Raw genomic sequence first — 57,671 nt, forward strand, 5'->3', positions numbered from 1 at the left:
GTGCCGACTGCACCGAGGAACAGCACGCACAGAACAGACGCAGCGAGTTCCTTATCGTAAAACAGTAAATTTTTTTCAGCGTTATATACAAAACCCGGGCTTTTATGCTCGGGTTTTTTGTTTGCAAAAGCATTCGTTTTTCGATTAGTTTCTCGAAACGCAAGCGCATCGGAATCGAAAACGAGAAAAAGAAATATGGATTAGCTGACATTCTAAAAACATCTTTCTATCCGTTATCGGAATCGGTTGAAAGTAATTCCCCAATTTCGTATCTGACAGTTTGAAGTCCGTGAAAACTTTAAAAGCAAAAATGACCAATACCAGATTTGGCACCAGAAATCCAGAAGAAACCCACGAAGTTTTGTTGACAAAAGACGATTATCTTTACGAAGACAGAAGGCTCATGCGGCAAGGGTGTCGCTAACAAACCTGACGTCCGCAGAAAAATCGCGATTTCAAAAAGCGAACATTCAGTTCTCGTTTGGTACGAAAACAATGCTTCTGACGCATTCAAAACAAAAAATGGAAACAATCCTCATCGTAAACGGCGAAAGTTATTGGCAAGATTATCTGCCGAACCATAACGTCGAACAAAAGAAAATCCAGTCGACCGAATGGCTACTGAAAAAAGGCGAACTATATGCGATAGACCAAAACGGTGTTTGCAAACCAAGTAAAATTCTATGGCGAGTGGGCGCGATCAGGCCAAATGCCAAACATAGAACGGCATTGGAAATCATCGCCATGTCCGGAATCCCTTGTGTGAACGCCGCCGAAGTTTTGGTCAAAGGATACGACAGGCTGTCAATGCTGAACGTGACGAAAGCGTGTGAATTGCCTTTGATTCCATTCAATGTGGCAACGACATCGACGCATCTCAAGAACATCCAAATCGCGTTTCCGTTTGTGGTGAAAGCCGGAAATTATCACGGAGGTTTCGGAAAAGTGCTCGTAGAAGACGAACGAAAATGGCAGGATGTGAAAGATTTGCTGTTCATTTCGGAGGACTACGTGACGGTCGAACCTTTTATCGACTACGAAAAAGATATCCGATATCTGGCGATTGGCGACAAGATTTGGGCAATGGCGCGAAAAGGCAAGTTTTGGAAAGCGAATGTAGAAACAACCGATTTCGTTTTGATAGATATCAACGAAAAGCTTCTTGAGCAAACCAAAAAACTCAAGGATTTCCTCAAGGCTGACATCGTCGCGATCGATATCCTCGAGGACAAAAACGGCGAGTATCATTTTGTGGAATACAACGACATTCCCGGACTTTCAGGTTTTCCGGACGAAGTGAAATCAGAACTTGCAAAATGCATCGAAAGCAAGTGAATTGGCCCGACAAATCATTGGAAAGCCTCGAAAACGACGTTTGGAAATCAGGGGGAGAAGAACCGACGACGCTGATTCGGACCTGTTTCGCCTTGCGCGAAAAGCCGTTATCACAATTTGAGGTGGAAGATTTGCGGATCATGATTGGACAAAATATCGGTTTGGCTTATTTGATTCCGATGGCGATTGAGGTTTTGCACCAGAACATTCTGGCGGAAGGCGATTTCTATGAGGGCGATTTGTTGAATTCAGTATTGACTGCCGACGCAAAATACTGGCTGGAAAATAAGAGCGAATGGCAATCTGTCGTGGATTTGTTCGAGTCGAATTCAGAGAGACTGAAAACTGAGGACACCTCCAAATCCATCAAAAAACAGTGGTTTGGGCATTTTTCAAATTTCGCTGTGATAGGTTGAAACAGTTATGGAGTTCAGTTCTGATGCGTTGGAAATCATCAAAAGGAGTAGGGAAACCGTGGTCGAACTTGGTGACGACCACATCTGGTCTTTACACTTTTTGGTGGCGATTTGGGAGAGCAGAAAATTCCGTCCGAATAACCTTGAAGTGCCGGACTTTGAGTTGAATCCTTGAAAATTTGCCGATTCTTTTCTTGGACGAACGATCTTGCTAAAGTTGAGTCCGAACAAATACTGATTGCGATGCTCTCGGATGCGAGAAGCTAGGGCGGAAATTGTCTGAAAACCTTGAAATTTATAGCTTCGGATTTTGAATCGGTCGCACAAAAGGCGAAAATTTGGGATCGAAAATGCTGTCAATCGTTGGTTCAAGCCGTTTTCCGATGTGAGTCCGAATAATCAGAATCTTGTAAAGTCTGCTCGGCATCTGAACTAATCGACGTGATTCCCGAAAGATTCGACTTCAATCGGTTAACTTTAGAAAATGAAAAAACTCAGCCTTTCACTTTTCGTAATTTTTGTGGTTTTCTTCGGATTCGTCGCAATGCGAAAAGACGATTTCTCGAAGCTGCACGAAGGCGACCTGATTTTCCAGACATCCCTTTCCAGCCAAAGTAAAGCGATTCAGCTGGCGACCAAATCGAAATATTCGCACTGCGGGATTTTGTTCAGGGAAAACGGAAGGTGGTTTGTTTTCGAGGCGATCCAACCTGTGAAAAAGACGACTTTGGAAAGTTGGATAAAGCGAGGACAGAACAAGAAATATGTCGTCAAAAGGCTCAAAGACGAATCAGTGCTGAACGCCGATGTTCTTCGAAAAATGCAGCTTGTAGGTAAGACAATGATCGGGAAGAATTATGATCTGGGGTTCGGTTGGAGTGACGACAAGATCTATTGTTCGGAGCTGATCTGGAAAATTTACAAACGCGGCGCGGGCATCGAGATCGGAAAACTGCAAAAGCTTCGCGATTTCGACTTGTCTGATGCGACGGTAAAATCAATTTTGAAAGCGCGATATGGCAATAAGATTCCGTTGGATGAAACCGTGATTTCTCCCGTTTCGATTTTTGAGAGCGGAAATCTGAAGACGGTTTTGAGTAAGTAGACATGAAAGCACTTCACACTTGCGTCAAGGCTCGGAGCCGATTTAAAGCCCATATTTCCACGAAATTTTATTGAATGCATTTTGCCTAGCCCGGATGTTTGCGAGTAGCCCACAGCCTCGGAAATCCTGTTTTTTGACGTTTTGCGCGGCGACCTTGTGAAGCCCGACGCAAAGCGCACAAAAAACCGATTTGCGGGCGAGGACTACTGCGAGACAGCCGGAAATTGCTCCCCATAAAAAAACCGGCACTGAGGCCGGTTTTTATGAGAATCGAAAGGGTGTTATGGAGTAACCTTTACGTTGTCGATTTGCATCGTAGTTGTAATTCCGGTGCTGTTTCCTGTGTATTTGATTAGGAAGAAACCGTTTCCTGTCACGCCGGCCGGAATCGTATAGTTTCCGCTGTTTGTGAAGTTCGTGGCATAACCAGAAGTTGAACCCGAGGCAATCGTGAAGTTCGACGTGATGTCTACCAAAGTAGCGTCATCGACGTTTTGACCTGCAACGTAGTTTGTCGAGTAGTATACTTTAAGAACCGCTCCGTTGTTGAATCCGTCTTTGGTTTGGAAAGAGAATTTGTTTCCTGGCGTCATCAAAACCGGGAAAGCCAAATAAACCGTGTTCGACTGATTCGAGTTGAACGATGAAAACTGTGCGTATTTGTTTGATGAGAACGTTCTTACGCTCCAATATTTCGAACCGATGTTGGCGTCGTTTACCAGGTTGGCAAGCGTTTGTCCGTTGTAGTTGCTCGTCGTTGGGTAGCTTTCGAAAGTTTCGTTGAATGTCGGGTTGAACTGGATGTTCGCTCCAACAAGCGCCGGATAAGCATCAACACGTGGGCCAGACAAATGGATGTCGCTTTGTGAACGCACCATGAACTGGAATGTGCTTCCGAATTTTGTCATTACGCCACGGATCGATCCGCTTTCTGCCGGAACAGTTTCGTTGATGAACGAGGCGAAGCTGCTGAAACGGATGATCCCGTCTCCTGCGAAAGACAATGGCGGAACAGATGAACTCACCAAAGCGTGATTCGTAGCGCCACCGCCTGAATCTACGTCGTAGAATTTGCGTCCTACAGAACCGTCGGCGAATTGGACGTTGTCGATTTCGATAAGCGTTCCAAGAACTGCATTCGTGTATGCTTGCGTGATTGTCACGTGGCGCAACAATTCTGATTCTTCAACCTGCTCGCAGCCTACAAATACGTTTTTCTTCCAATCTCCTTCGGCGATACGGCCAACTGATGGCGTATCTGTCGGAGCTGGTTGATACAAAGCACCAATCGTTAGGATTCCGTTTGTAACTGCGGTGTAAAGTCCGTTCATTTTGACGTAGACTTTTCTTCCCGGGATGAAATTGTATCCATACATGGTCGTCACGTCCAAGGCGATCGCGAATCCGATTGGATCTGTTCCGTCAGTAGGAAGCGTTTGAAGGTAAACTGTCTTGAAGAAGTTCCCTTTTTCGTCGTTTGACGTCACGTAACCTTCGATGATGTCTTCTGTAGCCGATTCGTAAAGAACAGGTGAAGAAGTAGCGGCATTTTTCACGTCGAGAACAGCTTTGTTCGCAACAAGTCCCGGATCAACGCAGTCATTTGCCGGAGCCGAATAATCGTCGCTGTTCACACAGCTTACGGTCAAGCCGAGAGCAAGCAACAACAACGCTGATTTTTTTATGATGGATTTCATGGCTTTTTAGTTTTGGTAAGAGATTTTCACGTTGTCGATTTGGTAACCTCCGTCAATCGCGGCAGCAGTTCCGCCAGTCACTTTGAAAGCGATGTGGGCAGTTCCTGTGTAAGTAGACAAATCGATGTTTCCTGAATCCTGGAATTCGAAATAAGTCGCGCTTGTTCCCGGAATGGATGCAGGAAGCGCAGTCCAGGTAGCGGCGTTGATGTTCGCTTCGGTTCCGTCCCAGTCTGTAGAGATCAATACCTCGAGTGAGTTCGATGCATCGGTCACATAACTTTGGGAAACGTCGAATTTCAATGACTCGCCTTCTTGTTCGTCAAGGTTCACAGCTGGAGAAATCAACCATCCGATGTTCGTGGCGTCACCTGATTGGTAACCTGTGAACTCGGCATAATTGTTTCCGCTGTAAGTTTGGTTCTTCCAACGCATCGCTCCCGCTGTCACAAAATTGGACCATCCGGTAACGTCAAGGATCGTGTTGTCTGCAGCGCCGTTCTCAAAATCCTGTCCCAGGATAAGTGGCGTGTAGTTAGGCAATTCCGTATCGTCGTCGCCAACGCAGCTTACCAAAGCCGCCGACGCGATGAGGGCCAATCCGAAAAATTTAAACATTCTCATTTTCATAGCAATTAAAATTGGATGTACAAGTTAACGAAATATGTTCTTCCGTAACCTTGGAAGTATCTCGGGCCAAATTGAGGCGTTCCGCTGGCAAGGTCTGTGTCAAGCTCGCGGTAGTTACCGTTACGAGCTTGTTCGTATCCGCCGGTGCGGTATTTCTCGTCGAAAAGGTTGTTGACGCTGGCGAAGAATCCGAGCGTTTTTCCATCGATTCTCCAAGACTTTCCACCTGTAAGGTTCACAAGGTAGAAATTGTCAAGTCTTTCCTGTTGCAACAAACGACGCGCACGAGTTGGGTCGATGTTAAGGAATTCGTCTCCCGTTTCAGGGTTGCGGAAGAAATTGTCCGTGCGCAAGATTGGGGAAACGTCAAGGAAGTTGTCTGCCAGGTAGTTTCCGTTGGCACCGATCCACCAGAAATGCGGATCGCGGTACTCAATTCCTACAGAGTAAGCTTGCTGAGGCGTGCCCGGCAATCTGTAGTTTTTCAAGTGCGATCTTCCGTAGTTGATAAGCGGATTCGGGTTGTCTGGCGTAGCAGCGGCATCCTGGTTCAGGAAAACGTTAGGATTGTTGTCGTACGTAAATTGTCCGTAGGCGGCGCTTCCCGTAATTTTGATAGTCGAAGTAAGTTGGTATTCCAAACCGAGTTCTCCACCCATGTATTTCTTGTCTAGGTTGGTAACGGTTTCGGCAACAAATGCATCGGCATCTGAACCTTCACCTTCGAAAATACCTTCAGCAAAGAAGAAAGACGTTTCCGTAGCGTTTTTCACTTTGGCGTAATAACCTGTCAAACGGGCTTTGAATTTCGGCATTCTGATTACGTAGCTTCCGTCTGCAGAAACGATGTTCTCGCTTACGGCTTCTTCCATGATGTTGTTGCTCAAACGCGCATTCGGGAATACGTTGCGCATCGTTGGCGCTTTCGACATGTACAATCCGTTGAATACGAAATAGTTTTGTCCGTTGAGTTTGTAAGTAAGTCCACCTTTGAATCCGAAGTTTTCAAAAACCACCGATTTGCTTTTTCCGAAAGAGTTCGTCGGATAATATCCGTTTCTGTACAAACCTTCTCTTTGGTATTCCGTGCGAGTGAAATTCTGGGCAAGGTAGAAATCGAAAGTCTTGTAGGCGAACTTGAATTGCGTAAACGCATCGGCAACATTGGCCTCAAGGTTATAGTTGTATCCGAAAGCATCGCCCACGCCTACATTGCGGTTCGGGTTGTTCAGGTCAGATTGTTCCTGGTCGCCAGTTCCGAAAGCGTCGATGTCTCTGTAGAATTGTCCGCCCAAAAGATCCAAAAGGTTCTGGAAGTTGTGCGATTTCAATTTGCGGAAAGAGGCTCCGGCGTTCAAAGCGATGTTGTCAGAAAGTTGTGACGTCAGGATAGAGTTTGCAGTCCATTGCTTGTCATCTGTGCGATCTTCGTAAAGTACGTAAACGCTGTTTCCGTCTTCTGTGTTCTGGTTCGTGTTGTACAAGAAGTTCCAGTCGATTTGACGGTTTTGGTAAAACGGAGTCGTTGAAGCCAAGGTCGTTGTCGATCCAGGGAAAGTATCCGTAAGGTTGTATCCGTAGAAACTTGGCAAGTTTCTGTAGTAAGTTGGGTCAGGGTTTCTCGCATCCTGGTAATCCAAACGGCTGTTTCCAACAGAACCGCTTTGGAACGATACGTTTGTCTGCAAGCTTGTCTTGTCGTTGAACTTCCAGTAGTGCGTAAGCATGTTGATTGGCTCTTCTACGTCTTTGTCGCGTGAGTTGCGCTTCTTGCCGTTTTGCCATCCCCAATAAGAGTTGTATTCTTCACCTGCGATGTTGATTACCTCGGCAGTGTTGGGAGAGTTCTTTCCACGGCTGTTTTGCGCGTAGATCGAAGTGAAGTTCAAGGAATGGTGTTCGTTGAAACGTTTTTCGACGCTGGCAAAAACCGAAAACGCATCGTAATCTGTTCCTTCGAAATAACCTTCCTGAGCCCAACGGCGTGATGCCGAAACTACATAAGCCCATCCGTCTTTGCTCAATCCAGAGGCGTGAGTTGCCATTGTTCTCCAGCTGTAGTTCGTGTTCGTTCCCGAGAAAGAGACGCGGGTTCCGGCGCGGTAAATCGAAGCGCGTGTGTTGATTTCCTGAGTTCCGAGGATTCCTCCGAAAGTATAATCAGATGGAGCAGAACCCATCGTGAATTCCTGGTTGCGCGTCGCATCGTTCAAGCCGCCCCAGTTGCTCCACTGCGGACGTCCGTCGTATATTTTGTTCATGGTGACGCCGTTGATCATCGTCGTACCGTATTCGTTGTCAAAACCTCTGATTCTGAAACGGGCTTGTCCCCAGTTGAAGGCCGCCGACTGTTGGAAAACGTCGCGAGTTGCCTGAAGAAGTCCGGCAGTCGTTTCTGATCCGGAGTTGTCGTCACCAAGGTCGTTTTCTGTTATCGTGATAAGCGACAACTGTTGTTCTGAGGTAATGTCTTCCTCTAGAGCGACAGTTCCGAGGTCAAGGATTTTTCCTTGTTGGATCGTCACCGGAATCAATTGATCCTTGAATCCCGTGAAACGTACTCTGACCATTTGATCTCCCGTGGCCATTTCCTTGAAGTTGAACGCACCACTGATGTTGGTAAGTTCTGTGAGATTGGTGTTAATCACACTTACCTCGACATTTGGCATCGGGCGTTGCGATTTTGCATCCACGACTTTACCGGTCATACTGGTAGTAGCCTGCGAGAATGCGATAAGTGCCTGCATAGAAAGTAGAACACTAAGGACAAGTTTTCTCATATTAAAAATTAAAATTAATTCAGTTTCAGAGTCTTAATAAAAACTTAAAGCGGGCAAATGTACTGCTTTTAGTAATATTATTTACTTTTGGCTCGAGTTTTGTGTAAAACTTGACCTTAAATTAATATTAGATTTATGACGATTAAACGATTCATCGCTGCTTTTGTTGTGTTATTCGCAATAACTTCGGCCAAATCACAGGACAAACAGTATAAAGTGCATACGGTTGCGTTCTACAATCTGGAAAACCTGTTCGATACCATCAACGGTCCGAACAACGACGAAGAGTACCTTCCATCGCGTGGTTGGACATCAAAAAAGTACAGAAAGAAACTCGACAATCTCGGTCGTGTCATCCCGCAAATCGGAACAAGCGATCAGCAAAAAGAATCTCCGGCAATCATCGGTGTTTCTGAAATCGAGAATCGACGCGTGCTCGAGGACTTGGTCAAAAACTACCAAATGGCTGGGAAAGACTACGGAATCGTGCATTTCGACTCTCCGGACAAACGCGGTATCGACGTAGGATTTTTGTATCAGAAGAAATACTTCAAACCCACGAGCTACAAAAACATCCCATTGCTGATCACAACCGACGAAGGCAAAAAATCAGACAAAGACGACAAGGAAGACCACACCGAAGACGACAAGCAAGTTGCCGGCGTAGACAAACGCGTTTACACCCGCGACCAATTGTTGGTGACAGGTTTGCTCGATGGAGAAGAAATCCACGTGATCGTAAATCACTGGCCATCGCGTTCCGGTGGCGAGAAAAAATCGAGTCCTTTCCGCGAAGCAGCCGGAAGATTGAACCGCCGCATCATCGATTCCCTTGTGAAGATCAATCCGAACGCCAAAGTCATCACGATGGGCGATTTGAATGACGGACCTTACAACAAAAGTGTGAAGCAAGGCATCGGAGCCAAGTTGAAAAAGACCGACTTGCAGCCAGGCGACATGTACAATCCGTTCGAGCAGATGCAAAAAAATGGCGAAGCGACACTTTTTTACCGCGACGCCGGCGACATTTTCGACCAGATCATCGTGTCCGAAGGTTTCGTGAACGCCAAGACCGACAAATGGAAATACTGGAAAGCCGGAATCTACAACAAATCGTTCCTGATCCAGACATCAGGGCAATACAAAGGTTATCCGCTAAGGAATTCCACAGCCGAGCCCGGATTTTCGGATCACTTCCCGGTTTACATCTACCTTATTAAAGAAGGGAAGAAATAATTTCTCAACAGTAAATAGTAATAGACGGATCGGTGTTTCATCGGTCCGTTTTCTTTTGGCGAAATTTTAATCGACGCGATTCCAATATTCGCTAATTTTATGCACGGACGTATCCACCCGATTGCGTCTATCATCTCTAGTCTATTATCTATCATCTCTTAGTCTATCATCTCAAGAACATGGCCATAACTCCGCCTTTCAACCTTAATAAATGGATCGACGAAAATCGACATTTGCTGAAACCGCCTGTCGGCAACAAAAACATCTATCCGCTTTCTGACGACTATATAGTTATGGTTGTCGCGGGTCCAAACGCTAGAAAAGACTATCATTACAACGAAACCGAGGAACTTTTCTACCAACTCGAAGGCTCGATAAAAGTCATCGTTCAGGACGAAGGCGAGCGAAAGGAAATGGAATTGCACGCGGGTGACATGTATTTGCATCCGGCCAAAACGCCGCATTCGCCGGTTCGTTCAGAAGGTTCGATCGGTTTGGTCATCGAACGAGTGCGCGCAGGCAAAGGCTTCACCGACGGACTTTTATGGTTCTGCGAAAACTGCAACCACAAACTTTACGACGTGTATTTCGAACTGCACGACATCGAAAAGGACTTTTTGCCGCACTTCAAGCATTTTTACAACTCTCAAGAATTGCGCACTTGCGACAAATGCGGGACTAAGATGGATGCCGATCCGAGGTTTGTGAAGTAGGAAAACTCAATATCCAATAATCAAATTCCAAGTTCCAATGGAACGAAAAGTTGGGATTTGGGTTTTTGAACTTGGTTTTTTAATGGGAGCATTAACCCGCTATCCGCTATTAGCTTCCGTCAAAAATAAAGGGTTTGCAACAAAAACCGCGAGCTTCCTCTGGTCGCTGCGGTTTTTGGGCAAACCTGTTTTATTTTTTGGCGAAAGGCTAGCCGCTGCTATCGGGGCTAGTTTCGTTCAACATTCAACATTCGTTATTCGTTGTTCGACATTCAAGAAACTTCAACATTCAACATTCGTTATTCGTTGTTCGACATTCAAAAACTTCAACATTCAAAAAACTTCCAAATTCAACATTCGTTATTCGTTGTTCAACATTCATAAAACTTCAATATTTAAGATAAATTCTGTATAAAATCTTGTCTCATAAGTTTTTATGAAGTACGGAACGAATTAATTTTAAACAACGAACAACGAACAACGAACAACGAACAACGAACAACGAACAACGAACAACGAACAACGAACAACGAACAACGAACAACGAACAACGAACAACGAACAACGAACATTGGGCATCAAAGACATAAACGACGGAACATCTACCGGAAACGAAACCTTCGCTTCGGGAGAAATCCTCGAAAGTTATTCTCCGGTAGACGGACAACTTATCGCCAAAGTGCGCCAGTCAACCGCGGCAGATTACGAAAAAGTAATACAATCGGCTCAATCGGCTTTCAAGACATTCAGGCTTATGCCGGCTCCTCAAAGAGGTGAAATCGTGCGCCAGTTCGGACAAAAACTTCGCGAGAACAAAGAAGCGCTTGGAAAACTCGTCTCTTATGAAATGGGAAAATCGCTTCAGGAAGGTTACGGAGAAGTTCAGGAAATGATCGACATCTGTGATTTCGCGGTTGGACTTTCGCGCCAATTGCACGGACTCACAATGCACTCCGAACGTCCCGGACACAGAATGTACGAGCAATATCACTCGCTGGGAATTGTCGGGATCATTTCGGCCTTCAATTTCCCAGTTGCCGTTTGGTCGTGGAATACGGCTTTGGCCTGGATTTGTGGCGACGTCTGCGTTTGGAAACCATCCGAAAAAACCCCGATCTGCGGAATCGCCTGCCAGAATATCATCGCCCAAGTCCTGAAAGAAAACGATCTCCCGGAAGGTATTTCGTGTTTGATCAACGGTGATTACACGATTGGAGAATTGATGTCGAAAGACACGCGTGTGCCGTTGGTTTCGGCCACAGGTTCGACAAGAATGGGAAAAATCGTCGCCAAAACGGTTGCCGAAAGACTCGGAAAGTCGCTCTTGGAACTCGGCGGAAACAACGCCATAATCGTAACTCCGGATGCCGATATCAAAATGACGGTAATCGGAGCGGTTTTTGGAGCAGTCGGAACAGCGGGACAACGTTGCACATCGACTCGCCGACTTATTATCAACGAAAGTGTTTACGAACAGGTGAAAGACGCGATCGTGAAGGCTTACGGCCAACTTCGCATCGGAAATCCTTTGGATCAAAATAACCACGTCGGGCCACTTATCGACACGGCTGCCGTGACAATGTACAGCGATGCGCTTGAAAAAGTCGTCGCCCAAGGCGGAAAAATCCTTGTCGAAGGCGGCGTGCTGTCAGGCGAGGGATTTGAAAGCGGATGTTACGTGAAACCTGCAATCGCCGAAGCGGACAATTCTTACCAGATCGTGCAACACGAGACTTTTGCCCCGATTTTGTACCTGATCAAATATTCGGGAGAAGTCGAAAATGCGATCGATTTCCAAAATGGTGTCGCGCAAGGACTTTCGTCTGCGATCATGACCACGAATTTGCGTGAAGCCGAAAGATTCCTTTCCGTAGCTGGTTCAGACTGCGGAATCGCCAACGTAAACATCGGAACTTCCGGCGCTGAAATCGGTGGAGCTTTTGGAGGCGAAAAAGAAACCGGCGGCGGACGCGAATCTGGTTCTGACGCTTGGAAAGTCTATATGAGACGCCAAACGAATACGATCAATTACACGGACAAATTGCCTTTGGCGCAAGGAATAAAGTTCGATTTGTAAAAAATACCTGAATGGAACAGATGTCGAAAGTCGATCGCTTTCGACATTTGCCATTCGACTAAATTGTATATTTGGAAAAATCCGAAGCTATGAGAAAACTCCTTTTGATCCTGTGCTGTTTCCCGCTTTTGATGGCGGCAACTTGCGAAGACAACGATGACAACGCGTTTTTGGATGACAATTGTACTGAGGAAGCCGTCGCCGGACTCAACGTTCAGGTGAAAGATGCGGCAACAGGCGAATTTTTGTCAGATGTCGTTATCACGGCTCAAGATGGCGCTTATGGAGAAATCCTTGAGTTAGTTCCCGCGAGTAATCCCGCGACTTACGTTGGCGCTTGGGAGAGAACCGGAACTTACGTTCTCACGATTCAAAAAGACGGCTATCAATCGTTTATCTCAAACGGATTTCAGGTCACGGAAAATGTCTGTCACGTGAATCCTCAGAATCTTACCTTCGAAATATCGCCTTTGTAGCTATTTGGTAAAAAATAGAAATCCCGTTTAATAGACGGGATTTTTTTATGCTTTTTAGTGGCTCGTTTGCGGTTTTGAAAAAGTTCTTCGGCCTTTTTTTAGCTTTTAAGATGGTCAAGGTTTCGGAGTTTTAAACTCCGTCACGCGTCTTGCGGAGTCACAGACTCCGCGCTACCGCTGAAAAGTCGAAGTTGAAGAACAATTTGAACAACGAATAACGAATAACGAATAACGAATAACGAATAACGAATAACGAATAGCGAACATTAAAAACGATACCCAATCCCAAATCCAACGCCAAACTCCACAGGCGTATTGAACTCGTCATTGACTTCCTCGCTAAAATTCCGCCCAACGGTAAAATAAGGCCCAAACACGAATTTATCGTTGATGTTCCATTTGTAACCGCCGCCAATTCCGACGATAAAACTATCCATATCCACTTTTTCACTATCGGAATATTGTTGGTAATCGCCCACGCGAACCTGGATAAAAGGTGAAATCTGGAAAGCGTCGTTGCGTTCGCCCGTGTAATAACTGTAGGCAATCTTGAAACTGTTCGTGTCGAAATCCTTGGCTTGTCGGCCGATTCTCAGGTTGTAGACATCGTTTATAAGGAATTCGGCCCCGACCGATTGGTGGTTGTCGATCAGATATTCGTATCCGATTTCGGCCGAAGCATGCAAAATCGTGTTTCCGATATTCCATTTCACCTCGTGTTTCTGGGCCAAAGCCGAAAAAGCACAAAGCGCGCAAATCATATAAATCAGTTTTTTCATGTCGTTTGGATTATCTGTTTCGTCCGGTTTCGTCCGGATACAATTCGGGTAAAGTCTCGCTTTGCCAAAATTCCTTCGAATCGATGTCGATTACCGAAAGTTTTCCCTTGAAAGCCGCGCCGGTGTCGATATTCCAGATGTTGGCGCGATTTTGCGGCGTCATTTCGTCGATTCGCGTCGTTGGTGTGTGTCCTATGAAAACTTCCTTGTAAACCTTGAATCGCTTCGGATAAGCAGGATTTTTCGGACTCATATTCGGATCCAAAGCCAAAGCCATTTCCCAAAGCGTGCGTTCCCAATACAAAAGGCGCGGGAAATATTCGTGTTCAACGCCGTGCAGATTCGTGAATCCGGCGTGGACGAAAAGTCTGTTTTGGTCGTCAAGGTGATAATTCTGCAGTTTTTGCAAAAACTCGATATGCGGTTCTTTCGCCGAATCGGGCAAAATCGAATACGCAAGAATTGTCGCCTCGCCGCCATGTTGGTGCCACAATTTGTTCTCTTTTCCGCGAAGCCATTCCATCAGCAAATCGTCGTGATTTCCGCGAAGAAAAACACATTCATTCGTCTGCGAAAGCGCGATGAGATAGTCAAGCACTTGAGGTGATTCGCTCCAGCCGTCGACGTAATCGCCAAGAAAGATCAGTTTGTCGTCTGTCGTGACGTTGGCGCGATCGAAAGCTTGTGTAAGGGCGCGCAATCCGCCGTGTATGTCGCCAATGGCTAAGGTTCTTTTCATAAATCACCGCAAAAATACGAGGTTTTGCGTGAATACAATTTATCGGCAATTGGTCAGTCCTGCAACTTTTTTAAGATTTTATTGCACATCATACTTCATCTTGCGCAAAACACGCATCGCTTCCTTGAAAGAAAGATAGACGCTCGAATTGGCTTGCGACTTAAGAAGTGACTTGGCGTCGATAAGTCTTTGCTTGGCGTCGTCAAATCCGTTCAGGTAACAAATCATCAAAGTCGAGGAAAGATTCTCGAGGTCGCGCTGTTCGCGATTCGACAATGCGATTCCTTTGTGAAGTTTATCTATCAACACAAGATTGGAATTGTAGATGTGATGCAACATTTTGCGGTTGAACTGAGGCGGCTCGAACAAAAACTGTCGGTCGATCTTGTAGTAACCGTTGTCATAAAACCGAATCGTCTGTGTTTCCAACGGATAATAACTCGTGCGGTCGTTCAAACCCAAAGGCACGAATTCAGTGATCGTGAACGAATCGTCGTCATATTCGATCGTCACATCATCCAAAGCCGAATAAAAAAGCTTGACCTGTTCGTTGATAAGTTCAATGTCGACTCGTGAAAAAAACGTCTGTTCGCGCACTTTTCGCTTCGTGCCAGCCCAACAGATCACGAAAAGTTCCTTGAACACCTTGTATTTGGGCGAAATGTCGCGGTGGCCGTTCTGCATGAAATCCATGACGCCGTCCAAAGTGTATCCGATGGAATTTCGGGAATTGTTCTCGATGTCGATCACGATTTGCGTGTTCGAGAAACTGCGCTCGATCTCGTTTTCAGTCGGCGTCGAGTTGCTTCCGACGCGCACAAAAACGGTATTCGCGGCAATCGTGTAAATGTTTTTCTTGAAGAACGAGGTCTTGGTTTTGGGACGGATCGTGACCAATCCCACCACGCGATCTTTGGGCAAATTCGGAAACGGAACATTCTCATACTGAATCCGAGGCGGATTTTCCAGGAAAGCGTTCACGAGATTCTGGATGCGGCTGTCGTCGAAAAAGTCGTCGCCAACAATTTGGTTGTCCTGATCTTCGACACCAACGACGATGTAGGAATTGTTGTTCGGATTCGAGTTCGAAAGCGCGCAAATGTGTTTGAGAAATTTGGCTTTTCCTTCTTTGGTGTGCAGGTTCAATTGGCGCTTCTTGTCATAAAAACTGCTTTCGTCGTTGTGCGCGAGCAAATTCTTGATCAAGAGGCGTTTATTAATCATTCCGCAACTTAACGAATCTTAGGTTTTGTTTGCGTTAAATTTTTTGGGACAGATAGAGACTGTAGACGATTTCTGCAATGGAACGAGCCCAAATGTATCGACAAGCTCTTCCGGCAACACAGTCTCTTATTTTACTGACTATCATCTAGTATCCAAAGCATCCAAAATATCAGTCAACACCTTTTGCGAAATCATATTGTCCATTGCCCAATCCTTGTCCGGAAAATTGAAGTAGGCGATCACGATTTCTTTTTGCGGATGCACGTAAAGCGCTTGTCCGCCAAAACCGCCTTTCATCAGGATTCCGTCGCTTGCCCAATCCCATTGATAAGCCCATTTGAACGGCGCAATCGGACTGTCGATCGGCTTGGCGTCGAAAATTTCCTGAAGCTGCTTGAATGAGATCAGACTTTCTTTCCTGTCGCGAATCTCGCTGTTCGTAAAAAGCATCCCAAAGCGAGCCAAATCCCTTAGTGTGCACGAAATTCCGCCGTGCGGCCACGCGATTCCTTTATCCGAAAGGCAAACATAAGCATCAGATGACGCGCCCATCTGTTTCCAAATGCGTTCCGAAACCAGATCGGCATATTTTTTCCCGCTCACATTTTCGGCGAGCCAACCCAGGACGAAAGTGTTGATGTTCGAATATTCGGCGGCCAAACCGGCAGCTTTTTCTTTTTTGAGGTTCTTGATGAATTCGTAGACCGATTTCGGAGTGTTTTCGGCTTTCGGAAGAATTCCCAATGCAGATTCAAGCTGATAATTCTTGTGTTCCGGATTCGTGAATGGACCAGATGCAAAATCGATCGACTTGCTGTCCATGCCAGAACGCATGTTGAGAATGTTCTTGACGGAAATGCCTTGCCAATCTGTTCCGGTCAAGTCAGGAATGTATTTTTCGATAGGTTGCTCAAGGTCGATTTTTTTCTCGTTGGCCAAATTGGTTATCAAAGCCGAAGTGATGACTTTGTTGATCGATTGCAGCGTTTGCCGATCTTGCGGAAGTGCCGAAAAGTACTGCTCATAAACGATTCTGCCTTTGTGAACGACGATAAAACTCGTGACATGCAGTTTTTTGAGATACTCATCGAAAGTCAATTTTCCTGTTTTGGAATTGACGCTGATTGCTGCAATCGGTTTTTTCGGATGCGACTCGAATTTGTATACATTTTCTGACTTCTCGATAATCCCGACGGGAAAAAATTCCGACATGTAGCGGAAACTGTATTGCGACAATCGTCCGCCCGCATCCCATCGACTTTTGAGAATGCTGTCGTGGATTGAAGCACTTTCGGCGGCCGTAAACTGGCTTTTTTGCGCACTGAGGTTGCAAACCGACAAGACTAAAGTCAAAAGAAAAACGGCGCGAATGTACATTTGAAGAGCAGATTTAGATTTTGCAAATAGCAATCGCTCAACAAATTACAAAAAAAGAACTAGTGTCTGTTCACGACTGTCGCGCTTGCCTGATCTGTCGGTAAAATGATCAAATCGGAAATGTTGATGTGATACGGACGCGAAACCACGAAATAGATCGCATCGGCGACATCATCAGGAGAAAGCGGCGTCAAACCCTTGTAGACATTGGCCGCACGGTCTGAATCGCCTTTGAATCTGACCTCGGAAAATTCGGTTTCGACCATTCCCGGATGCACCGCGCCAACCTTGATTCCATAAGGATTCAGGTCGATAAGCATGCCTTTTGTCAAAGCGTCGACAGCGTGTTTCGTGGCACAATAGACATTTCCGTTGGCGTAAACTTCTTTTCCGGCAATCGATCCGATGTTTATGATATGACCTTTTCGCCTGTCGACCATTCCCGGCGTCACGGCCTTCGAAACATAAAGCAAACCTTTCACGTTGCTGTCGATCATCGCGTCCCAATCGTCGAGATTTCCGCTTTGTATCGGATCGAGTCCGTGCGCATTTCCGGCGTTGTTTATCAAGACGTCGATTTCGCAGAAATTTTCGGGCAGCGACGCAATCGCTTCGGCCACAGCCATTTTATCAGAGACATCGAAAAGTAAAGTGTGCACTTCAGACAAGTGTGAAAGTTCATCCGCAAGTTCAGAAAGTCTGTCCTGGCGACGTCCGCAAATGATGACTTTGAAATTGTTCTTGGCGAAAATTCTCGCGCACGCACGACCGATTCCGCTTGTCGCTCCGGTTATCAGGACTGTTTTCATGGTTTCAGGTTTTGTGCCTCGACGACAGGCATCAAGTTTGCTCGCGAAGAAAAAACTTTCAACCGCAAGCTGTCTTTCAACTTCAATACTTTTGCTACTGCTACTGCTACTGCTACTGCTACTGCTACTGCTACTGCTACTGCTACTGCTACTGCTACTGCTACTGCTACTGCTACTGCTACTGCTACTGCTACTGCTACTGTTTCAAGGCACTTTATCGCCCATACTTTCCGTCCAGATCGCAAACCAATCCTCGAGTTCCATCTCGATTTGGGTGGCTTTCATGAGTTGTTGGATGCGTCCGACGTTGACTGTTCCTGCGACGGGAATTATTTGGGCTGGATGTTTCAACACCCACGCGAGCAACAAAGTGTCGGCACCGACGCCGTATTTCTGTACCAAAGACGCCAAAAGCTGTTTCATCCAACGCGTCTTTTCAGAATCTTCGCGAAAGACCGTTCCGAGCGGATTCCAAGCCATCGGACGGATTCCGTTCACTTGCATGTGATCTAGAGTTCCGTCGAGCATCGGTTCGAAATCTGTGGCCGAAAACTGGATTTGGTTATAACTGACCTCAATTTTTTGTCGGATGAGATCTGTCTGCGAAGGCGTGAAATTAGAAAGCCCGAAATCGACGATTTTTCCTTCGGACTGCAATTTGGTGACGGCTTCGGCAATTTCATCGGCGACCATTAAAGGACTCGGTCGATGCAGCAAAAGGACGTCGAGAAAATCGGTCTGCAAATTCTTCAAAGAATTCTCTACCGACCAAATTATGTAGTCTTTGCGATAGTCGTAATGCTTGAGTTTGTTGCCGCGGTCGCCCGTCACATGCTGGATTCCGCATTTGGAAATGAGCTGGATTTTGTCGCGCGAGACTTTTGCTTTCTTGAATCCGTGGCCAAATTCGGCTTCTGTGGTGTATCCGCCATAAATATCGGCGTGATCGAAAGTGGTGATTCCGTTCTCTGCGCAAATTTCGATGGTGTGCGCCATCTCTTCGGCAGAAAGTTTTTTATCCCAAGCGCCCCAATTCATGGTGCCTGAAATAATTGGAGATAATGCTGTTTTCAAAAGGTGTTTATTTTCGGTCTTAAAATTATAAAAACGAAATCACAAATTAGCCTTAATCACAGGGCTTTCAACGATTTTTTAACGAGCTGTTAACAACTCTAAACGCTAGAAATTTTCACCTTGCGGACGTAAATTTTCACTGAACAAGCATTTAACTAATATTTTTCACAGAATGGAAGACACCAGCGCCGCATTGGACATCCGTGCGATCAATGAAAAAATAGAGAGAGAGAGCGCTTTTATCGACCTTCTAATGATGGAAATGGGCAAAGTTATCGTCGGGCAAAAGCACATGACGGAACGCTTGCTCATAGGATTGTTGGGACAAGGTCACATTTTGCTCGAAGGCGTTCCCGGATTGGCCAAAACACTCGCCATAAACACGCTCTCGCAAGCCGTTCACGGTTCTTTCAGCCGTATCCAGTTTACTCCCGATCTACTTCCCGCCGACGTCGTCGGAACCATGATCTACAACATCAAAGCCAACGATTTCTCGATCAAGAAAGGCCCGATTTTCGCCAATTTCGTGCTTGCGGATGAGATCAACCGCGCGCCCGCAAAAGTGCAATCGGCGTTGCTCGAGGCCATGCAGGAAAAGCAGGTCACGATTGGCGATACGACTTTCAAACTCGACAAGCCATTTTTGGTTCTGGCAACCCAGAACCCAATCGAACAGGAAGGAACTTATCCGCTTCCGGAAGCGCAGGTCGACCGTTTCATGTTGAAGACCGTGATCGATTATCCGAAAATGGAAGACGAGAGACTCGTGATTCGCCAAAATCTCAAAGGCGCTTTCGAAAAAATCAACCAAGTGATTTCGATCGATCAGATTTTGCGCGCCCAAGCGGCGGTCCGCGAAGTTTACATGGACGAGAAAATCGAGAAATATATCCTTGATATCATTTTCGCAACCCGTTTCCCGGAGAAATATCGCCTGGAAAGCCTTAAACCATTGATCAGTTTCGGATCGTCCCCGCGTGGAAGCATCAATTTGGCCACAGCCGCCAAGTGTTACGCTTTCATCAAACGCCGCGGATACGTGATTCCGGAAGATGTTCGCGCCGTCGTTCACGATGTTTTGCGCCACAGGATCGGGATCACTTATGAAGCCGAAGCCGAGAACATCACTTCGGTAGACATCATCAACAAGATCGTCAACGAGGTCGAAGTGCCATAAATAGATATGAGTTATGAGTAATGAGTTATGAGTAATGAGTTATGAGTTATGAGTTATGAGTAATGAGTAATGAGTAATGAGTTATGAGTATTGAGATATGAGATCACCGCTTACGGAAACTCTTCTCGATTCTTGCCTCGAACCCGAGAAAAATGTGGGTTACGTTTTAGAAAAAGGGATTGATTTTCAGCGAAGCTCATCTCAGTACTACGAACTCACTACTCAAATCTAAAAACAATGGATACAAAGGAACTTCTCAAAAAAGTCCGAAAAATCGAGATCAAGACTAGAAGATTGAGCGATCACATCTTCTCGGGCGAATACCACACGTCTTTCAAAGGCCGCGGAATGACCTTCAGCGAAGTGCGCCAATACCAGTTCGGAGACGACGTTCGCGCGATCGACTGGAACGTGACGGCGCGCTACAACGAACCGTTTGTCAAGGTTTTCGAGGAAGAACGCGAGCTCACGATGATGCTTATGGTCGATGTTTCGGGTTCGGAGAGCTTCGGATCTAAAAACCAGTTCAAGGAGGAAATCGTGACCGAGATTGCCGCAACGATGGCATTTTCGGCAACGCAGAACAACGACAAGATCGGATTGGTGCTTTTTTCAGATCAGATCGAACTTTACATTCCGCCCAAAAAAGGCAAGTCGCACGTTTTGAGAATCATCCGCGAACTCATCGAATTCAAGCCGAAAAGCAATAAAACCGATGTTGCGCAAGCCTTGAAATTCCTTTCGTCGGTACAAAAGAAAAAGGCGATTGTGTTTTTGATTTCCGATTTCATGGCTCCGGAATACGATTTCGTGCTCAAGATCGCATCCAAAAAACATGACATCACAGGAATTCGGGTTTATGATGCGAGAGAAGAAAAACTGCCTAATCTTGGAATGGTTCCGATGTTGGACGCCGAAACGGGCGAGCAAAGATTGGTGAACACGGGCTCGAAATCGGTTCGTCTCGACTACGAAAAATACTATCACGACAAAGTCAAATATTTCAAGGAAACGTTTTCCAAATGTGGCGCAGGCGTCGTAAACACGCGCGTCGACGAGAGTTACGTGACCAAATTACTGGGCTATTTCAAATCCAGGACTTAGATGAAAAAAATTCTTTACATCGCATTTTTGCTGATTTCGGCGTTCGGGTTTTCCCAAAAACGCGTCGAGACGAGCATCGATACGACCAAAAACAAGATCGGTGCTCAGTTCAACCTAACTTTGAGGGTGAAAGCCGATACGACCGAAAGCGTGGTTTTTCCAAGAGGAAATCGCTTCGGAAGCCTTGAAGTCATTCGCAATTATGTGGTCGACACTGTCGAGAAGGACGGAAAGATTGAGTTAGTGAAACGCTATGGACTGACGCAATTCGATTCGGGGAAATTCCAAGTGCCGCGACTCCCGGTCCTGATCGACAAAAAACCGTTCTATTCAGACAGTCTGAACCTCGAAATCTCGAACGTGCAGGTCGATACGCTTAAACAAAAAATGTACGACATCAAGCCAATCATCGCCGCAGAATCTGTAGGCGTTCCGTTTTGGATCTGGATTGTCCTTTCGATTTTGGTCATTGCCGCCATTGGGTTTGGCGTGTATTATCTGATCAAGAAATTCCAGAAGAAGAAAAACGAGGAAATCGTCTACAAAACGCCAATCGAAAAGGCGAATGCGTTGTTGTCGAACCTCGAGAAAAAACAGCTTGTACAACGCGGTGAAGTCAAGGATTATTATTCCGAATTGACTGATATCGCCAGGATTTACATCGAAGAGGTGATCCACATTCCGGCAATGGAATCGACGACTTCAGAACTTATAATCGCCTTAAGAGAAGCCGCGTCGAGCAAGAAAATGCCAATCAACCAGGAAACTTTCGAGAATCTGGAACGCGTGTTGAAAACTGCCGATTTGGTAAAATTCGCCAAGTCGCGCCCGATGGATTTCGAGATCGCATCCGACAAGGAAAAAATCCAGAAGGTGATCGTGGTGATCGACAAATCTGTCCCGACGGTCGAAGAAGACGAGGAAACCGAGATTTTCCGCGAACTCCAACGCAAGAAAGCGCTCGCCAAACAAAAGCGCAATCGCATCGTCATTTCGGTCGGGATGGTCGTTTTCCTTTTGGTGGCCACGACCTCGTATTTCGTTTTCACGAAAGGTTTCGATTACGTGAAAGACAACGTTTTGGGACATCCGACCAAAGAACTTGCAGAAGGCGAATGGGTGAAAAGTGACTACGGAAATCCGTCAATCGCGATCGAAACGCCAAAGGTACTCACGCGGATGGATGCCGAGAAATTTCTTCCAAAAGACGTTTTCGCATTGCTTAAAGATTCGCAGATGTTCGGCTACGGCTCGCTTACAGAAGATTTTTACGTGGGCGTTTCCACGTTGAGTTACAAGAGCGAAGTTCAGATCGATCTGGAAAAAGCGATCGAAGGTTCGGTTGAAATGATCGAGAAAATGGGCGCCAAAAATATGCTCGTGAAACAGGAAGAATACAACACAGGACAAGGTTTGTCGGGCAGAAAAGCCTACGGAACCTACGTCCGGAAGGATAAAATTACGGGCGAAGACGTGAAACTGGTTTATCAAGCGCTAGTTTTTGGGCAACAGAACGGTCTGCAGCAAATCATCATCATCCACCGCGAAGACGACACTTATGCAAAAGATCTGGCGACGCGCATCCTGAATTCCGTCGAACTTAAACAAGTGATGCAATGATGGAAGGCGTAACATTCATGAATCCCGGATTTTTCTGGTTGTTTTTATTGATTCCGATTTTGGTCGGATGGCACATCTGGAAACGCAAACAGCAATCGGCGACGTTCAAGATCTCGTCACTCAAAGGTTTCGGGAATTCGACCTCGTTTTTGGCGAAGATCAAACCGATGCTTTTCGTATTTCGGATTCTGGCCTTGAGCGCAATGATCGTGGCTTTGGCGCGTCCGAGAACGGTCGATATTTCAAGCAAGACCAAAACCACCAAAGGGATCGATATCGTGATGTCAATCGACGTTTCGGCTTCGATGCTCGCGAGAGATTTGCGTCCGAATCGCATGGAAGCCTTGAAAGATGTAGCCGAAAAATTCGTCGAAGGCAGACCGAACGACCGCATCGGACTCGTCGTCTACGCAGCCGAAGCTTACACGAAAACGCCCGTCACAAGCGACAAAGGAATTGTGGAGGAAGCTTTGAAATCTGTCAAATACGACAACATGCTCAAAGACGGAACCGCGATTGGAATGGGATTGGCCACGGCCGTAAACCGCATCAAGGACAGCAAGGCCAAGAGCAAAATCATCATTTTGATGACCGACGGCGTGAACAATACGGGTTTTATCGAACCTGAAACCGCGTCCGACATCGCAAAAGAATACGGAATCAAGGTTTACACGATCGGCATCGGAACAAAAGGAATGGCCGATTTTCCTTACCAGATCGCTCCGAACGGCGATTTCCTTTTCAGAAGAATGCCGGTTGAAATCGACGAACAACTGATGAAATCGATCGCGAATAAAACCGGCGGGAAATACTTCCGGGCGACGAGCAAAAACAGTCTGAAATCGATTTACGAAGAAATAAACAAACTCGAGACAACCGAAATCGAGGAACTGAAATTTTACGACTACGACGAGAAATTCCGTCCGTTTGCGCTGCTTGCGCTCGGGTTTTTGCTCGTTGAGGTTTCATTGAGGAATACGGTTTTCCGCAGTTTTATTTAAGGACATGTACGAGTTAGACGAAAAGAAATATCTGTATTTGCTCATCGCGATCCCGATTCTCGCGGCCATTTTCCTGTTCAATCTGTACTGGAAACGCCGCAAGCAAAAGGAATTCGGAGATTTGGAAATGGTCAAAAGACTGTCGCCCGAAAAATCGACTTTCAAGCACATCCTGAAGTTTTCGGTCGTCGGATTGGCTTTGGCTTGCTTGACAATTGGGCTTGTGAATCCGAAAATCGGAACAAAAACCGAAACCGTGAAGCGAGAAGGAATCGACATCGTGTTCGCCATCGACGTTTCCAAGAGTATGTTGGCCGAAGACGTCGCGCCAAACCGAATCGAGAAATCCAAGCAGATCGTTTCCCAATTGATCAACAATCTGGCGGGCGATCGCGTCGGAATCGTGGCTTACGCCGGAAGCGCATTCCCGGTTTTACCCATCACGACTGATTACGCAGCGGCCAAAATGTTCCTGCAAAGCATGGACACCGATATGGTTTCGAGCCAAGGAACGGCGCTTGACCAGGCAATCGAAATCTCGAGTTCGTACTTCGATAAGGACGACAAAGGCACGAGCAAGATGATCATTTTGATTTCGGATGGTGAAGATCACGAAGGTGGCGCAGACGACGTGGCCGAGGATGCCAAAAAAGATGGTATCAAAATCATTACGATTGGTGTCGGAAGCGAAAAAGGCGGCCCGATTCCGCTTAAAGTCGACGGACAAAACACTGGATTCAAACGCGATTCGAACGGGGAAGTCGTCGTCACCAAGAGAAACTCCGAAAGCCTAAAAGCGCTTGCCAAGAACAGCAAAGGTTACGTAGACGGAAACAATACCAAGGAAGTAGTCGAATATGTCAAGAAATCGCTTGAAAATATCGAGAGAAATGAATTCGAGAGCGAACAGTTCACAGATTTCAATTCGCAGTTCCAATGGTTCATAGGAATCGCATTCGCGCTTTTGGCAATCGACGTTTTCCTGCTCGACAAAAAGACGAAATGGATTCGCCGCATGAACCTTTTCAACGAAAAACAACCATGAAGCAATTACTCACATACAGCCTGATCTTGTTTGGACTTTCGTCGGTTTTTGCCCAAGACAAACCGAAGGAAGAAAAAGACAGATCGCTCCCGAAAGGCAACGAGGCTTTCGCCGAAAAAAAGTATGCCGATGCCGAAGCCGATTACCGCATTTCACAATCGAAGTTCGCCAAAAAAGCAGCGGCTTCGTACAACCTGGGAAATAGCATTTACGAACAAAAGCACGAGATAGAAGCCGGTTACGCCTACGGAAATGCGATCAAAAACGCCACGACGCGAGACGAAAAACACCGCGCTTACCACAATATGGGCAACGTGCTTATGGGCATGAAAGATTACCAAGGCGCGGTAAACGCTTATCGCGATGCGTTGATAAACAAACCGAGCGACGACGAGACGCGCTACAATTATGCGCTTGCCAAAAAGATGCTCAAGGAAAATCCGCCGAAGCCGAACGACAAGGACAAAGACAAAAAAGGCAACGATAAAGAAGACAAGAAAAACGGCGGAAACGACAAGAACCAAAAGCAAAACCAAAAAGATAAACAAGACCAGGACAAAGGCAGCGGAAAAGACAAACAAGACCAGAACAAGGGCGGCGAAGGAAACAAGCCGCAAGAAGGTCCGAAGCCGACTCCGGGAAGCGGAATTTCTGGCAAACGCGTAGAGAACTTGCTCGATGCGGTAAATTACGAGGAGAAAAAAGTCCAAGATAAAATGAAGGAAAAACAGGAGAAAGGCCGTCCTGTGAAGACTGAAAAAGATTGGTAGCGATGCGGGTTTTGGTGATTTTGTCGGTGTTTTTCTTTCAGGGCGTTTTTGCGCAGTCGGAGGTAGAATTCACGGCCAAAGCCAGAAAAACAGCTATTTGGGTGAACGATACCATAACCGTGACTTTTTCGGCAAATGTAGATTTTGACAAATTTTCGCCTCCGGATTTCAAGGGTTTTTCGATAGAGCGCGGCCCGTCGCAAGTGGCTTCACAAGTCTGGATCGGCGGCAAGACAACCTTTTGGAAAACATATAAGTACAAACTCAAAGCCGACAAAAATGGCAGCTTCAAAATCGGCAAAGCATCGATGGAATATTTGGGAAATCCGTATTTCACGGACGCGATCGTGATTCAAGTCTCCGAAGTGAAACCTATTATCGCGAAAAAACCGGGAGCGAATGTGGAAAACGATGTCGTGATCAAGCTGGAAACATCGGCCACGACCGTAAAAAAGTCAGATACTTTGTTTGTGAGCTATCGCATTTTTTTTCCGACGACAATTGGCGTGGATGCCTTTTCGGTCGATGAGGTATTTCGTGACTTCGAGGTTTTTTCGGTCAAAAGCGAAATTTCCGAACCTATGGAAATGGACGGGTTTTCGCAACGGACGACGATTTTGAAACGCATCGGATTGCTTCCGAAGAAAACCGGCGAACTCATCGTCGATTCCCAGGTTTTTGATTTGGATATCGAGAAAGCGACGGGCGCAAAGAATTCGTTCGGACTTGACGTCACCAAAAAAGAAACGGTCAAGATCGCGACCGAGCCGATAAAAATCAAAGTCGAGCCTTAAACTAATTAACAAAAAGCTAAAGTATTACGACGATTCAAAACGATTGTTAGTTTTGCAACCCGAATGAAGAAAAGCGTTTTCATATTATTCCTTTTTACGCAAGCCGTTTTGGCCCAGGTTTCTTTCGAGGCGAAAGTTTCGCGTCAGACGTTGGGCTTGAACGAGACTTTGCGCGTCGATTTCGTTATGAACGGACAAGGCGACAATTTTTCGCCACCTAATTTCGAAGGCTTCCAAGTCGTTGGCGGACCAAGCCAATCGGTAAGCCAATCCTGGGTAAACGGACGCAGTTCTTTCCAGAAAGCATACATCTATTTTTTGCGTCCGATGAAAAAAGGAACGCTAGTGATTCGTCCGGCATCGATCGAAATCGAAGATCAGACGTATCGCACTAATGCGGTCAAGATCAATGTAACCGATGCGATACAACGTCCGCGACAGCCTGGCGAACCGGAACCTGTGAATGTCGACGACGCGATTCATCTCGTGGCCGAAATATCAAAGACGAATCCGTACATAAACGAACCGATTACCGTGGTTTACAAGCTGTATTTCAGCTACAACGTCGGGATATCGAATTGGCGCGAACTCGAAAAACCAAAGTACAACGACTTTTGGAGCCAGAATATCGACATCAAGCAACTCGTTCCCGAGCAAGGAACTTTCAACGGCAAACAGACGCGTTTCGTGGTTTTGAGAAAAACGGTGCTTTATCCGCAAAAATCAGGTAAACTCGTTATCGAACCTTTGGCGCTCGACCTCGATCTGCAAGTTCCGACGGGTCGTTACGATTGGATGGGACGCGCGCAAATCGTCCAACAGTCGAAAAAAGCATCGGCCGGAGTCAAGACGATCAATGTGAAAGCGTTGCCCGAAGCTGGTCGTCCCGATGATTTTTCGGGCGCTGTGGGAAGTTTCGAGTTCAAAGTCCGCCCGTCTAAAACGATGCTTCGAAATGGCGAAAGTCTTGATTTGACCGTTAGCGTTTCTGGAAAAGGCAACCTCAAATTGTTCGACTTGCCCAAACCTGTCGTTCCTACCGCGCTTGAAATGTACGATCCGGTTCACAAAGAATCCGTGCAAACGCCGCTTTCGGGAATGACCGGAAAAGTTCAGGACACGTATACGATCGTTCCGACTTACAAAGGAAATTATCCGATAAAGCCGATGCGTTTTTCGTACTTCGACCTTTCATCGGGCAAATATGAAACGATCACTTCGCCAGAAATCATGATCAAAGTGCTCGACGGACCAGGAAATCCGTCAGATGCCAATGCCGTGGCAAAAACCGACGCGAACAAACAGCAAATTCAGGCAACCGATCAATTCGCGTTCATCAAGCTCAAGACGAAACTCAAGTCGACCAACCGCAAGGATTTCTTCGGATCGAATTTGTTCTACGGACTTATGGTCGCTCCGTTCCTGATCATTCCGATACTCATTTTGGGACGTCGCAAAAAAGATGCGATCGATCGTGACGTGGCCGGAAACAGGTTGAGAACGTCGAATCGTCTTGCCAAGAAATATTTGTCCGAGGCCCGAAAAAACATCGGAAACAAAGAACTATTCTACATCGCACTCGAAAAAGCGCTGCACAATTTCCTCAAGGCAAAACTCGGGATCGAAACCTCGGAAATGTCAAAGGACAGGATTCGCGAATTGCTTTTGAGCCGAAACGTGCAACCCGAAACGGTAAGCGATTTCATCAAACTCACCGAAGATTGCGAATTCGCGAGATACGCGCCATCGTCAAGCACGGCGATCCAGCACGACTACGAAAAGGCGGCGGCCATCATTTCAGAACTCGAAAAACAGATGCGATGAAGAAACTCATTTTCATATTTATTCTGATTTCCCAAACAATTTTCGGTCAAGCCGGATTCGAAAAAGGGAACGAGTTGTACAGAAAAGGCGATTTTCAGGGCGCGGCCGATGCTTATGAAGCCGTCGTGACCTCGAAAAGAGCGTCGGCGGAACTTTATTTCAACCTCGGAAATGCTTACTACAAGCTGAATCGCGTCGCGCCATCGATATACAATTACGAGAAAGCGTTGTTGCTCAATCCGACCGACAGCGAAATCGCGACGAATCTCAAATTTGCCCAAAAACTGCAGATCGACGACGTGAAAGAAACGCCGAAAGTCGGTTTCAGGAAAATGATCGAGGATTTTACGTCTCAATTGCATTACGACGCTTGGGCAAAATTCGCGGTTGGCGGGGCTTTTGCCGTGCTTTTGTTTTTCGTCGGCTATTACTTTTCGGGGACGACTTTGGTAAAACGCATCTTTTTCGTGTCGATGTTTCTCGCTTTGTTTTTCATCGTTTTGAGCGTTTTTGCTGCGATTTTCGAGAAAAGTACTTATGAGGCCGAACGTCCGGCGATTGTTTTTTCGGCTGTCGCGTTCGTGAAAAGCGAGCCACAGAAAACGGCTCAAGATGCCTTTACGTTGCACGAAGGCACGAAAGTCTACGTTTTGGAAACGCTTGACAACTGGAAAAAAGTCGCGCTTTTGGATGGAAATGTCGGTTGGATCGAGACTTCGGCGATTCGCGAATTGAAGTGATTTATTCTGGTTTGGGTTTTTCTTCCGGATTCGGCAATTGGATCTTGATATCGTGCAATTCTGTCGAAAGAAACGGGTAAACGACGTGCCCGATCGCTTTCACCGGACGATACAAGATCGATTTTTCCAGACTTTCCTGGCTCGCGAGAATGTTCGTGAAGTTGACTTTGTCGAAAATGTTGAGCAAAACCGACATGATCAGCAATGATCTGGCGAAGCCGAAAAGCGCGCCACCGATGTTGTTCAAAATTCCAATTCCGGAGAAATCGGCGATTTTGGTCAGGACTTTCGCCAGGATGGAAATTCCGACGACGACAGCGATAAACGTGATGATGAACGCAAAAAAGTAGGAGTATTTTGGATTCGAGCCCAAGTGTTCTCCCAGGAAATCGCGGGTTACGTCAGAGAATTTGAGCGCGACCCAAAGTCCTACGAGCAATCCTATGAACGAGGAAAATTCCACAAAAAGCCCGTTTTTGAGTCCTTTGAAAGTTCCGATAAAAAAGGCAATGATAAGGATGATGTCGATTAAAACCACGTTGTTTGTTTTTGGCAAATTTAATCCAAACCACCGACTTTCGAATTCGTATTTTTGCGGGAAATCAACAAAATGAAAAATAGCATCAAATCAATACTTTCGCTTTTTGTGGCTGTCGGATTTACGGCTTGCTCGAGCGATGATAGTACAATTCCAAATTCGGCGAATCTCGTTTTGGTCAAGAAAGTCACTGAAACGATTCACGCTGGCGATTTCTCGGAAACTTCGGTTGTGGAATTCAATTACACGGGAAATCGGCTGACGTCGGTTCAACAAGGTGCGACGTCGACGACATTCGCTTACAGCGGAGATAAACCGATTTCAGCACTGCGAACTTACGGTTCGGGCGAGCAGGTTTCGTCGACTTTCACTTACAACGGCGACAATTTGGTTAGCATCGTCAACAATAGCGATTATTCCGAAACGACAGATTTCACCTATGTGAACAACATGCTTGCGACGATGTCAGACAGATATTTGGGTTCAGGTCAATGGATTCAGGGCGATTCGCGACAGCTGACCTTTGGTTCCGGAAACAATCTGGTTTCGGAAATCGTCGACAGAGGAACATCGGTTTACCGAAACGACTACACTTTTGACAATCAGAACATGCCGTTTCGCAACTTGGCCGTTCCTTTCCGCCTGATTTACAGATTTGAAGGAATCGATCTGTTGAACAACAACAATCCGCTTTCGATTACACGTTTCAGTCCGCCGACAGCGACGCAACCAACGGCTTCGTCCTACTTCGAAATGCAATACAACGACCAAGGTTATCCGACCCAAATCGTAAAATACAGCGCTGACGGAAATCCCATCAGTACAACACTCATAGACTATCTATAATGTCACGCGATATACAACTCAAAGAACGATGGGACGGCCTTGTGCAACTGCTGTCAGACCGATTTTCCCAAGGTGAAGATCTTGATCTGGACGGAATCATTTATTTGATTGGCGTTCAGGAATTGGGAAAAGTGCACAACAAGTTCAAAAAGGACGAAAAACTCAACCTCATGCACATCGCCATTTGCCGATTGCTCGAGCCTTACGGGTTTTACGAATTCGAATATGTGGATCGGGACGGTTGGCCGCATTACAAAGTCAAGGAACAACTTCCGCCTTTGAGAGCCGGCGAACAGTCGGTTTTGATGAAGGAGGCGATTGTGGGTTACTTTTTGGAAAAGGGATTTATCGAATAGTCCGGATGTGTTCCGAAAATTAGTCAATGCACATTTTAGCCGGGAGACGAATGCCAATTTCCCTGAATATTAAGTTTTTTATCAGATGCAAAGCTTAACATTGGGTCAATTCTATTTGATTTACTTTTGTTTACCGAAAATTAACAATAACTTAGTTACATGGATAACACAGAACAGAACAATCAGCCGGAAGTTACAAACGAAGTTCCGAAAGCGGAAGTCGAAACCACAACTTCCAAAGCGGGCAGAAAACCGTCGGTTGCGAGAACGCCTGCGCCAAATAAACCAACGGTGAGAAGAACTCCGGCGAAAGCCGCGACTCCAAAAGCTGCCACGCAAAATGCCGAAACTGAAACTCCAGTAGCGAAAAAGCCCGTCGGACGCAAGCCTTCGGTTAAAACTGCATCTGCGAAAGCGACAACTCCGAAACCTGTTGCTCAGGAAACGCAGTCGTCGGAACCAGTTGCTAAAAAGCGCGTTGGCCGTCCGTCTGCAAAAACTACCGCCGCCGAATCTGGAACTGATGCTGCTCCGGTCGCGAAAAAACCCGTCGGGCGCAAGCCTGTTGTAAAGAAATCTGTCGCTGTCAAGCCGGCTGCGAAGAGAACTGTCGCTTCGAAACCGGTTTCCACGCCCGTCGCATCTCGAAAAGTTACCGAAAAACCAGAAGCGAAACCTTCCGGAACAGCAAACGTTGGAGTTGTCGTAAAAGAACAAACTACCGATGCTCCAAAGAAAAAAACGCTAAAAGACAAAGATCTCAAGAAGCTCAAGAAAATTGCCGAAGACCTCAAGAAAAAGGAGAAAAAGGCAAGGGAAAAGCAAAAAGAGAAGGACAAGGCTAAAAAAGAAAAAGAGAAAAAGGCAAAAGAAGCCAAGAAACTCAAGGAGAAAAAGGCCAAAAAGAACGCTTCTGAAAAGAAAAAGCCAACAAAAAAGAAGTCCAAAAAGAAATAATTGCAAAAGGCCGAAATTCACTTTTCGGTCTTTTTTTTGTTTGAATTCGAAAAGTAGCGTGCAGGCGATTTATTTGGACGCAATCTTTTGGGGAATCAAACCCGTAATCCTTTAATCTTTTTTAAATTTGCCGCTTCAAAGCACAGGAAGATGACCGACAAGATCAAAGAATACATTGCCGAAGCGCGTGAATTCCACACCGATAAAAAAGACCAACTCGAGGCGTTCAGGATCAAGTTCTTGGGAAGCAAAGGTTTGTTGAAAGACTTTTTTGCCGAGTTCAAGAATGTTCCGAACGAGATGAAAAAAGAGTTCGGGCAAGTCATCAACGAGCTCAAGAATACTGCCGAGGAAAAAGTCAAGTCGATCCAGGAAATGCTCGAAAGCAAAGAGGAATCGAAAGGCGGTTATGGCGATTTGACGCGTCCGGGCGAACCTTTGCAGATTGGCTCGCGTCATCCGATCTCGTTGGTGAAAAACCAGATCATAGATATTTTTTCGACTATAGGATTCAACGTTTCCGAAGGTCCGGAAATCGAGGACGACTGGCACAATTTTACTGCTTTGAACCTTCCGGAATACCATCCGGCGAGAGACATGCAGGACACGTTTTTTATCCAGACGAATCCCGATGTTTTGTTGCGCACGCACACTTCGTCGGTCCAAGTTCGCTATATGGAAAACAACAAACCGCCAATTCGTACGATTTCACCGGGTCGCGTTTTCAGGAATGAAGCGGTTTCAAGCCGTTCGCACTGTATTTTCCATCAAGTGGAAGGTTTGTATATCGACAAGGACGTTTCGTTTGCCGATTTGAAGCAGACGTTGCAATACTTCACAAAAGAAATGTTCGGAAAATCCAAAATACGTCTTCGTCCGTCTTATTTTCCGTTCACGGAACCAAGCGCCGAAGTCGACATTTATTGGGGTTTGAAAACCGAAACCGATTACCGCATCACCAAAGGAACGGGCTGGCTCGAGATCATGGGTTGCGGAATGGTCGATCCCAACGTTTTGAGAAACTGCGGAATCAACCCGGACGAATACAACGGATTCGCTTTTGGAATGGGAATCGAGCGTATCGCGATGTTGTTGTACCAAATTGGCGATATCCGCATGTTTTATGAAAACGACATCCGATTTTTGGAGCAGTTCAAATCGAGTATCTAAAAACAGACGAGAAGATAATAGACTGATAGATAATGGACGCATTTCGGTAACGAGTGCGTTTTGTTATTTGATTCAAAGCCTTAAATTGTTGTTTTCACCAGAAAGTCTATTATCTATTCGTCCATTATCTATCATCTGAAATGAAAAAAGACATCATCATCCCAAAAGTTGAAAATGTATTCCTCGCCGCAATCCTGCAATGGAGCGATGATTTTATGGAAAAAGTCTGGTTCGTACATTTGGTGAACGACTCTGATTTTGACATCGACAACGTCATGGTCGTATCGAAAGCCTTCGGGACGATTGATGGCGAAATGAAGAAAACGTCTCTGTTGCGCCACGCTTTCGTCGAAGTTCCCAGCCAATCGCTCGTCAAGATCGAAATGGTCGAGAAAAGCGTCTTGGCGCTCAATAACGAGTTCATGGTCACTTATTTCATCGGGAACACTTTATACGACAAGAAGTTCATCTTTAGAACCAATACGATCAACGAACGCGCCACCGAGGAAGTTCCCCATATTTGGCAACCTGGAGTTGTAGTTCGGTAATTACAGATCAGACAAAAAACAAAAAGACGCGTTTCGAACTGGAACGCGTCTTTTTGTATCTATCCATCTAAAATCTAATCCAGTTTCTCGGTCAATTTCTTGAAAACCTTGCGAGCTTCTTTCCCTTCGTATAAAACCTCGAAAACTGCATCGATGATTGGCGTTTTAGCTTCGAGCTTTTCGTTCAACCTGTGGGCGCTTTTGGCTGCGTAATAACCTTCGGCGACCATATTCATCTCCATTTGGGCACTTTTCACCGTGTAACCTTTGCCGATCATGTTTCCGAACATGCGATTTCTCGAGAAAACAGAATATCCGGTAACCAGCAAATCGCCCAAGTAAGCCGAATTGTTGATGTTGCGTTTCATCTTGTGCACTTTGCGGATGAACTTTTTCATCTCCCGGATGCTATTGCTCATCAAAACCGACTGAAAATTGTCGCCGTAGCCCAAACCATGAGCGATTCCGGCGGCAATCGCGTAAATGTTCTTTAGCATCGCGGCATATTCGGTCCCGATGATATCGTCTGAAATCTTGGTTTTGATGTAATCGCTTTGCAGATGCGACGCCATGATCTTGGCCTTTTTGTTGTCGCCACAAGCAATCGTCAGGTAGGAAAGTCTTTCCAAGGCGACTTCTTCGGCGTGACAAGGTCCGGTAATGACGCCGATATTCTCGAACGGAATGTCGTATTGTTTGTTGAAATGTTCGCCCACGATCAGACTTGTTTCCGGCACGATTCCCTTGATTGCCGAGAAAATTACTTTGTCTTCAAGGCTAGCGGTGAGTTTTCCCATTTCCTCATTCAAAAAGGCTGACGGAATGGCAAAAATGATGTAGTCGGCGAATTCGATCGCTTCGTTGATATTGCTCGTAAGCCGCAATTTCTTCGGATTGAATTCCACCGAACTCAAATAATTCGGATTGTGATGATGCACTTTCAGGTGGTCGATAGCATCTTCGTTACGCATGTACCACGCGATTTCATCGCAGTTCACACAAAGCATCTTGGCGATTGCGGTCGCCCAACTTCCGCCGCCGATAACGGCAAATTTGAGTTTTTGGCTCATTGTAATTGTAGTTGAAAGGCTCAAAAGTAATTGAAATATTTTAAGCTGTTTGAAGTTATGATGAATATTCCCGTTAAAAGAAATTCCTTAAGAATCCTTATGGGAATTTTAACTTATAATTATGATAGCGAGCACAATGCCGACTTTAATTTTGCGTTCAATAGCTTATAAGATAATCTGAACGATTACATAAAAAGTTAGTTAAATTTTGTTTTTGGTGTTTTGAGAAAGGCGCTTTTGAACTTTGTTTCAGAAGCGCCTTTTGATTTAATGGCAATTCGTCGCTTTGAGTTTCGTGACTTCATCGCCATAAGACTCGGAAAATCCAAGTTTAAGCGCTTTTTCGATATCGGCGCAAGCCAAAGCTATCTTTCCTGAAGCGATATTCACCAATGCCCGATTCCGGAATGCATACGAATTCGTAGGCGAAAGTGAAATCGACGAATCGATGTCGATCAAAGCACCTTTCAGATCGCCAGCTTTGTATTTCGCATAGCCGCGATTGTTGTAAAGCATGGCTATCGATTCAGATTTATCGTTCTCGACAACTTTGTCCACTTTCGATTTCTTGCGTTTTTTGGCCATTTCGATCGCATTGTCACTGACTTCGATCGCGCGTTTGTAATTTCCGGCTTCGGACAACTGAAAAACCAAATTCACGTAACCACTTTCGAAATCGGGATAAAGTTTGACGAGTTTTTCCAGATAAATCACGGCCTGATCGTGTTTGTGCTGATTCGAAAGCGCGCGCGCGACTCCTAAATGTGCTGCAATATCTACGGCCGTTTCCGGTTTGCTGTCCAAGACGAGGATGAAATTCTTGTACGCTTCGTCCGGATTTTGCATTGCCAGATGTGAGTCGCCTCGCGTCAGCCAAAGCAAATTGCGCAATTTCGCGTCATTTCCAACAAATTTCAATCCGTTTTCGACATCTTCGAGCGCTTGTTCAGGATAACCGGAATGCAACAGGAAAAGGCCGCGTTGCATAAACGCTTTCGGGTTTTTGGGTTCGAGTGCGATCGAGGTCGTGAAATCGTCGAACGCTTGCTGAGGCTGGCTCATCTGTTCGAATGCGTTTCCTCTCAACACATAAAGTTCGTGATCGTTCGGATGTTCGGAAATCGCTTGGTTGTAAAGTTTCATCGCCGAATCGAAATCGCCGGCATCCATTTTCTTGTTGGCTTGCTCGACGAGTTTGTCCTGGCAGAATCCGACAGAAAAAAACAGCAGTGAAATTGTAGCGAGTAACGATTTAATCATTTGCGATACAAGTTGTTATGGTCGATGTAGTCCCAAACTTTGTCGGGTAAAAGTGCTTTCGGGCTTTTTTTGTTTTGGATAGCTTCGCGGATGAAAGTCGACGAAATTTCCACGATTGGAGCATCGATATAGCTGACGCGGGCGTGATTCGTGACCTCCGAAATCGGATCAGAAGAAGAAATCCTCGGGTAAACCAAAATGTCATAACGCTCCAAAATCACCTCAAAATTCTTCCATTTGTGTATTGACTCGATGTTGTCTTGGCCCATGATGAGCGAAAATTCGTAAGCAGGGAATTTTTCCTCGAGATGCGCCAGCGTATTTACGGTATAATTCGGTTGCGGAAGCTTGAATTCAATATCGGTCGGTTCGAGTTTCGGATAATCTTCGGTCGCCAATCGCACCAACTCCAATCGCGTGTAATCGTCGAGCAACGTCGATTTTTTCTTGAGCGGATTATGTGGCGTGACGACCATCCAAACCTGATCCAGACTAGTGAATTCGGCCACGTGGTTGGCGATGATCAAATGTCCGACGTGGATCGGATTGAAAGTCCCGAAATATAAACCGACTTTCACGGCTTACTCCTTTGTCGGAACGTGTCCGGTTTTGACGAAATCGCTCACCAAATCGTAAGCTTTTTGCTTGGCCAGAGACAAATCGGCATTTTCGACGATCACGTCAAAAAGTGGCGCGGTTGCTAATTCCGCCGACGATTTCGCGATTCTCATGGCAATTTTCTCGTCGCTTTCGGTCGATCGTTCTTTCAATCGTCGCTTGAGTTCGTCTATACTTGGCGGCTTCACGAAAATCGCGATGGTTTCCTCTGGGAATTTGCGTTTGATGCGCAATCCGCCCGAAACATCGATGTCGAAGATCACGTTTTTGCCTTCGTCGCGAATCTTGTCGACCTCAGATTTTAGCGTTCCGTAGAACATATCCGGATAAACTTCTTCCCATTCCACGAAATCCTCGGCCTTGATGTGCTGTTTGAAATCGTGCAGCGACATGAAGTGGTAATCGTTTCCGTGCGCTTCCTGTCCGCGTGGCTCGCGTGAGGTCGCCGAGATCGAGAACTCAAGTTTCAATTCAGGATGTTGCAGCAAATGGCGAACGATAGTGGTTTTTCCGGAACCCGAAGGCGCCGAAAAGACGATGAGTTTTCCTCTTTCCATCACAAAACATTTAGTACTTGTTCCTTGATTTTCTCAAGTTCGTCCTTCATTTGCACGACGAGTTTCTGCATGGCGGCGTGATTCGATTTCGAACCCATCGTGTTGATTTCGCGACCCATTTCCTGAGTGATGAAACCTAGTTTTCGTCCGTTGGCTTCGCTGTCGGCCAAGGTTTGTATGAAGTAGTTGAGGTGATTCTCCAAACGGACTTTTTCCTCAGTGATATCGTATTTTTCGAGGTAGAAAATAAGTTCCTGCTCGAATCTGTTCTCGTCCAAAGTCACTTTGAGATCTTCAAGCGCGGCCGAAAGACGTTTTTTCACGTTCTCGATACGTTCCGAATCCATGGCGACCGTGGCATTCATCATCGTCATGATATTGGCGATTCTTTGCAGGAATTCTCTTTCGAGTGCCGAACCTTCGGCGATGCGGAAAGACTTGATGTTGTTGACCGCGTCAGAAATTACGCCCTCGATTTGTTTCCACTCGGTTTCGTCCACTTCATCCCGTTCCGTTTTCAACGCGTCTGGCATTCTTACGGCCATTTTCATGAGTTCGGTCTCGTCCGCATTCGGATAAATCTCTAGCAGTTGGGCGATGTAAGCCTTTACGATCGGAACGTTCACGCGGGTTGAAGTCTGTTCGGTCGTGTTTTCGATATAAATCGCAAAATCGATCTTTCCGCGCTCGAGCGCATTCGACAATTGGGTGCGAAGGCCAAGTTCCATCTCGCGGTAAACTGACGGCATGCGCACGTTCAGGTCCAAACCTTTGCTGTTGAGCGATTTGATTTCAACGGTAATCTTTTTGGTAGGCAACTGAAACGTGGCCTTTCCAAATCCTGTCATGGATTGTATCATGTTCGAAAATAAAGTGGTGCAAAGATAATGATTACCAAGTCAATTCTTGGGATTCTTCTTTCTGGTAACGAGATAAACGCCAACGAAAATCAAGATCGCGGCCGTTATTTTAACCCAACTCAAGCTGTCTTTTCCCAATCCGATGGCGAAAACCGTGGCGAACAAAGGTTGCAAATAGATGAAGACCGCAACTGTCGTGGGTTTTAGTTCTTTCATTGAAAGCAAGTTCAGCAAATAGGTCAGAAATGTGGAAATCACTACTACGAATGCCATTTTCAATAAAGCCGATGTTGGAACGATTTGCCACGAAACGACTTCGAATTCACGCCATCCGAAAGGCAAAACCATCAAAAATCCAAAAAGGTAGATCCATTTTACGAACGTGAAAGCGTTGTATTTGTCCATGAGTTTCCGAACCATTATCAGGTAAAGTCCGTAAGAAACCGCGTTCACGAATACGAGTAAATTCCCGAGTGGCGCGTTGGTTGCGCTTCCGATGGATTTTCCGTAGCCTATCAAAACCGCCGTTCCAACCAATCCCAAAATGATTCCGAAAGCTTTCGAAGTCTGCATGCGTTCTTTCATGATGATCGCCGACAAAACCAGGACGATGATTGGCGTCGTACACATCAAAACCGCCGCAGAAATGGGCGAAGTCAGGCTCAAACCCTTGAAAAAAGTGAGCATGTTGAAAGCGACTCCAAAGAAAGCGGCCGCGATGATTCTAGGGAAATCGTTTTTCGCGATTTTTTCTTTTACCGAAAACAGCCACGCGATCCAAAACAAGATCACCGAACCGCCGACTCGCATCACAATGAATCCGAAAGCGCCGACGTGTTTGGGCATGACGTCCTTGGCGATCGTAAAAGTGACGCCGTAAATGATCGAGACCAATGTGGCCGCGACGAGAGCGAGATTCCGCTTCGACATTATTTCAAGGCCGAAATCACATTCTCGACATTCTTGGAGCTGTTTCCAACGTAAATCTTATCGTCGATGATAAAAACCGGACGGCTCAAAAACGTGTAGTGTTCCAGGATGAGATTTTTGTAATCCTGTTCGGATAAATTTTGGTCTTTCAAACCGCGCGCCTTGTAAAGTTGGGCTTTCCGACTAAAAAGCGCTTCGTAACTTCCGGCCAATTCCTTCATGCGATCGACTTCTTTTTCGGTAATCGGATCTTTCTTGATGTCGTGAAGCACAAGATTGTTTTCGGGTAAGGAAGCCAGTATTTTACGGCAAGTGTCGCAAGTCGACAAATAGTAAACGACGTTCATTTCGGTTGGATTTGCCAACAAAGAAAAGCCGAAAAAACGAATTGGCTTATTTTATCCTGAGGAATTTATCCACTTCGGAATACGGCAACATCAAGTCGCGCGGACCGTCGGCGTAGGAAGCGATCTCATAAGTGTTGTAGTAAAGCAAAATGCCTTTATCGGAATAAAAAATCGTCTGTGGAAGCGCGAACTTCTCGTTTTCGAACATCAGTCCACCCGAATTTATTGGCGCGTCGGCTGGAATCCTGAACTTTTCGCGGAAGCGTTTTTCGGCGAGTTTCGTGACGGCCGCAACATCGGTAAAAATCGAATCGCGCGGAATCGAACGTCCGGTTTCCAAATTGAAAAGCAAAGAAGTTTTTCCGCTGTAACCGTGAGCGCCACCCGTGAAAATATAGTGTTGCAGTTCGATGTCGAGCACTTTTTCAGATTTGTGTACCAAGCGCCCGCTTACGTCGCCTTCCCATCCGATCAGTTCTTCGGGATCGTCTTTTTGAAGTTTTTCATAAGACGAGATAAAATCATCTGCTAAACCTTGGTAGTCCTTGGATTCATAGGGATTTTCGCCAAATGTGACGATGCCTTTCAGAGTCGAGAAAATTTTGGCGTTGATGGAATCAGCAGCTTTTCCGTTTTGGGCGACGGGAACTTTAATCGTAATTTTCGGACACAATCCCTGACATTTCAAAGACGTGCGTTTTTCAAAAGTCTTGGTTTCAAACTCAAGTTCCTTTGAGCATGAGGCGATTGCGAAAAATATTAAAAACAAGTAAATGTACCGTTTCATCGGGGCGATGGAATTAGTTAGGCGAATAACTCTAAATTTGCGAATAATTGCATACTTACAAAAATAAATTACATGAAGTTTAACACAAAGACAATACACGGCGGACAGCATCACGATCCCAGCACGGGCGCGGTCATGCCGCCAGTTTATCAAACCTCGACTTACGTTCAGGAAAGTCCGGGCAAGCCTGTTGGCGATTATGAATACAGTCGTGCGGCGAATCCTACGAGAACCGCTTTGGAAAACGCTTTGGCGAGTTTGGAAGGCGGAGCGAAAGGCCTCGCATTTTCATCTGGTCTTGCCGCGACAGATTGCTTGTTGCGGTCGTTGAAAGCCGGAGACGAAGTTATTGCCATGGACGACTTGTATGGCGGAACGTACCGAATGTTTACGAGAATCTACAAAGATTCGGGCATCAAATTCCACTTTATCGACTTGACCGATCTGGAGAAACTGAAAGGCTTGATTTCGGATAAGACCAAAATGGTTTGGGTAGAAACGCCGACGAATCCGTTGATGAAATTGGCAGATATTGCTGAAATCGCTAAAATCACGAAACAACACAAAATCCTGTTCGCGGTCGACAATACTTTTGCGACACCTTATTTGCAACGTCCGCTTGAGCTTGGAGCCGATGTCGTGATGCATTCGGCCACGAAATATTTGGGCGGACATTCTGACGTGATTGCCGGAGCGCTTATCATCAAGGACGCAGAACTGGCCGAGCAACTGCATTTCCAGCAATTCGCTACTGGCGCGACTTTGGGTCCGATGGATTCTTTTTTGGTACTTAGGGGTATCAAAACACTTCACCTTCGCGTGCAACGCCATTGCGAGAACGGGGAAAAAGTGGCTGAATACCTGTCGAAACACGCGAAAATCAAGACGGTTTATTTTCCTGGATTGGAATCGCATCCGTTTCATGAAATCGCGAAGAAGCAAATGTCAGGCTTTGGCGGAATGGTTTCGTTCACGTTCGAATCTGGAGCGAAAGCCGATGCGATATCGTTTCTCGAAAAATTGAAAGTTTTCACGTTGGCGGAATCTTTGGGCGGCGTCGAATCTTTGGCGAATCATCCGGCTTTGATGACGCACGCCTCGATTCCAGAGGAAAAGCGCAAGCAAATCGGAATTACCGACGACCTTGTAAGGCTTAGTGTCGGCGTTGAAGATATTGCCGATCTGTTGACCGATCTCGAACAGGCACTCGCGTAAAAACAAAAAGCCCGGAAGTTGATTCCGGGCTTTTTTATATCTGTAGAAGAAATTCTAGTTCAGGTAGTAAATGTATCCGACATTCAACCAAACCAACCATTCATTCGATTTGTTCTCTTTGTAAACGTCCGGATTCGGGTTCAAACCGTCAACCCAGTTCGAGAAGTAATACTGCCAGCGCAAGTCGATCATCAAGTCGCTCAAAACCGTAAGTTTGTAACGCGTCCCGATACTTCCCACAACAGACCAAGTCGTTCCTCCTGATTGATCGAAAGCGTCGAAATACTTGACCGGCGTAATTACCGGATCTTCGCCCAATTCGCCGTTGCCCAAAGTGGAATAAGCTTTTGGTTTGAAGAAAGAGAATTGTCCGCCCAAACTTACGAATGGTGCCAACATTCCCGGTGAAGCCGAAAACTCTCGGATACTGAAAGGAAAATACTCCAATTGAACACCAATGTTCGTAACCGAAGTTTCTCCGCGCATGGCTTTCAATTGCTGGGCAAAAACGCCGTCGCCTTCTGTCCATTCGCCTTCGTGCTGCAGTTTGGTCTTATTGAACGAAATTTCACTTCTAACCTTGAAATGATCGTTGAAATACGTTTCTGGAGCGTAACAGTTACATTCGGCTCTGTAAGCAAAGTTCAAATAGTGGATGATTCCCACGCCAAAGCCCGTGTTTCCTGCGTTTGTTTTGAAATCGTAACGCTCACCGTAATCGGACATCATGGCTACAGGACCAACAATTGCGCCGATTTCGTGAGAAAATCCAAACTGCGCTTTCGCCTTGTTTGAAAGGCCTAGCATCAGCAAAAAGCTCATGATTAAATACTTGGGCATTGTTCTCTGGGTGTTACAATTCGTGGCAAATATATAAAAATCGAATTCAGTTTGTAAATTAAAGTGAAAAATACTTGAATTGCCTTAGAAATGATATGGAATCGATTAAATCCATGCATTAATGGTATTTAACTGTGCAAATCCTTAGAAAAGAAATAAATCTGTTGCGGAATTGAAAAAATTAACCTTCAGATTTTGTCTATCTGCTATCTTTGCGTCGCTAACGAAAACGTTTTCATAACAAAACGTTAAAAAACGAAATTAAGTATGTCACAATCTATTAATGCCTTTGTTGAGGCAGTGGCGAAAAGAAATCCCAACGAGCCAGAATTCATCCAAGCGGTTCACGAAGTGGCTGAAACCGTAATTCCATTTATCGAGAAAAACACGAAATACCAAGGCCAGATGTTGCTTGAGCGCATGGTCGAGGCCGAGCGAATCATCACATTCCGCATTTGCTGGATCGATGACGCCGGAAAGACGCAGGTAAACCGCGGCTACCGCATCCAGATGAACTCTGCGATCGGACCTTATAAAGGTGGTTTGCGTTTTCACCCATCGGTTAACCTTTCAATCTTGAAATTCCTTGCTTTCGAGCAGACTTTCAAGAACAGCTTGACAACTTTGCCAATGGGCGGAGGAAAAGGCGGATCTGACTTTGATCCAAAAGGAAAATCAGATGTGGAAGTGATGCGTTTTTGCCAAGCTTTCATGACAGAATTGGCCAAACACATTGGAGCGGATACTGACGTTCCTGCCGGAGATATCGGAGTTGGAGGACGCGAGGTCGGATACATGTTCGGACAATACAAAAGATTGCGTAACGAGTTCACCGGCGTTTTGACCGGAAAAGGCATCACGTTTGGCGGATCGCTAATCCGGCCGGAAGCGACGGGTTACGGTTGTGTTTATTTCGCTGAATCAATGCTGGGTACAAAAGGCGATTCTTTCAAAGGAAAAGCGGTTGCGATTTCAGGTTCTGGCAACGTGGCGCAATACGCAGCCGAAAAGGCTACCGAACTTGGAGGAAAAGTCGTCACACTTTCTGATTCGTCAGGTTATATCTACGACGCAGACGGAATCGATGCCGAGAAATTGGCGCACGTCATGGAAATCAAGAACGAGCGTCGCGAACGCATCAGCGAATACACCAAGAAATATCCGAACGCGAAATTCGTAGAAGGAAAACGTCCTTGGGAAGTGAAATGCGACGTTGCGCTTCCTTGTGCAACCCAAAACGAATTGGATGGAGACGAGGCGAAAGCGCTTGTTGCCAACGGAGTTCTCGCGGTTGCAGAAGGTGCAAACATGCCATCGACTCCAGAAGCAGTACTCGAATTCCAAAAAGCGAAAATCTTGTTCGCTCCGGGAAAAGCTTCAAATGCCGGAGGTGTTGCCACTTCAGGTCTTGAAATGTCACAAAACTCGCTTCGTTTGAGCTGGACTCGCGAAGAAGTCGACGAGCGTTTGAAGAACATAATGCTGAACATTCACTCGGCTTGCGTGCAATACGGAAAAGACGGTGATTTCATCGATTACGTAAAAGGTGCGAACATTGCGGGCTTCGTCAAAGTGGCCGATGCGATGCTTGCTCAAGGAGTTGTGTAATCACAATTTCAAGATAATTGGAAGTGCTCTCGATTTTCGGGAGCATTTTTTTTTGAGACAGATAGATAATAGACGGATAGATAATAGACTTTATCGTTTCCGATTTTTGGCAATGGATTATTTTTTGTTCGCCTATCATCCGCGCAAGCGAAATCCAATGAAACAGAGATTTTGTAGGACGGACATTTGTTTCCATTATCTATTCGTCTATTATCTATCCGTCTATAACTATTTAATCGAAAACACGAAATCGGCCATATTTCCGTTTACACTATATTTGTTACCCATTCGCTGGCTATGATCAAGAATTACGTTTTGCTTTTCGCGCTTTTGTTCGCTTTTTTCTTCGGATTTTCCCAGCAGGCGAATTCGGGTTGGAAAGGCTATTTCTCCTATACCGAAATCAAGGATTTGGCGCAAGGCACGAACAAATTCTACGCCGCGTCAGAGAATGCTTTGTTCTCGAAAGATCTGACTTCGAACGTAATCAAGACAATCAATACAGTCGACGGATTGTCGGCTCAGGTAATTTCGGCGGTTTACCACAGTCCGACGTCGAACCGAACGATTGTCGGATATGAAAACGGGCTCATAAACGTCGTGAACCCTGACGGATCGATCGTGAAAGTCGTCGACATCGTAAACAAACAACTTCCGCCTAATATCAAGCGCGTCAACCATTTCACCGAATACAACGGAATCATCTATATTTCGTGCGATTTCGGAATCTGCCAGTACAATCCGGCCAATCTGCAATTTGGCGATACCTATTATATAGGAACAGGTCCGTCTGAGATCGTCATCAAGCAATCGGCTATTTTCAACGGATTCATTTATGCAGCGACAGCCGATTATGGAATCAAGCGCGCCGACGTGACCAATCCGAATCTTATCGACGCCAATCAATGGACGACTGTAACGACAGGTTCTTGGGCTGCGGTGGAAGCGTTCGGAACGCAACTTATCGCCGTGACTTCAACCGGACAATTGAATCGGCTTAACGGAAATGCTTTTGTCTCTTTCGGAAGTTTGCCCGGAGCGCCACGAGACATTCGCGCCACGACCGATTATCTGATCGCGGTCACTGACGGACGCGTCGCGCTTTACAATACGAATTTGGCGGTTGTGGCCCAAGTCTTCAATTACAGCATTCCGGAATTTACCTCGACGTTCACTTGCGCAACTGTCGTGAACCAAAATCTTTATATCGGAAGTCTGGCGCAAGGCGTTTACGTGACTTCGGCAACGAGTCCGGCGATTTTCGAGAACATTTCGCCAGACGGACCAACCAAAAACAACGTGTTTTCACTCAATACACAAACTGCTGATTTGTGGGTGACTTATGGCGATTACACCTATTTCTACGATCCCGATCCTTTGCGTTACCTCGGAATCAGCAAATACAACGCCCAAGGTTGGCTCAACAAACCTTATGCTGACGTGCATCCGACGGGAAAAGACGCAAATGACTTGGTTCGGATGACTTTCAATCCAAACAATACTTCCCAATTTTACGTGAGTTCGTACCACTCGGGACTTTTGAAATTCGAGAACGAATCTTTGGTGACTTTGTACGACAATACGAACAGCGAACTCAATTCTTTGGTCGATCCGAATTTTCCCAGTGGCGTAAGTATCCGCGTCGAACAATCGGCATTTGACAGCCAGGGAAATCTTTGGACGACGGTTGCAAAAGTCTCCGACGGACTCAAAGTGCTGCGCGCCAACGGAAATTGGGAATCAATCGACATGACGCCAATCATCGCCGGATTTTTCCAGGACAGTTACGGTAGAATGCTTATCGACAAGAACAACACGAAATGGATCGTGACTTATGACAACGGTGTGGTCGCTTACAACGAAGCTTCGGCTGAAAAATACAAGAAAATCACGATGGGTTCCGACTTGGGGAATTTGCCGATACAAGATGCCCGCGCGATCGCCATCGACAAGCGAAACCAACTTTGGATAGGCACGCGAAAAGGCTTGAGGGTTTTGCCAGGCGTCGACAGGTTCAATGCCGAAGGACAAATGACCACGAATCCGATCATCATTCTGGACGACGACGGCGTTGCCCAGGAATTGTTATACGAACAAGCCGTGAATGACATTTGCGTGGACGGCGCGAACAACAAATGGATAGGAACGGTCGATTCGGGCGTTTTCATGGTTTCTCCTGACGGACAACAAACGCTGCACCACTTCACGATCGCGAATTCGCCCTTGCCAAGCAACGCAATAAATGACATCGAAATAAACGGACAAACGGGCGAAGTCTACATCGCCACTGACAAAGGTTTGGTATCGTTCAAAGGCGTGAATACTGACCCGAAAGGCGACTTGAACAGCGTTTATGTGTATCCGAATCCGGTTAGGCCAGGATTTGCCGGTACGGTCAAAATTGCCAATCTCGTCGACAAAGCCAACGTAAAAGTCACTGACATCGCCGGAAATCTCGTTTTCGAGAAAACCGCGGAAGGCGGCACGGTAGAATGGGACACGACTGCATTCGGGAAGTACCGAGTGGCTTCGGGTGTTTACATGATTTTTATCGCGACCGACGACGGATCTGAAACCAAAGTCAAAAAAGTGATGGTCGTGCGATGAGCAATTATTAATTATTCATTACTAATTATTAATTCATTTTGCGCGTCACCACAAAAGCCATCGTCATTTCTTCACTGAAATATCAGGACAAAAGCCTGATCGTGAAATGTTTTACCCAATCTGACGGACTCAAATCCTACTTCGTGCACAACGCTTTTTCCTCGAGAAGTGCGACTCGAAAAACCGCTTATTTCCAGCCGCTTTCGATCTTGGAAGTCGAGGCGAACCACAAGAACAAAGGCACGCTCGAGACTTTCAAGGAAATTCGGTTGGCAACGCCTTATGTTACGGTCGCTTCGGACGTGATCAAGAGCACGATCGCGATTTTCCTTTCGGAAGTTTTGCACCACAGCATTCGGGAGGAAGAAAAAAACGAAGCGCTTTTCGAATTTCTGGAAACGGCCTTGATGTGGTTCGATACGCACGATGAGGTCGCGAATTTCCATTTGATCGTATTGCTTCAGGCGACGAAGTTTCTCGGGTTTTATCCGGCTACTTCAAAAAAGGGCGAGCGCTATTTCGAGATGATTGAGGGTGTTTTTTCCGATTCGCTTGCGGTTTCGACTTTGGACGAAAATGAAACGCATTTGTTCAAACGGCTTATGGCCTTGAAATTCGATTCCGACCAAAAGGTGTTTTCAGGAAACGAACGCTCGCAATTGCTCAAGACGCTTTTGGATTATTACGCCTTTCACCTCGACGGATTCAAGCGCCCAAAATCGCTTGACGTCTTAAAAGAAGTTTTTTCATGACCTTCCGACGCAATTATTTCCTGCTTTTTGTAGCGCTTTTCGTCACCGAAATCCTGATTGCGCTTTTCGTTCACGATTCTATAATTCGGCCTTATGTGGGCGACTTGTTGGTTGTGATCTTGATTTACGCTTTTGTTCGCAGTTTTCTCAAAATCTCGGTTAATACTGCAGCTTTCGGAACTTTGATGTTTGCTTTTTTGGTTGAATTTCTCCAGTATTTGCAAATCGTCGACAGGTTGGATTTGCGCGACAACAAAGTTGCAAGAATCGTGATCGGGACATCTTTTTCGTGGGAAGATCTGGCGATGTACGCCATTGGGATTCTAGTTGTTCTTTTAGCTGAAAAGGTGATTTGGAATTCGCGCCCGCGTTAGGGGTTGCAGCGGCATCCTTTTGCGATTCCGATTTTTGTGAAACACCGATGGTTTCCCGCAAAAGATACAGCGGAAAGCCCGGCGACGGCCTGCGGCTGCAACCGCATTCTACTATGTACTTTCTGGCCGGCGCAACGCCCAAACATTCAAAATCTTGCGTTTGCCCAAAGCTTTGATTGTTAGTGAAATGTGATTTTTAGGTAAATTTCGTAAACAGGTTTTCATAAAACGCTGTTATTCATCGCTAAAAATCTGTAATACCGCAGAAACACAGGCTTTAACACCAATTTAAATATTTTTTTGATTACATTCGCGCGTTTTATAAATGCACCAAATGAACGCCAAATTTACGGAATACAAAGGGCTCGATTTGCCGACAGTCGCATCTGAAGTCCTCGATTTCTGGAAGAAGAATCAAATTTTCGAGCAAAGTGTAACCAGCCGCGAAGGCGCGCAACCTTATGTTTTCTTTGAAGGTCCGCCGTCGGCTAATGGTTTGCCCGGAATTCACCACGTCATGGCGCGTGCGATCAAGGATATTTTTTGCCGATACAAAACCCAGAAAGGTTTCCAGGTAAAACGTAAAGCAGGTTGGGATACGCACGGTTTGCCGGTAGAACTAGGAACTGAGAAAGAACTTGGCATCACCAAAGAAGACATCGGCAAGAAGATCACCGTTGAAGAATACAACGAAGCCTGCAAGCGCACGGTTATGCGTTACACCGACGTTTGGAACGACCTCACCGAAAAAATGGGGTATTGGGTAGACATGCAAGATCCTTACGTGACTTACGAACCCAAATACATGGAAACGGTTTGGTGGTTGCTCAAACAGATTTACGACAAGAATTTACTTTATAAAGGTTATACGATCCAACCTTATTCGCCCAAGGCCGGAACTGGTTTGAGCTCTCACGAAGTGAACCAACCTGGCGCTTACCGTGATGTGACCGATACTACGATCGTTGCCCAATTCAAGACTTTGCCGGAAACGCTTCCTGGCTTTTTGCAAGGTTTTGGAGACGTTCACTTTATGGCTTGGACAACGACGCCGTGGACTTTGCCTTCGAATACAGCTTTGACGGTCGGGCCAAAAATCGATTACGTTCTGGTCAGGACGTTCAACCAATATACGTTTGAACCGATCAATGTCGTTTTGGCGAAGAATTTGGTTGGAAAGCAATTCGGTAAAAATTATGTCGAGTCTGGTGATTTCGATACTTACAAAGCCGGTGACAAGCAAATTCCGTATCAGGTTCTGACCGAGTTCAAAGGTTCGGATGTTGTCGGAATCAAATATGAGCAATTGTTGCCATACGCGCTTCCGTACCAAAATCCTGAAAATGCTTTCCGCGTGATTTCTGGCGATTTCGTTACAACCGAAGACGGAACCGGAATCGTGCACACCGCGCCAACATTTGGTGCAGACGATGCCAAGGTTGCAAAAGAAGCTTCGCCTGAAGTTCCGCCGATGCTCGTTTTGGACGAATTCGGAAATCCTGTGCCACTTGTCGATTTACAAGGGAAATTCACGAATCATCTAGAAAGTCTGGACAACCCGAACGGAAACGCTTTGCAGCTTTCGGGCAAATATGTCAAGAACGAATATTACGACGCCGGAACTGCGCCGGAGCGTTCAGCCGATGTCGAGATTTCAATCTATCTCAAGGAAAACAACAACGCTTTCAAGGTCGAGAAATACGTCCACAGTTATCCGCATTCGTGGCGAACGGACGAGCCGCTTTTGTATTATCCGCTGGATTCCTGGTTCATCAAAATGACCGAAGTTAAAGAGCGGATGTTCGATTTGAATGACGAAATCAACTGGAAACCAAAAGCCACAGGCGAAGGCCGATTCGGTAATTGGCTCAAAAATGCCAATGACTGGAATTTGTCGCGCTCGCGTTATTGGGGAATTCCGTTGCCGATTTGGCGCACCGAAGACAAATCTGAGGAAATCATCATCGGATCGGTAGAAGAATTATACAACGAAATCGAGAAATCGATCGCGGCCGGAATCCAGTCTGAAAATCCATTCAAAGGTTTCGAGGCCGGAAATATGTCCGAAGAAAATTACAAATTGGTCGATCTGCACAAAAATGTGGTCGATGCGATCACGTTGGTTTCGGCCTCGGGCAAGCCGATGAAACGCGAAAGCGACTTGATCGACGTTTGGTTCGATTCGGGCGCGATGCCTTATGCGCAATGGCATTATCCGTTCGAGAACAAGGACAAAATTGATGCAAAGAAAGATTTTCCAGCCGATTTCATTGCCGAAGGTGTCGACCAGACGCGTGGTTGGTTCTATACTTTGCACGCGATCGGAACTTTGGTTTTTGATTCTGTAGCTTATAAAAACGTGGTTTCAAACGGACTCGTTCTCGATAAAAACGGACAGAAAATGTCCAAGCGACTCGGGAACGCGGTCGATCCTTTCACGACTTTGGGCGAATTCGGTGCCGATGCCACGCGTTGGTACATGATCTCGAACGCGAATCCTTGGGACAACCTCAAATTCGACCTTGAAGGCGTGGCAGAAGTGCGTCGCAAGTTCTTCGGAACACTTTATAATACGTACAGTTTCTTTGCGTTATACGCCAATATCGACGGTTTCAAGTATTCTGAAGCGGAAATCCCGATGGACGATCGACCTGAAATCGACCGATGGATCATTTCGGAATTGAACACTTTGGTAAAAGACGTCGATTCGTTCTACGCCGATTACGAGCCTACGAAAGCCGCGCGCGCAATTTCCGATTTCGTGCAGGAAAACCTGTCGAACTGGTACGTGCGTTTGTGCCGCAGACGTTTCTGGAAAGGCGAATATGCATCTGACAAAATCGCGGCTTACCAGACGCTTTATACGTGTTTGGTTACGGTTGCGAAGCTTGGTGCGCCAATCGCTCCGTTCTACATGGATCAGCTTTATCGCGACCTCAATAATTTAACGCAAAAGGAAAATTTCGACAGCGTTCACCTCGCAAAATTTCCGGAATTTGTCGACAACTTTGTTAATAAAACGCTAGAGAGCAAAATGGGCAAGGCGCAGACGATTTCGTCCCTTGTACTATCGCTCAGAAAGAAGGAAATGATCAAGGTGCGCCAACCGTTGCAAAAGGTTATGATTCCTGTGCTTGACGCAAATCAGAAGGCTGAAATCGAAGCGGTTTCCGACCTTATCAAGGCCGAGGTTAACGTGAAAGAAGTGGAACTTTTGGACGATGCGTCGGGCGTGCTCGTAAAGCAGATCAAACCGAATTTCAAGGCGCTCGGACCGCGTTTTGGAAAAGATATGGGATTGATTTCCAAAGAAATACAAGGTTTTGATCAAGAGCAGATCGCAGAATTGGAACGCAATGGCGAACTGACGCTTGTCATATCGGGAAAAGATACTACTTTAACATCCGCTGATGTCGAAATATCTTCACAGGATATCGAAGGCTGGCTCGTCGCGAATTCAGGCACAATAACTGTAGCTCTGGATATTACGATTACCGACGAACTCAGGAACGAAGGCATCGCGCGCGAACTTGTGAACCGCATCCAGAACATGAGAAAGGATTCGGGTTATGAAGTGACCGACAAGATCAAAGTGGAAATTCAGAGCGAGAAATCACTCGACAAGGCCATAAATGATTTCGGGCAATACATCAAAGACGAAACACTAACCAAGGAACTGGTCATCAGTGAGAAAGTTGACGGTTCCGATGTCGAATTCGACGATATCAAAACATCAGTATTAATCTCAAAATAACTAAACGAAATGGTAGATGAAAAGATAAGATACTCCGATGCCGATTTGGCGGAGTTCAAGGAAATTATTCTGAAAAAGATTGAAAAGGCCAAAGCAGATCTTGACCTTATAAAAAGCGCCTACATGAACGACTTGAACAACGGCACAGACGACACGTCGCCAACGTTCAAGGCATTCGAGGAAGGAAGCGAAACCATGTCAAAGGAGGCGAACTCACAATTGGCGATCCGTCAGGAGAAGTTCATCCGCGACTTGAAGAACGCGCTTTTCAGAGTAGAGAACAAGACGTACGGAATTTGCAAAGTGACCGGAAAACTCATCGGGAAAGACCGTTTGAAGATCGTTCCTCACGCAACAATGAGTATCGAGGCGAAAAACTTGCAGCGATAACGAGAAAGCCCTGAAAAAGGGCTTTTTTATTGCCCAAATTCCAAAATTCAAATTCCGATCTGTTTTGAAACGACGTCATGGAATTTTCTTTGAAGAAAACAGCTTGATGAATTTGCAGCATTTGTAACGAGATCTGTTGCAATAAATTGGAATTTCGGATTTTAGTTTTGATTACTTCAAAATTACTCTCAATTAAATCACAATTTTTACGTGATTTAGAGAATATTGGAATTTGGTCTTTGGAATTTGGGATTTTCCCCTTTACTTTTGCCGCTTTAACAACTACTGCATGTCATTACGTAACGCGTACCTGCTCATTTTCTTGGTGTTGATCGTAGATCAGTTCAGCAAAATCTATATCAAAACCAATTTTCTTCATGGAGAAGAAGTTCGCGTTTTCGAATGGTTCCGCGTTTTGTTCATCGAAAACGAAGGAATGGCTTGGGGAACGAAAATTCCGGGCACTTACGGCAAGCTTATCTTGACGGTTTTCCGATTGTTGGCCGTAGTCGGAATCGGCTATTGGCTGTGGACGGCGGTAAAGTCGAACAGCTCGCGATATCTCGTCGTGGCAATCGCTTTGATTTTCGCCGGAGCGCTTGGAAACATCATCGACTCTGTCTTTTACGGCGTCCTGTTTTCAACCAGCCACGGACAACTAGCAGAATTGATGTCGCCTCAGCCGTACGGAACTTGGTTTCACGGAAAAGTGGTCGACATGCTGTATTTCCCGATCATCGAAGACTACACGATGCCAACTTGGGTTCCGATTTGGGGCGGAAAACAGATCACGTTTTTCAACGCCATTTTCAACATTGCCGATACGGCGATCTCAGTAGGCGTAGGAATTTTGATCGTGTTCAACAAACGCGCTTTCCACAAGAAAGAAGATCCGGCGATGCCCGTTTCTGACGAAATCTAAAACTCGTATGTTTTGTCGGGCGTGACGCAAAAATCAAGTTTGACGTCACTTTCGAAAACATCTTCCCAAGGTTCGACCGCTTCGAAGAAAGACAGTCCGATCTTGATTGTATCGGGTCGGCATTTGGCCAGGAATCTATCGTAAAAACCTTTTCCGTAACCCACTCGATTTCCCGTTTCGTCGAAACACAAAAGCGGCACGAAAACCACGTCTATCTTATCTGGCGCGATCTCAATTCCGCTTGACGGTTCTGGAATTCCGTAAGAATTGACTGCGATTTTTGTGTTGTCCGTAAGCAGGAAATGCGTCATTTCTCGCGTCCCGAAGTCTGATTTTGAAATCAGGATATTTTTGTCCTTTCCGGAAAGCAGGTGCAAAACCAGTTCAGTGTCGACTTCGTTCTGTTTTTGGATCGGAAGAAAAATGTGGTAAAAATCGTGTTCCCAAATTTGAAGTTGCAGCAATCGGTTGGCGATCGCAAGGCTTTTTTCCTCGACCTGGCCTGAAGTCAGTTGCAGCCGAAGCGTTTTGTAGGCAATCCGTAAATCCTGTTTTGTGAACATCTTATAAATTTTCGCTGTTAAAAGTACTTAAAATTCAGTTTTGGACGATTCGCCCGATACTTTAAAACGACCTGATTCGTTACATTTGTAGACTATGGAATCTCCTACTTTGGCCTTGCAAATACAGACGTTGCCCGATTCTCCGGGCGTGTATCAGTATTACGATAAGGACGAAAAACTGCTTTATGTCGGGAAAGCGAAAAACCTCAAAAAACGGGTTTCTTCCTATTTCAACAAACTGCACGACAACGCTCGTACCAACGTTATGGTGCGAAAAATCGTCACTATAAAACACATCGTCGTCTGGAGTGAAAGTGATGCGCTTTTGCTCGAGAACAACATGATCAAGAAGTTGCAGCCGCGGTTCAACGTCATGCTCAAGGACGACAAGACTTATCCGTGGATCTGCATCAAACGCGAGCCTTTTTCAAGGATTTTCTCGACTCGCAAAATGATAAAGGACGGATCGGAATATTTTGGTCCGTACACGAGTTTCAAGACGATTTACACGATTCTGGATATGATCAAGGCGTTGTATCCGTTGCGAACCTGCAATTATGACTTGACGCCGCAAAACATCAAGGCCGGAAAATTCAAGGTTTGCCTCGAATATCACATCGGGAATTGCAAAGGTCCGTGCGAAGGCCACGAGCCGCTTTCTGTCTATCAGGATCACGTCGACCAGATTCGCGAGATTCTCAAGGGGAATTTCAAGGACAGTTTGCGCGAGTTCAAACGACAAATGCAGGAATTTGCGTCCGAAATGGAATTCGAGAAAGCGCAGATCATGAAAAACAAGATCGACGTTCTCGAAAATTATCAGTCGCGTTCCATGGTTGCGAATCCGAAGATCACCAATGTCGATGTGTTCTCGATCGTGTCTGACGAAGCCGCGGCTTACATCAATTATCTGCAAATCATGCACGGATCGGTCATTCGATCGCATACTTTGGAACTGAAGAAAAAGCTCGATGAATCGGATGAAGAACTGCTCGAGATAGGAATCGTCGAGATCATGGAAAGATTTGAGCTCAAACTCAAGGAAGTCATCGTGCCATTTCAGGTCGATTTGGGCGAGAAGGTCAACATCACCGTTCCGCAGCTGGGCGACAAAAAGCAAATTCTGGAACTTTCCATCAGAAATGCGAAATACCATCGCATGGAACAGATGAAACAGATGCAAATCGTCGATCCGGACCGACACACGACGCGAATCATGGCACAAATGAAAAAAGATTTGCGATTGCCTGCCGAGCCGCGCCACATCGAGTGTTTCGACAACTCGAACATTCAGGGAACGAATCCGGTTTCGGCCTGCGTCGTTTTCAAGGACGGAAAACCCAGCAAGCGCGATTATCGCCATTTCAACATAAAAACGGTCGAAGGCCCGAACGATTTCGCCTCGATGGAAGAAGTCGTTTTCCGTCGTTACAGACGATTGTTGGACGAGAACGAACCGCTTCCGCAATTGATAATCATCGACGGCGGAAAAGGCCAACTTTCGGCGGCGTTGAAAAGCCTTGAGATTTTGGGCTTGAGAGGAAAAATCTCGATCATCGGGATTGCCAAACGACTCGAGGAATTGTTTTATCCGGAAGATCCGATTCCGTTGTATCTCGACAAAAAGTCCGAAACGTTAAAAATCATCCAGCAACTCAGGAACGAGGCGCACCGTTTCGGGATTACGCATCACAGGGACAAACGCAGCAAGGGCGCGCTTGTAACGTCTATGGAAACGATTCCGGGAATTGGCGAAAAGACGATGCAGACCTTGATCAGGCACTTCAAATCTGTAAAGCGATTGAAAGAAGCCGAAGAATCTGCTATCGCCGAGGTAATCGGACCGTCGAAAGCCAAAAAAATAGTCGAATTTTATCATCCGCAAAACCAAACGAAATGATCCAAACCGCGCAAGATTTTTACAAAAGCCGCTTTTTGCTGGTTTTTTGTCTTGCGTTTTTGTTTCCGATGCTCACTTTCGCCCAAATCGATTCTGTCGTAAAACCGCGTCCAAAGGTCGGATTGGTCTTGAGCGGAGGCGGCGCCAAAGGTTTTGCGCACATCGGCGTTCTCAAAGTTCTCGAAAAAACCGGCGTCAAGATCGATTATATCGGCGGAACGAGCATGGGCGCGATCATCGGCGGACTCTATGCTTCGGGTTACAACGCCACGCAAATCGACTCGATTTTCCGTCAGACGAATTTCGACGAACTCTTGGGCGATTACATTCCGAGGTCATCGAAAAACTTCTACGGAAAGCGCAACGACGAACTTTACGCTTTGTCGCTTCCGTTCCAAAAAATGCGAATCGGGATTCCGCGCTCGTATTCCAAAGGAATGTATACGTTCAACCTGATTTCGCGATTGACGCATAACGTTCGCCACGTGCGCGATTTCAACGAACTTCCGATTCCGTTTTTTTGTATTGCGACAGATATCGAAACCGGAAAGCAGGTTTTGCTGAACAAAGGTTATCTGCCTCAGGCAATCCGCGCGAGCGCTGCACTTCCTACGGTTTTCAGCCCGGTCGAACTGAACGGACAATTGCTCGTGGACGGCGGCGTGGCCAACAATTATCCAATCGAGGAAGTTCGGGCGATGGGCGCCGACATCATCATCGGAGTCGACGTCCAGGACGATCTCAAAGCGCGCGATTACCTTGGCGACGCGACCAAAATCCTGTCGCAGATCTCGAATCTCGAGATGATCGAGAAAATGAAGGTCAAAAAAGAACACACCGATATTTACATTCGTCCCGATATGTCGGCTTACAGCGTGATTTCGTTCAGCAACGGCTCTTCGATAATCGATGAAGGCGAACGTGCAGCTTGGCAACAGGCCGAAAAACTCACGGCGATTTCGGTGAAACGAGGCGCGTATAAACGCGAAGATATTCCAATCAAAAAAGACAGTCTCGAGATCAAGAACGTGTCGATCGACAAACTCGACAATTTTACGCGGGCTTATATCATCGGGAAACTTCGGTTCAAGAACGGCAGTAAAATCTGTTATGACGATTTGAGGAACGGCATCGACAATTTGACCGGAACGCAGAATTTCAGCTCGATCACGTACACTTTGGACAAAACCGAAAACGGGGACGATCTGCATCTGAACCTGATCGAAAACCCGATTCGCACTTATCTCAAATTCGGGCTTCATTATGACGGATTGTACAAAAGTGGAATTTTAATGAACGTGACGACAAAACGCGTTTTATTCAAGAACGACGTGGTTTCGGCCGATGTGATTTTGGGAGACAACTTTCGGTATGTGGTTGATTATTATGTCGATAACGGATTTTATTTCAGCTTCGGATTCCGTTCGCGCTACAACAGTTTCAACAGGAATGTCGGTACCGATTTCAACAACGGCGCAATCCTCGACCAACTCGGACTCAATACGTTGAATATCAATTTTTCAGATTTATCGCATCAGGTTTACGTCCAGACTTTGTTCATGCAGAAATTCATGATTGGCGCGGGAATCGAGTACAAACACCTCAAAATCAAATCGGAAACCATTCAGAACGCCACGATTTCGTCGGTTTTCGAGAAAAGTGATTACGTGAGCGCCTTGGCTTATCTGCGTTATGATTCTTATGACAATCGCTATTTTCCGAAGAAAGGTTCGTTTTTTTCAACCGATTTCCAATCCTATTTGTACTCTTCGGACTACAACAACAACTTCAAAAGATTCTCGATCTTGAAGGCCGAAGCCGGAATCGCCAAGACCTTTTTCCGGAAATTCACCACGAAACTCGATGCAGAAGCCGGTTCCGCGGTTGGCGATCACAGCATTCCGTTTTTCGATTTTATCCTTGGCGGATATGGATTCAACGGCGTGAACAACATCCGACAATTTTACGGATATGATTTCCTGGGCATTTCGGGCGACAGCTATATAAAGGCCGGAGCGACGCTTGACTACGAGATTTTCCGCAAAAACCACATCAACTTTTCGGCCAACTTCGCCAACATTGGCGACAATCTCTACGACGACGGTTCTTGGGTTTCCTGGCCAAAATATACGGGTTACGCGATCGGCTACGGAATGGAAACCGTAATTGGTCCGGTCGAAATCAAATATTCGTGGTCGCCGGAACTTCCGAAAGGCTTCACGCAATTCAGCGTCGGATTCTGGTTTTGATGCAAAAACTTCAAAACATTCCGAAGTTTTTTTCAGAAAGCGATATATTTGGGCTTCAAACAAACCAATCATTTAAATTATAACCCTTTTATATGTCTATTTGGAAAAGAAAACCATTGACACTGTTGCTGTCAGAAGCTTCGGAGTCTGAAAAAGGATTGAAAAGAACACTTACGGCCTGGTCGTTGGTCGCTTTGGGAATCGGAGCGATCATTGGAGCAGGTTTGTTCGTTAGAACGGCCACGGCGGCAGCTCAAAATGCCGGACCATCTGTTACAATAGGATTCATCATCGCGGCTATCGGATGCGCTTTGGCGGGATTGTGTTATGCAGAATTGTCCTCGTCAATCCCAATCTCGGGTAGCGCGTACACTTACACTTACGCGACTATGGGAGAATTCCTTGCCTGGATTATCGGTTGGGATTTGATTCTTGAATATGCTGTTGGGGCTGCGACCGTCGGAATCGCCTGGAGTGAATACTTAAACAATTTACTGGTCTCGGTGCTACATGTCGACCCCATACCTTATGGGTTGTCGCACTCGCCGTTTCAGGAATCTGCTACTGGCGAACATGGAATCATCAACTTGCCGGCGCTTGCCATTGTGGCTGCTATTAGTTTGTTGCTGATAAAAGGTACAAAGGAATCGGCTTTCGTAAACGGCTTGATCGTTATCGTCAAAGTTGCTATCGTTATCGCCATTATTTTTATCGGATGGCAATTCATCAATCCTATAAACCACGCAACTTACATTCCAGAACCTTCGAAATATGTCGACGACGCCGGAGTTTCACACAGTTTTGGCGGCATTCTCGGAATTTTGGGTGCGGCGGGAACGGTTTTCTTTGCCTTCATCGGATTTGACGCGGTTTCGACTGCGGCTCAAGAAACCAAAAACCCGAAACGCGATATGCCAATCGGTATTCTCGGATCGCTTGCCGTTTGTACGATTCTCTACATTTTGTTCGCCCATGTCTTGACCGGAGTCGCCACTGTTGAAGATTTCAGATCTGGTGGAAAAGAAGCTTCCGTGGCATTTGCCATCAATAAGTACATGATCGGTTACGAGTGGCTTGGATCGTTCGTGACGGTCGCCATCTTGGCCGGATT

Annotated in this window: 55 protein-coding genes (1 of these 55 running past the window's edge); 34 read left to right on the forward strand and 21 right to left on the reverse strand. The window is 46.0% G+C overall.

Features of this window, described 5'->3' with window-relative positions; genetic code table 11:
• Positions 1 to 522 precede the first annotated feature (522 nt).
• The 4 genes from EOO49_RS05560 (at position 523) to EOO49_RS05575 (ending at position 2,856) form a co-directional block, all read left to right on the forward strand.
• Positions 523 to 1,335 carry a RimK family alpha-L-glutamate ligase gene (locus tag EOO49_RS05560; RefSeq protein WP_290843572.1) on the forward strand — a complete coding sequence of 271 codons (813 nt, stop codon included), beginning with the start codon at positions 523 to 525 and terminating at the stop codon, positions 1,333 to 1,335.
• Positions 1,317 to 1,751 carry a contact-dependent growth inhibition system immunity protein gene (locus EOO49_RS05565; RefSeq protein ID WP_290843574.1) on the forward strand — a complete coding sequence of 145 codons (435 nt, stop codon included), beginning with the start codon at positions 1,317 to 1,319 and terminating at the stop codon, positions 1,749 to 1,751. The genes EOO49_RS05560 and EOO49_RS05565 overlap by 19 nt, the downstream gene beginning before the upstream one ends.
• A 7-nt stretch (positions 1,752 to 1,758) precedes the next feature.
• Positions 1,759 to 1,926 carry a hypothetical protein gene (locus EOO49_RS05570; protein ID WP_290843576.1) on the forward strand — a complete coding sequence of 56 codons (168 nt, stop codon included), beginning with the start codon at positions 1,759 to 1,761 and terminating at the stop codon, positions 1,924 to 1,926.
• A 309-nt stretch (positions 1,927 to 2,235) separates the two neighbouring features.
• On the forward strand, positions 2,236 to 2,856 hold the full coding sequence (locus tag EOO49_RS05575) for a YiiX family permuted papain-like enzyme (protein WP_290843578.1): 621 nt from the start codon (positions 2,236 to 2,238) through the stop codon (positions 2,854 to 2,856).
• A 281-nt stretch (positions 2,857 to 3,137) separates the two neighbouring features.
• Here EOO49_RS05575 and EOO49_RS05580 read toward each other — a convergent pair whose 3' ends face one another.
• From EOO49_RS05580 to EOO49_RS05590, 3 genes are read right to left on the reverse strand one after another with little or no spacing between them, the layout of a single operon-like run.
• On the reverse strand, positions 3,138 to 4,553 hold the full coding sequence (locus EOO49_RS05580; RefSeq protein ID WP_290843580.1) for a DUF5689 domain-containing protein: 1,416 nt from the start codon (positions 4,551 to 4,553) through the stop codon (positions 3,138 to 3,140).
• 6 nt (positions 4,554 to 4,559) lie between these two features.
• Positions 4,560 to 5,177, reverse strand: coding sequence for a choice-of-anchor J domain-containing protein (locus EOO49_RS05585; protein ID WP_290843582.1), 618 nt, complete (start codon positions 5,175 to 5,177; stop codon positions 4,560 to 4,562).
• An 11-nt stretch (positions 5,178 to 5,188) separates the two neighbouring features.
• Positions 5,189 to 7,963: a TonB-dependent receptor gene (locus EOO49_RS05590; protein WP_290843584.1), complete on the reverse strand. Its 2,775-nt coding sequence runs from the start codon at positions 7,961 to 7,963 to the stop codon at positions 5,189 to 5,191.
• A gap of 135 nt (positions 7,964 to 8,098) precedes the next feature.
• On the opposite strand from EOO49_RS05590, the gene EOO49_RS05595 reads away from it, so the two are divergent.
• From EOO49_RS05595 to EOO49_RS05615, 5 genes are all read left to right on the forward strand, one after another.
• Positions 8,099 to 9,199, forward strand: coding sequence for an endonuclease/exonuclease/phosphatase family protein (locus EOO49_RS05595; protein WP_290843586.1), 1,101 nt, complete (start codon positions 8,099 to 8,101; stop codon positions 9,197 to 9,199).
• Between the two features lie 179 nt (positions 9,200 to 9,378).
• Entirely contained in the window at positions 9,379 to 9,912 is a 534-nt protein-coding gene (locus tag EOO49_RS05600) for a 3-hydroxyanthranilate 3,4-dioxygenase (RefSeq protein WP_290843588.1), read from the forward strand.
• A gap of 37 nt (positions 9,913 to 9,949) precedes the next feature.
• Positions 9,950 to 10,327, forward strand: a complete 378-nt coding sequence (locus EOO49_RS05605; protein ID WP_290843589.1) for a hypothetical protein — start codon at positions 9,950 to 9,952, stop codon at positions 10,325 to 10,327.
• 156 nt (positions 10,328 to 10,483) lie between these two features.
• Positions 10,484 to 11,989, forward strand: coding sequence for an aldehyde dehydrogenase family protein (locus tag EOO49_RS05610; protein WP_290843590.1), 1,506 nt, complete (start codon positions 10,484 to 10,486; stop codon positions 11,987 to 11,989).
• 89 nt (positions 11,990 to 12,078) lie between these two features.
• Positions 12,079 to 12,465 carry a carboxypeptidase-like regulatory domain-containing protein gene (locus EOO49_RS05615; protein ID WP_290843592.1) on the forward strand — a complete coding sequence of 129 codons (387 nt, stop codon included), beginning with the start codon at positions 12,079 to 12,081 and terminating at the stop codon, positions 12,463 to 12,465.
• 266 nt (positions 12,466 to 12,731) lie between these two features.
• Here EOO49_RS05615 and EOO49_RS05620 read toward each other — a convergent pair whose 3' ends face one another.
• The 7 genes from EOO49_RS05620 to EOO49_RS05650 form a co-directional block, all read right to left on the reverse strand.
• Entirely contained in the window at positions 12,732 to 13,244 is a 513-nt protein-coding gene (locus EOO49_RS05620) for a DUF3575 domain-containing protein (protein ID WP_290843593.1), read from the reverse strand.
• Positions 13,245 to 13,254: 10 nt separating this feature from the next.
• On the reverse strand, positions 13,255 to 13,983 hold the full coding sequence (locus EOO49_RS05625) for a metallophosphoesterase family protein (RefSeq protein WP_290843594.1): 729 nt from the start codon (positions 13,981 to 13,983) through the stop codon (positions 13,255 to 13,257).
• A 78-nt stretch (positions 13,984 to 14,061) separates the two neighbouring features.
• Positions 14,062 to 15,207: an ATP-binding protein gene (locus EOO49_RS05630; RefSeq protein ID WP_290843597.1), complete on the reverse strand. Its 1,146-nt coding sequence runs from the start codon at positions 15,205 to 15,207 to the stop codon at positions 14,062 to 14,064.
• Between the two features lie 141 nt (positions 15,208 to 15,348).
• On the reverse strand, positions 15,349 to 16,584 hold the full coding sequence (locus EOO49_RS05635; RefSeq protein WP_290843598.1) for a serine hydrolase: 1,236 nt from the start codon (positions 16,582 to 16,584) through the stop codon (positions 15,349 to 15,351).
• Between the two features lie 59 nt (positions 16,585 to 16,643).
• Complete coding sequence (locus EOO49_RS05640) at positions 16,644 to 17,393, reverse strand: SDR family NAD(P)-dependent oxidoreductase (RefSeq protein WP_290843600.1); 750 nt, start codon at positions 17,391 to 17,393, stop codon at positions 16,644 to 16,646.
• Complete coding sequence (locus tag EOO49_RS05645; RefSeq protein WP_290843602.1) at positions 17,390 to 17,638, reverse strand: hypothetical protein; 249 nt, start codon at positions 17,636 to 17,638, stop codon at positions 17,390 to 17,392. Before EOO49_RS05645 ends, EOO49_RS05640 begins: the two co-directional genes overlap by 4 nt.
• Positions 17,598 to 18,467, reverse strand: a complete 870-nt coding sequence (locus EOO49_RS05650) for an aldo/keto reductase (protein WP_290843604.1) — start codon at positions 18,465 to 18,467, stop codon at positions 17,598 to 17,600. Before EOO49_RS05650 ends, EOO49_RS05645 begins: the two co-directional genes overlap by 41 nt.
• 172 nt (positions 18,468 to 18,639) lie before the next feature.
• Here EOO49_RS05650 and EOO49_RS05655 point away from each other — a divergent pair, with 172 nt between their 5' ends.
• From EOO49_RS05655 to EOO49_RS05695, 9 genes are all read left to right on the forward strand, one after another.
• Positions 18,640 to 19,644 (forward strand): MoxR family ATPase, encoded by a 1,005-nt coding sequence (locus EOO49_RS05655; RefSeq protein ID WP_290843606.1) that lies wholly within the window; start codon positions 18,640 to 18,642, stop codon positions 19,642 to 19,644.
• A 237-nt stretch (positions 19,645 to 19,881) separates the two neighbouring features.
• Positions 19,882 to 20,748, forward strand: a complete 867-nt coding sequence (locus EOO49_RS05660; RefSeq protein ID WP_290843609.1) for a DUF58 domain-containing protein — start codon at positions 19,882 to 19,884, stop codon at positions 20,746 to 20,748.
• A complete protein-coding gene (locus EOO49_RS05665) occupies positions 20,749 to 22,368 on the forward strand; it encodes a hypothetical protein (protein WP_290843611.1) in 1,620 nt (539 codons plus the stop codon).
• Entirely contained in the window at positions 22,368 to 23,369 is a 1,002-nt protein-coding gene (locus EOO49_RS05670; RefSeq protein WP_290843952.1) for a VWA domain-containing protein, read from the forward strand. The genes EOO49_RS05665 and EOO49_RS05670 overlap by 1 nt, the downstream gene beginning before the upstream one ends.
• Positions 23,370 to 23,373: 4 nt before the next feature.
• Entirely contained in the window at positions 23,374 to 24,414 is a 1,041-nt protein-coding gene (locus EOO49_RS05675) for a VWA domain-containing protein (RefSeq protein WP_290843613.1), read from the forward strand.
• Entirely contained in the window at positions 24,411 to 25,184 is a 774-nt protein-coding gene (locus tag EOO49_RS05680) for a tetratricopeptide repeat protein (protein ID WP_290843615.1), read from the forward strand. Before EOO49_RS05675 ends, EOO49_RS05680 begins: the two co-directional genes overlap by 4 nt.
• Positions 25,185 to 25,186: 2 nt before the next feature.
• Positions 25,187 to 25,978 (forward strand): BatD family protein, encoded by a 792-nt coding sequence (locus EOO49_RS05685; RefSeq protein ID WP_290843617.1) that lies wholly within the window; start codon positions 25,187 to 25,189, stop codon positions 25,976 to 25,978.
• A 63-nt stretch (positions 25,979 to 26,041) separates the two neighbouring features.
• Complete coding sequence (locus tag EOO49_RS05690; RefSeq protein WP_290843618.1) at positions 26,042 to 27,802, forward strand: BatD family protein; 1,761 nt, start codon at positions 26,042 to 26,044, stop codon at positions 27,800 to 27,802.
• Positions 27,799 to 28,542 carry a tetratricopeptide repeat protein gene (locus EOO49_RS05695; protein ID WP_290843620.1) on the forward strand — a complete coding sequence of 248 codons (744 nt, stop codon included), beginning with the start codon at positions 27,799 to 27,801 and terminating at the stop codon, positions 28,540 to 28,542. The genes EOO49_RS05690 and EOO49_RS05695 overlap by 4 nt, the downstream gene beginning before the upstream one ends.
• Before the next feature lies 1 nt (position 28,543).
• Here EOO49_RS05695 and EOO49_RS05700 read toward each other — a convergent pair whose 3' ends face one another.
• Positions 28,544 to 29,080, reverse strand: a complete 537-nt coding sequence (locus EOO49_RS05700) for a CvpA family protein (protein WP_290843622.1) — start codon at positions 29,078 to 29,080, stop codon at positions 28,544 to 28,546.
• A gap of 72 nt (positions 29,081 to 29,152) precedes the next feature.
• On the opposite strand from EOO49_RS05700, the gene EOO49_RS05705 reads away from it, so the two are divergent.
• The 5 genes from EOO49_RS05705 to EOO49_RS05725 all read left to right on the forward strand — a co-directional run bounded on the left by EOO49_RS05705 (position 29,153) and on the right by EOO49_RS05725 (position 32,957).
• The gene (locus EOO49_RS05705; RefSeq protein ID WP_290843624.1) at positions 29,153 to 29,926 is read left to right on the forward strand and encodes a hypothetical protein; all 774 of its coding nucleotides are present in this window, start codon (positions 29,153 to 29,155) and stop codon (positions 29,924 to 29,926) included.
• Positions 29,926 to 30,282, forward strand: coding sequence for a hypothetical protein (locus EOO49_RS05710; protein WP_290843626.1), 357 nt, complete (start codon positions 29,926 to 29,928; stop codon positions 30,280 to 30,282). Before EOO49_RS05705 ends, EOO49_RS05710 begins: the two co-directional genes overlap by 1 nt.
• 159 nt (positions 30,283 to 30,441) lie before the next feature.
• Positions 30,442 to 31,239, forward strand: a complete 798-nt coding sequence (locus EOO49_RS05715) for a hypothetical protein (RefSeq protein WP_290843628.1) — start codon at positions 30,442 to 30,444, stop codon at positions 31,237 to 31,239.
• Between the two features lie 150 nt (positions 31,240 to 31,389).
• On the forward strand, positions 31,390 to 32,409 hold the full coding sequence (gene pheS / locus EOO49_RS05720) for a phenylalanine--tRNA ligase subunit alpha (RefSeq protein WP_290843630.1): 1,020 nt from the start codon (positions 31,390 to 31,392) through the stop codon (positions 32,407 to 32,409).
• A 140-nt stretch (positions 32,410 to 32,549) separates the two neighbouring features.
• The gene (locus tag EOO49_RS05725) at positions 32,550 to 32,957 is read left to right on the forward strand and encodes a hypothetical protein (protein ID WP_290843632.1); all 408 of its coding nucleotides are present in this window, start codon (positions 32,550 to 32,552) and stop codon (positions 32,955 to 32,957) included.
• 74 nt (positions 32,958 to 33,031) lie between these two features.
• Here the strand turns inward: EOO49_RS05725 and EOO49_RS05730 are convergent, their stop codons facing one another.
• The 8 genes from EOO49_RS05730 to EOO49_RS05765 all read right to left on the reverse strand — a co-directional run bounded on the left by EOO49_RS05730 (position 33,032) and on the right by EOO49_RS05765 (position 39,386).
• A complete protein-coding gene (locus tag EOO49_RS05730; RefSeq protein ID WP_290843634.1) occupies positions 33,032 to 34,027 on the reverse strand; it encodes an NAD(P)H-dependent glycerol-3-phosphate dehydrogenase in 996 nt (331 codons plus the stop codon).
• A 267-nt stretch (positions 34,028 to 34,294) separates the two neighbouring features.
• Positions 34,295 to 35,287, reverse strand: coding sequence for a tetratricopeptide repeat protein (locus tag EOO49_RS05735; RefSeq protein ID WP_290843636.1), 993 nt, complete (start codon positions 35,285 to 35,287; stop codon positions 34,295 to 34,297).
• Complete coding sequence (nadD, locus tag EOO49_RS05740; protein WP_290843638.1) at positions 35,284 to 35,865, reverse strand: nicotinate (nicotinamide) nucleotide adenylyltransferase; 582 nt, start codon at positions 35,863 to 35,865, stop codon at positions 35,284 to 35,286. The genes EOO49_RS05735 and nadD overlap by 4 nt, the downstream gene beginning before the upstream one ends.
• Positions 35,866 to 35,868: 3 nt before the next feature.
• Positions 35,869 to 36,462, reverse strand: coding sequence for a guanylate kinase (gene gmk / locus EOO49_RS05745; protein ID WP_290843640.1), 594 nt, complete (start codon positions 36,460 to 36,462; stop codon positions 35,869 to 35,871).
• A complete protein-coding gene (locus tag EOO49_RS05750) occupies positions 36,462 to 37,310 on the reverse strand; it encodes a YicC/YloC family endoribonuclease (RefSeq protein ID WP_290843642.1) in 849 nt (282 codons plus the stop codon). Before EOO49_RS05750 ends, gmk begins: the two co-directional genes overlap by 1 nt.
• Positions 37,311 to 37,361: 51 nt before the next feature.
• On the reverse strand, positions 37,362 to 38,252 hold the full coding sequence (locus EOO49_RS05755) for a DMT family transporter (protein WP_290843644.1): 891 nt from the start codon (positions 38,250 to 38,252) through the stop codon (positions 37,362 to 37,364).
• Positions 38,252 to 38,599, reverse strand: a complete 348-nt coding sequence (locus EOO49_RS05760) for an ArsC/Spx/MgsR family protein (protein WP_290843646.1) — start codon at positions 38,597 to 38,599, stop codon at positions 38,252 to 38,254. Before EOO49_RS05760 ends, EOO49_RS05755 begins: the two co-directional genes overlap by 1 nt.
• A 46-nt stretch (positions 38,600 to 38,645) precedes the next feature.
• Positions 38,646 to 39,386, reverse strand: a complete 741-nt coding sequence (locus EOO49_RS05765; RefSeq protein ID WP_290843648.1) for a DUF3298 and DUF4163 domain-containing protein — start codon at positions 39,384 to 39,386, stop codon at positions 38,646 to 38,648.
• Positions 39,387 to 39,458: 72 nt separating this feature from the next.
• Between EOO49_RS05765 and EOO49_RS05770 the strand changes: the two genes are divergently transcribed.
• Positions 39,459 to 40,601, forward strand: a complete 1,143-nt coding sequence (locus EOO49_RS05770; RefSeq protein ID WP_290843650.1) for a cystathionine gamma-synthase — start codon at positions 39,459 to 39,461, stop codon at positions 40,599 to 40,601.
• Positions 40,602 to 40,655: 54 nt separating this feature from the next.
• Here EOO49_RS05770 and EOO49_RS05775 read toward each other — a convergent pair whose 3' ends face one another.
• Complete coding sequence (locus EOO49_RS05775; protein WP_290843652.1) at positions 40,656 to 41,441, reverse strand: glutamate dehydrogenase; 786 nt, start codon at positions 41,439 to 41,441, stop codon at positions 40,656 to 40,658.
• A gap of 267 nt (positions 41,442 to 41,708) precedes the next feature.
• On the opposite strand from EOO49_RS05775, the gene gdhA reads away from it, so the two are divergent.
• The 7 genes from gdhA (at position 41,709) to EOO49_RS05810 (ending at position 51,848) form a co-directional block, all read left to right on the forward strand.
• Entirely contained in the window at positions 41,709 to 43,049 is a 1,341-nt protein-coding gene (gene gdhA, locus EOO49_RS05780) for an NADP-specific glutamate dehydrogenase (protein ID WP_290843654.1), read from the forward strand.
• Positions 43,050 to 43,346: 297 nt separating this feature from the next.
• Complete coding sequence (locus tag EOO49_RS05785; RefSeq protein ID WP_290843656.1) at positions 43,347 to 45,656, forward strand: T9SS type A sorting domain-containing protein; 2,310 nt, start codon at positions 43,347 to 43,349, stop codon at positions 45,654 to 45,656.
• Between the two features lie 38 nt (positions 45,657 to 45,694).
• Positions 45,695 to 46,408 (forward strand): DNA repair protein RecO, encoded by a 714-nt coding sequence (recO, locus tag EOO49_RS05790; protein ID WP_290843658.1) that lies wholly within the window; start codon positions 45,695 to 45,697, stop codon positions 46,406 to 46,408.
• Positions 46,405 to 46,782, forward strand: coding sequence for a DUF2809 domain-containing protein (locus tag EOO49_RS05795; protein WP_290843660.1), 378 nt, complete (start codon positions 46,405 to 46,407; stop codon positions 46,780 to 46,782). The genes recO and EOO49_RS05795 overlap by 4 nt, the downstream gene beginning before the upstream one ends.
• A gap of 334 nt (positions 46,783 to 47,116) precedes the next feature.
• Positions 47,117 to 50,536: an isoleucine--tRNA ligase gene (ileS, locus tag EOO49_RS05800; protein ID WP_290843662.1), complete on the forward strand. Its 3,420-nt coding sequence runs from the start codon at positions 47,117 to 47,119 to the stop codon at positions 50,534 to 50,536.
• 9 nt (positions 50,537 to 50,545) lie between these two features.
• The gene (locus tag EOO49_RS05805; RefSeq protein ID WP_290843664.1) at positions 50,546 to 50,926 is read left to right on the forward strand and encodes a TraR/DksA C4-type zinc finger protein; all 381 of its coding nucleotides are present in this window, start codon (positions 50,546 to 50,548) and stop codon (positions 50,924 to 50,926) included.
• A gap of 289 nt (positions 50,927 to 51,215) precedes the next feature.
• The gene (locus EOO49_RS05810) at positions 51,216 to 51,848 is read left to right on the forward strand and encodes a lipoprotein signal peptidase (protein WP_290843666.1); all 633 of its coding nucleotides are present in this window, start codon (positions 51,216 to 51,218) and stop codon (positions 51,846 to 51,848) included.
• Here the strand turns inward: EOO49_RS05810 and EOO49_RS05815 are convergent.
• Entirely contained in the window at positions 51,845 to 52,411 is a 567-nt protein-coding gene (locus EOO49_RS05815) for a 5-formyltetrahydrofolate cyclo-ligase (RefSeq protein ID WP_290843668.1), read from the reverse strand. The two genes, EOO49_RS05810 and EOO49_RS05815, sit on opposite strands and share 4 nt — an antisense overlap.
• Positions 52,412 to 52,505: 94 nt before the next feature.
• On the opposite strand from EOO49_RS05815, the gene uvrC reads away from it, so the two are divergent.
• From uvrC to EOO49_RS05830, 3 genes are all read left to right on the forward strand, one after another.
• On the forward strand, positions 52,506 to 54,311 hold the full coding sequence (uvrC, locus tag EOO49_RS05820) for an excinuclease ABC subunit UvrC (protein ID WP_290843670.1): 1,806 nt from the start codon (positions 52,506 to 52,508) through the stop codon (positions 54,309 to 54,311).
• Complete coding sequence (locus tag EOO49_RS05825; RefSeq protein WP_290843672.1) at positions 54,308 to 56,560, forward strand: patatin-like phospholipase family protein; 2,253 nt, start codon at positions 54,308 to 54,310, stop codon at positions 56,558 to 56,560. Before uvrC ends, EOO49_RS05825 begins: the two co-directional genes overlap by 4 nt.
• Before the next feature lie 92 nt (positions 56,561 to 56,652).
• On the forward strand, positions 56,653 to 57,671 hold the 5' portion of the coding sequence (locus EOO49_RS05830; RefSeq protein ID WP_290843674.1) for an amino acid permease. Its footprint extends 457 nt past the window's final position; the window shows 1,019 of its 1,476 coding nt (coding positions 1–1,019); the start codon lies at positions 56,653 to 56,655; its stop codon lies beyond the right edge, outside the window.

The sequence above is a fragment of the Flavobacterium sp. genome, from assembly GCF_004295795.1.
Lineage (GTDB): Bacteria > Bacteroidota > Bacteroidia > Flavobacteriales > Flavobacteriaceae > Flavobacterium.

Bases quoted from the DNA above. Each gene is read 5' to 3' on its own strand.
- EOO49_RS05560 (WP_290843572.1), top strand. From the start codon at position 523: ATGGAAACAATCCTCATCGTAAACGGCGAAAGTTATTGGCAAGATTAT.
- EOO49_RS05565 (WP_290843574.1), top strand. From the start codon at position 1,317: ATGCATCGAAAGCAAGTGAATTGGCCCGACAAATCATTGGAAAGCCTC.
- EOO49_RS05570 (WP_290843576.1), top strand. From the start codon at position 1,759: ATGGAGTTCAGTTCTGATGCGTTGGAAATCATCAAAAGGAGTAGGGAA.
- EOO49_RS05575 (WP_290843578.1), top strand. From the start codon at position 2,236: ATGAAAAAACTCAGCCTTTCACTTTTCGTAATTTTTGTGGTTTTCTTC.
- EOO49_RS05580 (WP_290843580.1), bottom strand. From the start codon at position 4,553: ATGAAATCCATCATAAAAAAATCAGCGTTGTTGTTGCTTGCTCTCGGC.
- EOO49_RS05585 (WP_290843582.1), bottom strand. From the start codon at position 5,177: ATGAGAATGTTTAAATTTTTCGGATTGGCCCTCATCGCGTCGGCGGCT.
- EOO49_RS05590 (WP_290843584.1), bottom strand. From the start codon at position 7,963: ATGAGAAAACTTGTCCTTAGTGTTCTACTTTCTATGCAGGCACTTATC.
- EOO49_RS05595 (WP_290843586.1), top strand. From the start codon at position 8,099: ATGACGATTAAACGATTCATCGCTGCTTTTGTTGTGTTATTCGCAATA.
- EOO49_RS05600 (WP_290843588.1), top strand. From the start codon at position 9,379: ATGGCCATAACTCCGCCTTTCAACCTTAATAAATGGATCGACGAAAAT.
- EOO49_RS05605 (WP_290843589.1), top strand. From the start codon at position 9,950: ATGGAACGAAAAGTTGGGATTTGGGTTTTTGAACTTGGTTTTTTAATG.
- EOO49_RS05615 (WP_290843592.1), top strand. From the start codon at position 12,079: ATGAGAAAACTCCTTTTGATCCTGTGCTGTTTCCCGCTTTTGATGGCG.
- EOO49_RS05620 (WP_290843593.1), bottom strand. From the start codon at position 13,244: ATGAAAAAACTGATTTATATGATTTGCGCGCTTTGTGCTTTTTCGGCT.
- EOO49_RS05625 (WP_290843594.1), bottom strand. From the start codon at position 13,983: ATGAAAAGAACCTTAGCCATTGGCGACATACACGGCGGATTGCGCGCC.
- EOO49_RS05630 (WP_290843597.1), bottom strand. From the start codon at position 15,207: ATGATTAATAAACGCCTCTTGATCAAGAATTTGCTCGCGCACAACGAC.
- EOO49_RS05635 (WP_290843598.1), bottom strand. From the start codon at position 16,584: ATGTACATTCGCGCCGTTTTTCTTTTGACTTTAGTCTTGTCGGTTTGC.
- EOO49_RS05640 (WP_290843600.1), bottom strand. From the start codon at position 17,393: ATGAAAACAGTCCTGATAACCGGAGCGACAAGCGGAATCGGTCGTGCG.
- EOO49_RS05655 (WP_290843606.1), top strand. From the start codon at position 18,640: ATGGAAGACACCAGCGCCGCATTGGACATCCGTGCGATCAATGAAAAA.
- EOO49_RS05660 (WP_290843609.1), top strand. From the start codon at position 19,882: ATGGATACAAAGGAACTTCTCAAAAAAGTCCGAAAAATCGAGATCAAG.
- EOO49_RS05665 (WP_290843611.1), top strand. From the start codon at position 20,749: ATGAAAAAAATTCTTTACATCGCATTTTTGCTGATTTCGGCGTTCGGG.
- EOO49_RS05670 (WP_290843952.1), top strand. From the start codon at position 22,368: ATGGAAGGCGTAACATTCATGAATCCCGGATTTTTCTGGTTGTTTTTA.
- EOO49_RS05675 (WP_290843613.1), top strand. From the start codon at position 23,374: ATGTACGAGTTAGACGAAAAGAAATATCTGTATTTGCTCATCGCGATC.
- EOO49_RS05680 (WP_290843615.1), top strand. From the start codon at position 24,411: ATGAAGCAATTACTCACATACAGCCTGATCTTGTTTGGACTTTCGTCG.
- EOO49_RS05685 (WP_290843617.1), top strand. From the start codon at position 25,187: ATGCGGGTTTTGGTGATTTTGTCGGTGTTTTTCTTTCAGGGCGTTTTT.
- EOO49_RS05690 (WP_290843618.1), top strand. From the start codon at position 26,042: ATGAAGAAAAGCGTTTTCATATTATTCCTTTTTACGCAAGCCGTTTTG.
- EOO49_RS05695 (WP_290843620.1), top strand. From the start codon at position 27,799: ATGAAGAAACTCATTTTCATATTTATTCTGATTTCCCAAACAATTTTC.
- EOO49_RS05705 (WP_290843624.1), top strand. From the start codon at position 29,153: ATGAAAAATAGCATCAAATCAATACTTTCGCTTTTTGTGGCTGTCGGA.
- EOO49_RS05710 (WP_290843626.1), top strand. From the start codon at position 29,926: ATGTCACGCGATATACAACTCAAAGAACGATGGGACGGCCTTGTGCAA.
- EOO49_RS05715 (WP_290843628.1), top strand. From the start codon at position 30,442: ATGGATAACACAGAACAGAACAATCAGCCGGAAGTTACAAACGAAGTT.
- pheS (WP_290843630.1), top strand. From the start codon at position 31,390: ATGACCGACAAGATCAAAGAATACATTGCCGAAGCGCGTGAATTCCAC.
- EOO49_RS05725 (WP_290843632.1), top strand. From the start codon at position 32,550: ATGAAAAAAGACATCATCATCCCAAAAGTTGAAAATGTATTCCTCGCC.
- EOO49_RS05730 (WP_290843634.1), bottom strand. From the start codon at position 34,027: ATGAGCCAAAAACTCAAATTTGCCGTTATCGGCGGCGGAAGTTGGGCG.
- EOO49_RS05735 (WP_290843636.1), bottom strand. From the start codon at position 35,287: ATGATTAAATCGTTACTCGCTACAATTTCACTGCTGTTTTTTTCTGTC.
- gmk (WP_290843640.1), bottom strand. From the start codon at position 36,462: ATGGAAAGAGGAAAACTCATCGTCTTTTCGGCGCCTTCGGGTTCCGGA.
- EOO49_RS05750 (WP_290843642.1), bottom strand. From the start codon at position 37,310: ATGACAGGATTTGGAAAGGCCACGTTTCAGTTGCCTACCAAAAAGATT.
- EOO49_RS05755 (WP_290843644.1), bottom strand. From the start codon at position 38,252: ATGTCGAAGCGGAATCTCGCTCTCGTCGCGGCCACATTGGTCTCGATC.
- EOO49_RS05760 (WP_290843646.1), bottom strand. From the start codon at position 38,599: ATGAACGTCGTTTACTATTTGTCGACTTGCGACACTTGCCGTAAAATA.
- EOO49_RS05765 (WP_290843648.1), bottom strand. From the start codon at position 39,386: ATGAAACGGTACATTTACTTGTTTTTAATATTTTTCGCAATCGCCTCA.
- EOO49_RS05770 (WP_290843650.1), top strand. From the start codon at position 39,459: ATGAAGTTTAACACAAAGACAATACACGGCGGACAGCATCACGATCCC.
- EOO49_RS05775 (WP_290843652.1), bottom strand. From the start codon at position 41,441: ATGCCCAAGTATTTAATCATGAGCTTTTTGCTGATGCTAGGCCTTTCA.
- gdhA (WP_290843654.1), top strand. From the start codon at position 41,709: ATGTCACAATCTATTAATGCCTTTGTTGAGGCAGTGGCGAAAAGAAAT.
- EOO49_RS05785 (WP_290843656.1), top strand. From the start codon at position 43,347: ATGATCAAGAATTACGTTTTGCTTTTCGCGCTTTTGTTCGCTTTTTTC.
- EOO49_RS05795 (WP_290843660.1), top strand. From the start codon at position 46,405: ATGACCTTCCGACGCAATTATTTCCTGCTTTTTGTAGCGCTTTTCGTC.
- ileS (WP_290843662.1), top strand. From the start codon at position 47,117: ATGAACGCCAAATTTACGGAATACAAAGGGCTCGATTTGCCGACAGTC.
- EOO49_RS05805 (WP_290843664.1), top strand. From the start codon at position 50,546: ATGGTAGATGAAAAGATAAGATACTCCGATGCCGATTTGGCGGAGTTC.
- EOO49_RS05810 (WP_290843666.1), top strand. From the start codon at position 51,216: ATGTCATTACGTAACGCGTACCTGCTCATTTTCTTGGTGTTGATCGTA.
- EOO49_RS05815 (WP_290843668.1), bottom strand. From the start codon at position 52,411: ATGTTCACAAAACAGGATTTACGGATTGCCTACAAAACGCTTCGGCTG.
- uvrC (WP_290843670.1), top strand. From the start codon at position 52,506: ATGGAATCTCCTACTTTGGCCTTGCAAATACAGACGTTGCCCGATTCT.
- EOO49_RS05825 (WP_290843672.1), top strand. From the start codon at position 54,308: ATGATCCAAACCGCGCAAGATTTTTACAAAAGCCGCTTTTTGCTGGTT.